The organism is Noviherbaspirillum sp. L7-7A (genome assembly GCF_019052805.1).
In the GTDB taxonomy this organism is placed as follows: Bacteria; Pseudomonadota; Gammaproteobacteria; order Burkholderiales; family Burkholderiaceae_D; genus Noviherbaspirillum_A.
The window spans coordinates 1,887,756-1,945,426 of sequence record NZ_JAHQRJ010000001.1 but is presented as its reverse complement, the minus strand read 5'-3'; the positions used below and the strand labels follow the sequence as shown (position 1 = coordinate 1,945,426).

Genomic DNA, 57,671 nt, shown 5'->3' with positions numbered 1-57,671 from the left:
CAAGACAGGCTCCTTGGAACTGTGGTTCCTGAGGTTCTATGTGATCCTCGATAGGGCCTGAATTTTGACTCCTGCAGTATAGAAGGAATGAGCCAATTGACCGTGACTGGCAGATGGTGAACTTGACTCATCCACTATAGAAGATAGGGGTCGCCCCTTGAAGATCCCCGACATCCCACCGTGGATGCTCCCTGCGGATCTCCAGGGTAGACTCATCGAGATTCTCTCTGGCATACCTCGAATGGATGCCTCCCAGAGATTCTCTCCAAGATTTACCGAGGATGTTGACCACACGGGGGCGTGGTTGACGGTATCACCTCACAGACACCTTACCGACCATTTATGGGGGTAAGGGGGCAATCTAAAGATCTCTTTAGTTGTCTCTGAGTCTTCTCTAAGAGATAAGACATATATGATTAATATCATAATAAATTAAATCTTAGAGATAACCTTCTGGATCTCTTATGGAATCCCCTTAGATCACCCTCTAGGTTCCTCCATAAGTCTCCAGAAGATATCCCTAGGGATGACATAAATCTTGTGTCTCCCATCATTGTCGGTCCCTGAGCCATCTTTAGATAGCCCTCACTTCCCCGCATACGTAGAAGCCGATCACTTGGCCCATATCGCAAGCAGCAAGGGAGAGTCTGAGGGATCTAGGTCTCCCATATCTTCAGTATCCGAGCCTATCCAGAGATGTCCTCAGGGAGGCGACAAAGTTTGTCTATGAGCTTTTGATGCTCTGTCGTTTTACTTTCATTAACCACAATCCCAGGAATCCCCATGAGCCGACTCATAGTAGCTGCGGAAGAATTCCCCCAGCTCGTCCCCCGGACTGCCATTCGTCGTCGTCGAGGCCAAACCTTTCAAGTCAAGGTATCGGAAAGCATCCTCCGTCAGTACGAATCCACCAAGCACCGCCTCTGCATGGTCACAGCGACGAACCCTAGTCAATCTATAGTCGTCCGCAGGGCCTTGGATCTGTATCTGAGAGGCGTCTCCAGGCTCAGTGACGAGCAAGTCAAGGAAGAGGTAAAGCACCTCATGAAGCACCGAGAGTGAACCCTAGAGGTTCTCTTTTTTTATCCAATATTCACCACATACCAACATGAACAATGAAACTCCCTTTGCATCCCTGCTGATTCCTCCGCTGGGCCAAGTGCAAGTCCCTCCCACAATCCGTACTGAGGATGCTCCCCAAGTCATATTCTTGTCGGAGGATGCCAAGAACGTGAAATTCAAGCTAGACCCGACTGCTCTCCGCATGGTGGTCTATCCCTGCGGACGTATCGACAGTGAGTATTGAGAATGGAGTCCCTAAAGCTCTCCTGGCTGGACTCTAGCCTGTGGTCGGATCTGTTCCGGGATGCTGGCATACGGTCTCCCGCTCACTCCCTCCCTTGCACTCCTAGAGACATGCGTAAGTACCTCCACAAGGTAGGCATCACAGCAGCTCAAGCCTGTGAGTATCTGGGATTCAGGAGCCTCAGCGAGTACCAGAAAGCCAATTTGAGAGTCCCTCTCTTTGCTTTCCTGGGGGTGATTCTGGAGGCAAAGCGTGAGGGCCTGATTCAGGCATCCCCAGAAAGTCATTACGCCCCTACGTGGAATTGCACAGGAACTGCGATCAGCATGCAGTCCATGCCAGCGTAGCTCCTCGCTATTTCTAACGGTTTTGAGCACAAGAATTACCTACTTAGACACTCAAGAATTGTAACCATGAATGACAAAGAGATAGCCACGTTGAAGGACATGGCAAGGGAATATCACACCCTGCCTTACTCCTTCAGAGATGTCTTCGCAGGGCGCATAGATAGCCGCATAGACCGCCATGAGTACTTGATGCGGTCTCTTCCTCCTCTCCCAGGGGAGCCATGTACTGAAATTATGGATGAATGAATAATGTGTGAACCAGCATCAATGACAGCCCTCCTCGTAGGGTCCGCAGCAACCTCCACCACCGCAGCAACCGCTGGCCTCATCGGAGCTGGTGGAGCTATGACCGCTTCAGGTGCCCTAGCTGGCCTGAGTGCTATCGGCACAGGTGCAGGCTTGTATGGTCAGCAGCAAGCAGCGCATGCCCAAGAGAAGTCCAATGCAGCCCAGCGACAGAACGCTATCACTGCCCGTAATCAGAATCTGACCCAGATCGAGCAGCAGAAACAGCAACTCACTGAGCAGGCCGGACAGAAGGTCTTCGAGAACAACCTCCAGGCTCGTAAAGCCCTCTCTACCTCCCGTGTGTCTGCTGGCGAGAATGGTGTCTCTGGATTGTCTGTGGATGCCCTCTTGGGCGAGATAGAAGCCTCTCAGAGCCGCTATAACACCTCTGTGGGTGCAAACCTGACTGATAACGTCACTGCACTCAATATGCAGCGAGAGAACGTACAGACATCCGCAGTGAACCAAGTGAGTTCTCTGAAGACTCCACAGATGCCGGATTACCTGGGTGCCTCACTTCGTATTGGCTCCACCTTGGCTAACTCCTACAAGGCGCAGAAATGAGGCCCAAGCTCTCTAACACAGAGAAGGTCCTCACCGCAGCATTCCGCAGGTGGATGGGTAACCCAGTGAATCCCTACGCACTGAGGGAGCTTGTCGAGCAAATGGTAGAGCGGGAGCTACAGGTCCGACTAAAGAACCTCTCCAAGCAATCCCCAGATGCTTCCACTACCTGACTCCACCACCTTGGAGTCTGTGCTGACCATCGGACAGGTGACCATGAGTGTCCAGTCTTTCCTCCGTTACGGGATGGTCATCCAAGAAGGCTCCAAGTTCTTCCAAGTATCTACCAGACCAACTCTGCTCTCTGATTCTGTCCCTACTAAGCCAAATCAATTCTCGCTGAGAGAGCTGGAGAGGCGGGGCTACAAGGTAATACCAGGCAGAACAGCAGCCCGAGACCTCGTTATGTTTGCCCCCGGCAGTTACTGCACGATTTCCAATGCAATCCGCCATGGATTGATAACCAAATAGAAAGAACAACAATGTCCAATTTCCATAGCTATTCCACTTATGTGGCTCCTGAAGAATCCCAGGAGACTCCCTACACCTCTCCCGCAATCCGGGATACTGGCGAGGTAACCTCAGTCATCTTCCGCAATGGCGAGGCCACCAGCGAGACCAGCCACATCAGCCGGTCGATCAGCGCATCGGAGCTTACGCCTTACCAGCCTGATGACTGGCGCTCCACGGCACTGAAACAGAATGGCTTTCCTGCTACTGAGATCACCCCAGAGACCATCGTGAGTCTGGGGGGCACTCAGGGTCGAGTCCAAGACTTTGTGGCCGCAGGCATCCTCCAGAGTGGTCCTAATGGCTACGAGCTGGCCCCTGCTATCGAGGAGGCTCCTCAGGTTCAGGAGGATCTCTCAGATACCCCCGGCATGCCCCAAGAGTTCGCTGATGCTGTGGATGCTGCGATGTCGGTATTCGATGACAACACGCTAGAAGCTGGTCTCTCCTTGGGAATCTCCCACTTGGCTGGCGATGTGGACTTCAACGCAGTAGTCCGCAAGTTGTCCATGGGTTCTGGCATCGAGCCTAGCGATGCTTCCCAGAGAGCGCAATTTATCCTTGGCACCTATCAGCAGCAGGCAGATAGCTACCTAGCGAAGCAGGGAATTGGCAAGGAGGATCTCCCGGCCTTCTATGAATTTGCCAAGACTCAGAAGAGCGCCCTCCTGGGAGCATTGAACAAGCATATTCGCCAAGGGAATCTCGCTGACTATAAGCCGCTGGTAAGCAAGTTCCTAAGCAGCACAGCGCCCAGCGTAGAGGCTCTCCGGGCTAACGGATTCCAGACAAGGACCGTAGATAAGCAGGACCAAGTACGCATCAACGGGGTCTGGTTAGGTCTCAAGGCAGCCGCTCGTGCCAACCTCATCTAATAATCAATCAAGGAAATACCATGGCAATCACTGCCCCAAATACCGAAGTAGTAGCAGCAAGCATCGATACCATTGTGACCATCAATGGAGTCCGTAACACCATCAAGCAGTTCGTCATGGCAGGAGCCATACGGATGATAGGCAATAAGTTCATCTTCGTAGGCCCAGCGGATCTCATTGGCTCCATGCCAGCAGAATCCTCTGCACAGCAGATCATCGCCAAGGGATTCCCCATGCGTCAAAACACCAGCGTTGTTGCGTCGAATGGCTATAACGAAGTGCAGATCGCTGGGGAATGGATGCTGATGTCTGAAGCCTTCCGGCGAGGCTTGGTTTAGAGACCAAAAGAAAGCCCGCAGACTCTCGGAGGAGGGAGCGGGCTAATACTTCCAGGGAAATGCACTTCTACTGCATGTGTTCGACGGAGCTGGTCGATAGAAGTTCAGGTGCTAAGCAGGATTTCCCAGAGATCCCCCATAGGTTACCTGGGAGAGGGCCTCAGCTTTTTGCTTGAGGCTGGCTCCTGAGGAATAAAGCCCGTAGGTAATCCTTGGCTTGTCATGGCCTACGATGTCTGCCGTGGTGTTCTCGTTGACTCCTGCTTGCTCTAGCTGGCTGACTACGGTTTTCCTGATGGAATGGAAGACATGCTGAGGGCCAAACCCTAGGGAGGTCTTCAGCTTCCCAAAGCGTTTTCCCAGGGCGTCACTCCGCTTCCCGAATGATCCCTCATCGCTGCCTTCTAGCAGGAATCCTCCCTCACTTTGTTCGGTCAGCCGCTTCACGAGATCAGACAGGGCAGGGTGGAGAGGCACCTCACGGATACCCGCAGCAGTCTTGGAATCCTCCACCTTGAAGCTGCTCTCTGTGAAGTGTTCTGCCTTGAGTTGCGCCAGCTCCTCAATTCGACAGCCTGTATAGGCTCCAAAGGCAATTAGATCAGCAAGGGCATAGTCGGGCTTCCGCTTGGAGAGGGCCGCTTCGTACAGCTTGGAGACATCCTGAGCAGCAAATGGAATCCAAGCTCTCTGCTTTGTGGTCTTGGCTGTCGTGGTTCTTGTCAGGGCCTTGATCGTGAACAGCGGGAGATGGTCTGTGTGGAATTGTTCATCCATGTATCTGATGAAGCTGCGCATCGAACTGAGCCGGATAGTAATCGTCTTGTCAGACAGGTTCTTGTCGGTTTTCAGATAGGACAGGTATTCCTTTACCGTGGTCTTATCGATCTTTGCATTCGTCTTGAAGTATGCACAGAGGTCCGTCACAGCGAGTTTCTGGAGTGATTGGGTCTTGGCATCCAAGTGAGTGATTGTCGCTGCCCAAGGTTCTATATGAGGCTGCAATGGCTGGATATCGTAGAAGAGGATGCCTGTAGCTTCCTGAGCTGCTGGGACTCCTTTCTGTTCTGCGAGCTTCTCTACCCACTCATAGGCTAGAGTTTCGACTACTTCACGGGCTGCACCATCGGGTGTTTCTTCGATGTTCTTACGCCACTGCATGACCTCCCAGAGAATGCCTGTAGGCTTCCCTTCATTTCCCTTGGCCTTCTCTATCTGATCCTTCCAGCGAGTGACAATGATAGGGAGCCTTCTCTCTGCCAGCTTCTGATCTCTCGTTTCAAGAGACTGAAGGAATCGAGGCTTCATATCGAAGGCAGGGCGGAGGGCCTTAGGGATCTCCATGACTGCATAGAAGCCTTGCTTTCGCTTGGTCAGATACTTAGGGAGGGATGACATGGAAGAAATGTTCCTTGGTGGCTGAAGGTGCAAACCATACCCCAAAACCACACCCCATAGCAATTGAAAGTTTAGCTAAGTGATTGTCTCATAGGGGAAAATGACTTTATTTCCAATAAGGTATGAGAATCCCCCTCTCTCCGCCAGAATGTAACAAGCCCCGTCAGGGGCTTTTTCCATTTCTGCAGGCTCCATCGCGGCGTACCCTGCCTATGTCAGCATGCATACCGTCAAAAAACCCAATCCGGCCTACCATGCTCGAAACTCAACAAGGACAGGCATGGAAGACAGGGTCCATGGGCAGGCTAGTCTGTTCCTGATCGATGTGCAGATCGAGGAACTCGAGCAGAGACTGAACGCGCTGCAGGAAGTCATCGTCACAATGGCCGCTGCCGGAGGCGACACCAATGAACAGGCGGAGCTGATGCTGAAAATGCTTCGGATGCGGCGCGCGCTGGCGACTTTCAGGGCGGAATTGAAGGACGATGTCATGGCGCAGCAAGGCAATGACGATGCGTCGTAGTTTATGCACTGCTGCAGCGGGCTGCACTGGCTCCTTGCATGACCGGAATGGCTTCAACGCTGGGTAATCGTATCAGCCCATGCGGCCAATGAAGCCGGCAAGGGCCGCGCAGCACTGTTCAACCGCATCGATCGCTACGCTGCTCGCTTCACGTGACATCAGATCATATTGGATCGCATCACATCAAATCCGGTGCCGGCTTCGAAACCCGCCTCTCCATCCTCGTACACTCCCGGTAATCGATAATCTGATCAGCCTCACGCCGATCAATCCCGCCAGTCATTGAAACTGCCCGGCACTTATGCAGTCGGATAATTCTCTTTATTCATTTCCGTTCACGACATTCACCACCAAGAGAGGCTGCCGATGGCAAATATCCGTGTTTCCCCGACCGAAGTGCAGGTCAACGACATCATCTATACCTTCGAAAGCGCCGGCGTGGCGGATGACTTCGAAGCCTGCGTCGCGACGGTCGATGTCAGCCACTGCGAGCAGAAATACCTGTCGGTTGACAGGCGCCGGGCGCATCCGCTGGCGCCGCCTGACGAGTTTCCGGTCGACTGACCGGTGTGGCGGCACGCGGGCAGGCGGGCAGATTACAATAACAACATTCCCTCAAGAAACCCTTGTCATGATACGTGCCGCCACGGTCGCCGATGCTCCGGCAATCTGCCAGATCTACAACCACTTCATCCTGCATTCCACCGCCACCTTCGAGGAAGATGCCGTCGGCGCCGACGAGATGGCGCGGCGCATCGAAGCCATCCTTCCCAAACTGCCCTTTCTTGTTGCCGAAATCGATGGTGCGGTGGCCGGTTATGCCTATGCCACGGCATGGAAGCCGCGCAGCGCTTACCGGTACACCGTGGAATCGTCGGTCTACATTGCGCCTGGCTTTGCCGGCATGGGCCTGGGTACGCGCTTGTATCAGGCGCTGCTTCAAGCCTTGCGCGGACGCGGCGTGCATGCGGTGCTGGCCGGCATCGTGCTGCCCAACGAGGCCAGCGTGGCGCTGCACGAGGCGTTCGGATTTTGTGCCGTCGGACGGATGCGGGAAGTCGGGCGGAAATTCGACCAGTGGCTGGACGTCGGCTATTGGGAATGCCTGCTGGCGCAACCGGCCTAGGATCCTGCGTAGCGGAAGACGGCGACGCCAACCCCACCCCCCGTTTCCTTGCAAGTTGCAGCCGGCCTGGGGCCGGAGCGGGCAGGGCACTTTTTCCCGGACTTAACGTTTTATTCATAAAACAGCGATAATGGCGGCCTTTTTCTGAGTTCTCCGATTGAAAAGTCCGATGATTGAACACGCCAGTGACGCGCATTCCGCGCCGATGCCAAGCCGCCCTGTTGCTGATCGCCCCGTCGTACGAGGACGCTTTGCATAGCGTGCGGCCGCGCTCCAATGGCGCACAGCACCTGGGGTTCCTGGACGGCTTCAAGGGACTCGCGGCACAACTGATCGTCCTTCACCATCTCGCCTTCTATGGGCCGATGTCGGATCATGTGCGCCCGGCTGCACCCCTGCTGATCGACTGGCTGGACCTGTATGGCCGCATGGCAGTGCAGGTGTTCCTGGTGATCGGCGGTTTCCTGGCGGCGCGCTCGCTCTGTCCGGACGGCATCGCCAGGCCCGGTGCAACGCCGGCCCTGACCAGCCTCCTGGCGCGCCGCTACCTCAAGCTTGCGCCGCCGTTCATCGTCGCGATGCTGCTGGCAAGCTGCGCTTCCGCGCTGGCCGGCGGCTGGATGAGCCACTATTCGATTTCCGCCCCCACCACGCTGGCGCAGCTGGCAGCCCATGTGCTGCTGGTGCATGACATCCTGGGTTACGAGGCAATCTCCGCGGGTGTCTGGTATATCGCCATCGATTTCCAGCTCTATGCGCTGATGGCGGCGGCGGTATGGCTGTGCGCGAGGGGCGGGCAGGGCCTTGCCGCTTTGCGCAGGCCGTGGACAGTGCCGCTGGTGATTGCGCTGATGGCGGCCGCCTCACTGGTGGTGTTCAATCGGGATACCGCCCTGGATGTCTGGGCGCCTTACTTTTTCGGCAGTTATGGCCTGGGCGCGCTGGCATGGTGGGCGCGGGTCGGCGCCGCCGGACGCAGGCGGCTGCTGCTGGCGGCGATGCTGTTGTCAGTGCTGCTGGCGCTGGTCATCGACTTTCGCGAGCGCATTGTCCTGGCAGCCGTGCTGGCGCTGTTGCTGGCGTTCTGGCGTTCCGGCGGGCGCGCGAGCTTGGTCTCGCCGCTGCTGGGCTGGCTGGGCCGGGCGTCGTATTCGGTGTTCCTGGTGCACTTTCCGGTCTGCCTGCTGGTCAACGCGCTGTTCATCCGCATGATGCCGGGGACGGCTGGCTGGCAGGGCCTGGGCATGCTGGTCGCCTGGGGCGCCAGCCTGGCAGCGGGCGCCGCTTTCTTCCGCTTCGTCGAGCGTCCGCTTGGACAGTGGCTGTCGCCGGCAAGGCGGGTACAGGCAGACCGGGTGGGCGTCGCCGCCTGAAGGCCGCAACCTGCAGCATCGTCCGTGCAGCCGCGCTGCTTTTCTGGTAGCTTGCCGACTGGCATCAGGACGCCGGCAGCCAGTTGCAGGCACCCGCCGGCAAGCGCCATGGCGCAACCTGCGCTGTCTTCATTCAACGCACCCAGGGTCGCATCGACGACATACCGTGGAACCATTTCAGGACAGGCACTCAGCACAGTCGGTACCGACCCATCCGCCAGCGGCCGCGCCGGCAAAGGCAGGCGCGGGCGCCGATAAGGCGCGGCCGCCGGGCGCGGCCGCCGGCTTTGCCAACCGGCGCCAGGCGCTGGCACGCCAGCCCTGGGTCAGTTATGCGCTGGTCCTGCTCAACGTCACGGTCTGGCTGCTGACCCTGGCTTCGGGCGCGGCGCTGCTGCAGGCACCGGCGGAAAAGATGCTGACATGGGGAGGCAATGCCGCCTCCGAAGTGCAGCGCGGCGAATGGTGGCGCCTGCTCACTGCGGTGTTCCTGCATAGCGGCCTGATGCACCTGACGATGAACATGGCCGGCCTGCTATGCACCGGACCCACGGTGGAACGGGTGTACGGCAGCCGCCGCTTTCTGCTGCTGTATCTCGGCGCCGGCCTGACCGGCAGCGCGCTCAGCCTGCATTTTTCGGCGCAGCATGGCACCGCGGTCGGCGCTTCCGGCGCGGTATTCGGCGTGGCCGGCGCACTGCTTGTGGCGGCGCTGCGGCATCGCCGTTTCCTGCCGACGATGCTGAGCTTCTATACGCTGGCCGGCATCGGCCTGCTGCTGCTCGACGGCATGCTGCGCGGATTCGGCAGCGGCCGGGTCGACAATGCGGCCCATGTCGGCGGCCTGCTGGCCGGCTGCCTGCTGGCGCTGGTCCTGCCCGAGCGCATCAGCGGCCGCGGCAGCGCAAGCCAGGCCCGGCATCGCACCCTGGCGGCTGGCGCGGCAGTGCTGGCTGCCACCGTGCTGCTGGCGGTGAGCGCGCCGCCGGCCGCAGTGGATGTGCGGGGCGCCTTCCAGGCGGGCAGCGCGATGGAAAAGGCGCTGCGTGACTTTGACATGATCATGACGCGCATGGCGCTGGAAGAGCGGGCAGCCAATGCCGGCCGCATGACCCAGTCCCTGCGCGTGCTGCGCCAGCAGACCGTGCATGCGCAAGCGCTGCACAAGACCGCCGAAGAACTGGCGGCGATCCGGCTGCCGGCCAGCGATCCCCGGGCGCCCCTGCTGGCGGACCTGCAGCGCATGGTCGCGCTGATGGAAGACCTGGCGCGGATGGAAACCGGCTTTGCCAGGAACAATGCGCCGCCGCCGCCGGCGGACCCGGCGCGTCGGGCCGAGATCCTGCGGGAAGTCAAGCAGCTGCGCGCCCGCATCGTAAGCTGGCAGCAGACGCACGCCGGGCCGCAGCGCTGACTGCGCGCCGGCTTTTCAAGCGGTTGTCAGGCGCCTTCCTGTAACCGCGGCGGCAGGATCTCCAGCGCCAGGTCGGCCGGCCGGCACAGCCGGGTGCCGCGCTCCGTCACCACGAACGGGCGGTTGATCAGCACCGGATGGGCCAGCATCGCATCCAGCAACGCCTCGTCGGCGAGCCCCGGATCGTCCAGCCCCAGCTCGCGGTAGACCGGCTCCTTCTCACGCATTGCGCCGCGCACCGTCAGGCCCGCATCGGCAATCAGTTTCGCTAGCAGGGCCCGGTCGGGCGGCGTTTTCAGATACTCGATGATGTCCGGCTCGATGCCGGCTTCACGGATCATGCCAAGCGCGCCGCGCGAGTTGCTGCAGGCCGGGTTGTGATAAATCGTGGTACGCATGAAGTCCTCCTTGTGGGCCGCAATTATAGGCATTGGGGAGCATGGCCGGATGCTTGCGCGCCGCGCGCAGCCTCCACTACAATCGGACCCCATGGGGCGGTAGCTCAGCTGGGAGAGCGTCGCGTTCGCAATGCGAAGGTCGGGAGTTCGATCCTCCTCCGCTCCACCACTTCCCGCAGTTGTTCCTATCCTTCACTTCATTTGCCGAAAGGCTCAGGCCGGCATGCTCCTGCGCACCCAGTTCCTTGGCCTCGTGGCCTGGCTGCTCCCCTGCTTCCTGACTGCCGCGCTGGGCGCGGCCGCTTCCATCAATGCCGGCAGCTTCTATGCCGAACTGGCGCGGCCCGCCTGGGCGCCGCCCGGATACGTGTTTGGCCCGGTCTGGAGCATGCTTTACCTGACCATGGGCGTGGCTGCCTGGCTGGCATGGCGGGAACGGGGCTGGCGCGGCATGGGCCATGCCGGCTGGCTGTTCCTGCTGCAGCTGGTCGTCAACGCACTGTGGAGCTGGCTGTTCTTTGCCTGGCACCGGGGCGGGCTCGCCTTCATCGATGTGCTCGTGCTGCTGGCGCTGATTGTTGCCACCACCGTGGCGTTCTGGCGCATCCGGCCGCTGGCGGGCGCGCTGCTGCTGCCTTACCTGGCCTGGGTGGCCTTTGCCAGCGTGCTCAACTACGCGACCTGGCGACTCAATCCGCAATTGCTGGGCTGATTTCCACGCCCGTTTCCGATGCATGGCCTGCGCCGTCCGGGAGCGGCGGCAGCCATCCGTGACCGGCTCATGCCCCAATTGAATGAATCGTCTGCACCATGCTAGGTCAGCATGAAAAAGTCTTTCAAAAGTCGATCTTCAGTCATTGTGATTTCGCCTTTCAGTCAATAAACTTGCCGCGCGCAACATTTTTGAAGCACGGCCGACTGCCTGGCCAGTCGGCCGCTTCTCACTCTTTTGGAGAATACGGATGGGATATTTCCCGCAATGGCGTGTGCGGCAAGGCACGGAAGATGGCCTCGGCCAGGTGATCAGCACGGATGAGCGCCTGCCCTGGCCGCAGACCATCGCCATGGGTCTGCAGCATGTGGTGGCAATGTTCGGCGCCACGGTGCTGGCGCCGCTCCTGATGGGGTTCGATCCCAATCTGGCGATCTTCATGTCGGGCATCGGCACGCTGCTGTTCTTTGTCTTTGTCGGCGGCCGGGTGCCCAGCTATCTCGGTTCGAGCTTTGCCTTCATCGGGCTGGTGATCGCGGTGTCGGGCTATGGCGGGCAGGGGCCCAACACCAACCTCGGCGTTGCGCTGGGCGGCATCATTGCCTGCGGCGCGCTGTATGCGCTGATTGGCCTTTTGGTCAGCGCGATCGGCACCGGCTGGATCGAAAAGCTGATGCCGCCGGTAGTGACCGGCGCGGTGGTGGCCGTGATCGGCCTGAACCTGGCGCCGATCGCGGTCAAGGGCGTGACCGCCAACAGTTTCGATGCCTGGATGGCGCTGGTGACGGTGCTGTGCGTGGGCGGCGTGGCGGTATTTACCCGCGGCATGGCGCAGCGCCTCCTGATCCTGATCGGCCTGCTGCTGGCCTATGTGATCTATGCGCTGCTGACCAATGGCGCCGGCCTGGGCAAGCCCATCAATTTCGCTGCGGTGGCCAATGCCGCCTGGTTCGGCATGCCGAGCTTCGTCGCTCCGGTGTTCCGGGCCGATGCGATGGCGCTGCTGGCGCCGGTGGCCATCATCCTGGTGGCCGAGAACCTCGGCCATATCAAGGCCGTCAGCGCCATGACCGGCAAGAACCTCGACCAGTACATGGGCCGCGCCTTCCTGGGCGACGGCGTCGCCACCATGCTTTCCGGCAGCATGGGCGGCACCGGCCTGACCACCTATGCCGAGAACATCGGCGTGATGGCAGTCACCCGCATCTATTCCACGCTGGTGTTCGTGGTGGCGGCGCTGATGGCCATCGTGCTGGGCTTCTCGCCGAAATTCGGCGCGGTGATCCAGACCATTCCCGGCGCGGTGCTGGGCGGCGTATCCATCGTGGTGTTCGGCCTGATCGCCGTGGCGGGCGCCCGCATCTGGGTCGAGAACCGGGTCGACTTCTCGGACAACCGCAACTTGATCGTCGCCGCCGTCACCCTGGTGCTGGGCGCCGGCGACTTCACCCTGAAGCTCGGCCAGTTCTCGCTGGGCGGCATCGGCACCGCCACCTTCGGCGCCATCATCCTGCATGCGCTGCTGTCACGCGGCGGCGCGCGTCGCTGAAGCGCGCCTTGCCCTGCGCATTATGCCGTCAGGCATCGCGCAGGGCCGCCCCATGCTTGCGCGCCGGCATGTTGCGCTGCAGCTTGAGTTTCCGGTTACTGCCCCAAAGTGCGGTCTCCCAAGCTTCAAGGAGAACAACATGGCTCTTTACTGGCCAGGCGGGCGGGGTCAAGGAGACAGCGCCGATGACCCGGACCTCGGCAGTTACGATTCCAACCACTTGCTCGATTCCATCCTGGACGAGCTGAATCTGCCCAACGATGCCGCGCTGAGCGAGGCGCTGGAAGTGGATGAGTCCGTGATCAGCGACCTGCGCGAAATGCGACGCGAGGTGGACGCGGCGATGCTGATCCGCATGCATGAACTGACCGACATCAGCATTGTCGGACTGCGTAACATCCTTGGCGACCGGCGGCGCCGCTCGCGCTTTTCCGAAGGCGGCGAAGAGCAGGCCTGAGGCTTGCCGATCGTCACTGATGGCTTCTGACGATGTCAGGAAAAGGACATGGCGATGAACCAGATTCCGGAAAAGGAAAACCCGCCCGACAGGCCTGCGCCGGCGGCTGACAAGCCGGTACAGCCGGGCCAGGCGCCGCGTGAAATCAGCCGCGAGGAAATGGACCGCAAGCAACCGGCTCACGCCGATCCGGACGACCCGGCTTCGCCGTAACAGGCTTCACCGTAACAAGTTTCGCTGCATTACCTGCCGCATCACCGCGCCGGCGTCCCTGACGGCAAACGCCGGCGCTTCCACATCCCAGGCCCGCTGCTTCCCCGGCATGCAGGTTGACTTTATGCACGACCTGCAACGCTGCTTTGCAGTATCCTGCTGGCTTTCCCGGTCTTGACCCGCCATGCCGCTCCCGTCAGCCGTCCGCGATGCGGGCGATTCATCCATCCATCACGCCGCGCCGCCTGATCCCGTACCGCCACCATCCCCGCCGCCCGCGCCACGGCCCGGCGGCAGGGCGGGCATGCTGTCGGTGCTGGTGCTGATCGCCGTCACCCTGGCAAGGGCCTTTGGCGGGCCGTCCTGGCTGTTCATGGTGGCTGGCGCGGCGGCGATGGCGCTGATCATTTCCGGTTACCGCCAGATCAACCAGCGGCTGCGCACCACCTCCTTCATGCTGTTCGGTATTGCCGCACTCACCATGCCGTTTGCCCGCGCGCCGATTGCGGCGCTGGAACGCGGCATCTTCATTGCGGCCCTGCTGATCTCGGTGACCTGCAGCGTGATGCTGATTGCCCGCTGCGCCATGCGCAGCCACCGCATCGGCTTCATCGGCGCCGGCCTGCGCGAGCGCCAGGGCACGCGGCGCTACCTGTCCTTTACCCTTGCCAGCCAGTTCTTTTCCGGCATCCTTGGCCTGGCCGGCGCCAACCTGATGTTCGTGATGGCGGCGCCGTCCACCGAAGGCCTGTCGGAAAGCCGCACCGCCACCGTGGTGACGGTGGGGCGCGGCTTTGCCGCCGCCAGTTGCTGGAGCCCGGTGTTCGGCAACATGGCCATCCTTCTGGCGCTCTATCCCTCGCTGTCCTGGCTGCAGGTATTCCCGGTCGGTCTGGCGATCGGGCAGGTGACGATCGTGGTGGGCGCGCTGATGAACCTGGCGGCGGTCCGGGCCCAGGCGCTGCGGCAGGACGGCCCGGTCACGCCGATGTCAACGCTGCTGCGCACCTCGCTGCCCCTGCTGATCTCGCTGCTGGGCCTCTTGGCGCTGATCATGACCACCAGCTTCGTGCTGCACATCGTGATCTCGGCCGCCATCGTGCTGCTGGCGCCGCTGGTGTCGCTGCTGTTCAATGCCGCCACCGGCCGGCCGGGCCACCGGGTTGCCGACGGCGTGCGCGGCCTGCGCGGCGCGATGGAGAATTTCGGCGCGCTGGCCAGCGAGGCGCTGCTGTTCATGGCCGCCGGCTGCGCCGGCAGCATCCTGGCCGATGCCTTTCCATCGTCATGGATCAATGCCGTCGGCGCCGCGCTCAGCGGCCATGCCTTCCTTGCACTGGCCTTCCTGGTCAGCGCCATCATCGTTACCGCGCTGGCCGGCGTGCATCCGGTGCTGTCGGCGGTGTTCCTGGCTTCCAGCCTGCCGCCGCAGGTGGTGGGCCTGCCGCCCCTGACCCACATGGCGGCGATCCTGGCCGGCTGGGGCCTGTCGGCCAACATGACGCCGTTCTCGGTGGTGTCGCTGACGGCGAGCCGCTATGCCGGCATCGGCCCGGGCGAGATCAGCTTCGGCCGCAACTGGCGCTTCGCGTTGACCAATGCGCTGGTGGTATGCGGCGTGCTGGCGCTGGTGTCGATGGCCATGCAGCGCTGAAGGCGGGAACGAATCGCCCGCGCCCGGCTCTCAATTTTTGTATGGCCGCACTCCGCGGCCAGCCGGTCGGGGAGGGGCGGCATGGGTTACACAAGCACGGTGGGACGGCATGTCTATCGCTTCGACGACCTCAGGAGCCTGCTTGCCCGGGCCAGCCCGGCGCGCTCCGGCGACAGCCTGGCCGGTGTCGCAGCCGACAGCGACGAAGAGCGCATGGCCGCCCGCATGGCCCTGGCCGACCTGCCGCTGCCGGCCTTCCTCAATGAAGCGCTGGTGCCGTATGAAGAGGACGAGGTCACCCGCCTGATCATCGACAGCCACGATGCCGCCGCCTTCGCGCCGCTGGCGCACCTGACCGTTGGCGGCTTGCGCGAATGGCTGCTCGACGACGCCACCGACAGCGCCGCGCTGGCACAGGCCGCACCCGGCATCACGCCCGAAATGGCCGCCGCCGTCAGCAAGCTCATGCGCAACCAGGACCTGGTGCTGGCCGCCCGCAAATGCCGTGTGGTGACCCGGTTTCGCAATACCATCGGGCTGCCGGGACACATGGCGGTGCGGCTGCAGCCCAACCATCCGACCGACGATGTCGCCGGCATTGCCGCCAGCATGCTCGACGGCCTGCTGTACGGCGCCGGCGATGCGGTGGTGGGCATCAATCCGGCCAGCGATTCGCTGCAGGCGCTCCTGCCGCTGTGGCGCATGCTGGACGAGGTGCGGCTGCGTTTTGACATTCCGATGCAGGGCTGCGTGCTGACCCATGTGACCAACCAGATCCGCGCCATCGAGGCCGGCGCGCCGCTGGACCTGGTGTTCCAGTCGGTGGCTGGCACCGAGCGCGCCAATGCCGGCTTTGGCGTGACGCTGGCGCTGCTCCACGAGGCGCGCGATGCAGCCCTGTCGCTCGGGCGCGGCACCGTGGGCGACAACGTGATGTACCTCGAAACCGGGCAGGGCAGCGCGCTGTCGGCCGATGCCCATCATGGCATGGACCAGCAGACCTGCGAGGCGCGCGCGTATGCAGTGGCGCGCTGCCTGAAGCCGCTGCTGGCCAACACCGTGGTCGGCTTCATCGGCCCGGAATACCTGTACAACGGCAAGCAGATCCTGCGCGCCGGCCTGGAAGACCATTTCTGCGGCAAGCTTCTGGGCGTGCCCATGGGCTGCGACATCTGCTACACCAACCATGCCGAAGCCGACCAGGACGACATGGACACGCTGCTGACCCTCCTGGGCGCGGCAGGGGTGAACTTCATCATGGGCGTGCCCGGCGCCGACGACATCATGCTCAACTACCAGAGCACCTCCTTCCATGACGCGCTCTACCTGCGCCGCCTGTTTGGCCTGAAGCGGGCGCCGGAATTCGAGGCCTGGCTTTCGGCCATGCGCATCACCGACGGCCAGGGCGAACTGCTGGACAGCCGCGCCGGCCACAGCCTGATGCAGTCGCTGCCCCTGCTGCCAGGGCTATCGGCGGGAGCGGGGCCATGACGCAGAGGCTGCCCGATACGCCCGCCGCCGATCCGTGGCAGGTGCTGCGCCGGCGCACCGCGGCGCGCATCGGCCTGGGCCGGGTGGGCGCCAGCATGCCCACCGATGAACTGCTGCGCTTTGGCCTGGCGCATGCCCAGGCCAGGGATGCGGTGCATGGCGCGCTGGATGCGGCGGCGCTGGCGCAGGCGCTGGCGGCGCAGGGCTTTTCCACGCTGGAGGTACACAGCATGGCGCCGGACCGCGAGACCTATCTGCTGCGGCCCGACCTCGGCCGGCGGCTGGATGAGGCCAGCCTGCATCTTCTGCAGGGCGCGCCGCGCGCCGAAGTGGCGCTGTTGATTGCCGACGGCCTGTCGGCGCAGGCGGCGCAGCAGCATGCGCCGGCGCTTGCCCGCCTGCTGCGCGACGCCTTCGGCGGCTGGGCCTGGCCGGTGGTGATTGCGCGCCAGGGCAGGGTGGCGCTGGGAGACGATGTCGGCGCGGCGCTGGGCGCGCGGCTGGCGGTCGTGATGCTGGGCGAGCGGCCGGGCCTGAGTTCGCCGGACAGCCTGGGCATCTACCTCACCTGGTCGCCCCGGCCCGGCCGCATGGACAGCGAGCGCAACTGCATTTCCAATGTGCGCCCGGCCGGCCTCGACTATGCGGCGGCGGCGCACAAGCTGCATTTCCTGATGACCCAGGCAATGCTGCGCCAGACCAGCGGCGTGATGCTCAAGGATGAAAGCGACGCGGCGCAGCCCCTGGCCGCACCTGACGCATGAGGCAGGGGCCGGCTTCAGCCCGGGCGCGGCGGCGCCTCGGGCAGCCCGGACGGCCCGTTCGCCTGCGTGCCCTGGTTGCCGCCGCGCGCGCCCAGGATCATCTCGTTCAGCCAGCTGACCAGTATGGAGGTATAGGCGCGCTGGCTGGTGGCGTCGGAAAGGCCATGGTCGGCGTCGCTGATCATGCGGTAGGTCATCGAGCGCGGCCGCATCAGCGCTTCCTTGTAGCTGTTGATGACCGCATGCGGCACGGTGTCGTCGCGCTCGGACTCGATCAGCAGCACATCGCCGCGGAAGGCCTTGCAGGCGCGCAGCGCGCGGTTGTCCGCGGCCGGCACGAAGCGGCGGCGGTAGGCGCCGAGGTCCTGGTCCTGGTGCAGCTGCAGCTTGGGCAATTCCCAGCCGGTATCCATATACAGCGCCGGCACCCGCAGCGCCAGCCAGCGCACCGGGCGCTTGGTGGTGAGGATGGCGGAGAGGTAGCCGCCATAGCTGCTGCCCACCACCGCGATCGAGGACGGGTCCACGCCGCGCTGCTTGGCCAGCAGGTCGTAGGCGGCCAGCACATCGGCCAGATTGTTCTCGCGCGACACGGTCTCCTGCATCGGCAAGGTGTCGGCATGGCCGGACAGGTCGAAGGTCAGGCAGACGCAGCCCAGCGCCGCGATCTCCCGCGCCCGCGCCAGGTATTGCTCCTGGCTGCCGCCCCAGCCATGCACGAACAGCACGCCAGGGATCAGGGTGGAAGGACTGACCAGGGTGCCTGCCAGCTGGCGGCCTTCGGCATGGATGGCGACTGCGTGGTCACGGGTGGGCATAGGGCATGGTCCTCGTATATTTGGTGATCGCGCCGACATGCCGGTCGATCCCGTTGAAATAGACTTCGGCATCCGGCGGCGGCGCAACGCCGCCATAGACTTCCGTGGTGGCCGCGCGCACCACCCGCAGGCCGGGATCGGCCTGGAAGGCTTTCAGCGCCGCCAGTTCCGCGCCGGTGGCGCCGCCGATGCGCCATGACTGCTCCAGCACGCCCGAACGCCACATGCCGCTGTCGTCGGTGCCTTGCGCCACGTCGTAATTGCAGCGCGACGCCAGGAGGCCGGGGAAACAGGCCAGCGCCGCCCGGTGGTAGGTGCAGGCCTGGGCCACCGCGGCGCTGACTTCCGGCGCATGCGGCAGCGCCAGCAGGGCCTCGAAATCGCCGTTGGCCACCAGCAGGTCGGAGCCGCCATACACTTCCTGGCCCGCGTTGTTCCGGGTTACATGCTGGATGCCGCAATAGGACGCTACCTGGCGGCCTATGCGCACCTGGCCCACGCTATGGGTGACCACATCATTCAGATTTCGTTCCAGGACCACGCCGCCCAGCCGCAGTTGCGCTTCATCCAGCGCGCCGATCTGCTGCTCCAGGGCAGCGAGGTCGGCGGCCACGCTCTGGTCGCTGCCGCCGATGCCGCTGGCGAGCTTGATGCGCACCGCGCCCTGCTCCAGAAGCGCGCGGCCGGCGCGCAGCGCATCTTCCCGGCTGAAGGCCGAATAGCCGGGCAGCACCACGCCATGCACCTGTTGGCCAAAAGCATGCGACCATGCCGCCGGCGCGGCGCAGTCCGCCAGGGGCAGCGGATGGGTAATGACCTTGGAGGCCACATAGGGCTGCGGCACCACGCCGCCGAACAGGTCGTGCTCGCTGCGCAGGCCGAGGCTGGCGGCGTGGGCGGCGTCGGGTATGGTTTCGCGCGGCACGAAGTAGAGCGGAAGGTCATACCGCGCCGCGGCGTCGTATTCGCCGGCATAGGAATAGCCCAGCAGCGCCGCGACCCGCTCCGCAATATGGTTCTGCGATGTCGCTTCATGGCCGTGCGGATTGCCGGGCGGCCGCTGGGAATACACCACCACGATGCGCGGGCCGTGCGGCGGCCGAGCAATGCCCGCCTGCGCTGTTTCAGGATGACCTGATTTCATCTGTTGCTCCTCGCAGGCCGGGATGTCGGCTTGGCTGTCGGCCTGGCGCGGCGATGCCGCCGCTTACACGCCGGAAAAAAATTCTAGCAAAGCGAAATCCCTGGCATATCGATTTGGACAAGCCGGCGCGATTCGCTTGCCGCAAGATGCGGCACGGACCGGAATGCGCCGGCGGCCATTGTTGAGTAATCCGGCCTTGGGCTATGATGGCGCCAGCGCTGCACTCCCGCCTAGCCGGCTCCGATGGACCTGCCCATGCCCGCAAGCCTGTCGCTTTATCTGGACCTGATCCGTTTCCTTGCCGCTGTCGCGGTGCTGCTGTTCCATCTCTGGCCGCAATGGTTTCCCGGCTTTCCGCTGCCCTGGCCCGGCCATGCCGCCGTGATCGTGTTCTTCGTACTGTCGGGCTACATGATCTGCCATGCGGCGCACCAGCCGGGCGTGACCGCCAGGACCTTCATCCAGCATCGGGCCGCCCGCATCCTTTCCGTGGCCTTGCCGGCGCTGCTGCTGTCGCTGGTCATTGCGCCGCTGGCCGGCACCACGCCCATCCACAGCAGCGGAGACATGCAGATCGACCCGATGGCCTTCCTGCTGCGCATGCTCGCCTCGCTGCTGTTCATCGGACAGTCATGGAACCTGACGCTGGCGCCGCCCTACAATCCGCCGTACTGGTCGCTGTGCTACGAGGTCTGGTACTACGCAATGTACGGCGCCTGGATGTTCGCGCCCAGGCGCTGGCGGCTGCCGGCCGTGCTGCTGGCAGCGCTGTGCGCCGGGCCCAAGATATTGCTGCTGGCGCCGGTCTGGCTGCTGGGCGTGCTGGTGTGGCATCTGCGCGGCCGGCTGGCGCCAGCGTTGGCCGCGCCGGTCTTCCTTGGCTGCATGGCGGCCGGCCTCTTGCTGTTCTGGTTCGATGTCGGCGTGCTGCTGCGCAACCGCATGCTTGCCCACTGGCCGCAGGCGGGCAACCAGTTGCACGAGTCGGCGCTGTTCCTGGGCGACTACCTGCTGGGCATTGCGGTGGCGGGCAACTTCCTGGGCGCGGCTGCGATGGGGCGGCGGCTGCGGGCACTGTTCCGGCTCGATCAGGCAATCCGCCTGGCCGCCTCCTACACCTTTTCAATCTACCTGTACCATATGCCTCTTGCCGTGCTTCTCTGGAACGGGTTTGGACTGCACAATCCCTGGCTGTTCATCCCGACGCTGCTGTTGATGTTGCTGTTGCTGGGCACGCTGACCGAGCGCCAGCTGCCCTTGTACAGGCGGGTGCTGCAGCGCGCGGTGGCCTGACGGGCTTGCGCGCATGCCGACGGCCTGGCCCGTACCTTCCATCTGAACGACATTTTCGCTGTATAGGACCTGTGTATGAATGGCGCTGACGCACTCTGCGACACCCTGCTCGCGGCGGGGGTCGATACCTGTTTTGCCAACCCTGGCACTTCTGAAATGCATTTCGTCGCGGCGCTGGACCGCAAGCCGCAGATGCGCTGCGTGCTGGGCCTGTCCGAGGGCGTCGTCACGGGCGCGGCCGATGGCTATGCCCGCATGGCCGACAAGCCGGCCGCGACCCTCCTGCACCTGGGGCCAGGCCTGGCCAACGGCCTGGCCAATCTGCACAATGCCCGCCGCGCCAATTCGCCGGTGGTCAATATCGTTGGCGACCATGCCACCTATCACCTGCAATATGACGCGCCGCTGACCACGGACATCGAGATGCTGGCGCGCCCGATGTCGCACTGGGTCAAGACCGTACCCGACGCCGACCATGTCTCCGCCTTCGCCGCCGAGGCCGTGGCGCAGGCGCGCAGCGCGGCCGGACGCATCGCCACGCTGATCCTGCCGGCCGACGCGGCCTGGAATACCACCGAGGCGCCGTTGCAGCCGCAGCGCGACGTGGCCCCGCGTCGCCACGTCGCGCCGGAAAGAATGCGGGATGCGGTGCAGGCGATCCGCAGCGGCAAGCGTGTGGTTCTGATGCTGTCCGGCCTGGCGCTGCGCGAGCAGGCGCTGCGCACGGCTGGCCGCATCGCCAGCGCCTGTGGCGTGCGGCTCCTGGCCCAGCAATCTAATGCCCGGCTGGAGCGCGGCGCCGGCCGGCTGGAAATCGAGCGGGTGCCTTACCCGGTGGACCAGGCGCTGGCGGCGCTGCAGGATGTTGATTGCCTGATCCTGCTGGGCGCGGTGGAGCCGGTCGCCTTCTTTGCCTATCCCGGCAAGCCAAGCCGGATCGCGCCGGCGCATTGCACGGTGCTGGAACTGGCCGCCCCAGGCGATGACCTGCCCCATGCACTGGCCTGGCTGGCCGACGAGCTCGATGTGCCGGCCGACCTGGCGCTGGACCTTCCCGCGGTGGCACGCCCGGCGCTGCCCAGCGGCGCGCTGAACCCTGTCGCCATCGCCACCGCGCTGGCGGCGCTGATGCCGGAGCAGGCCATCCTCTGCGACGAATCGGTCAGTTCTGGTCGCAGCCTGTTCCAGTACACCCGTAACCTGCCGCCGCATGATTACCTGCAGCTGACGGGCGGCGCCATCGGTCTTGGCTTGCCAATGGCGGCGGGTGCGGCGATTGCCTGTCCCGGACGCAAGGTCATCAGCCTGGAAGCCGACGGCAGCGGCATGTACACGGTACAGGCGCTCTGGACCCAGGCACGCGAGTCCCTGGACGTGGTGACCATCATCTATGCCAACCGGGCCTATGCGATCCTGCATGGCGAGTTGAGACAGGTCGGCGCGGGCGAGCCTGGCACCAATGCCAGCCGCATGCTGAACCTGGATCAGCCGGCGCTGGATTGGGTCAGGCTGGCGCAGGGCATGGGGGTGGAGGCGGTGCGGGTGGAGACTGCTGAGGCATTCGGGGATGCGTTGCGGGCGGCGTTGGGGAGGAGGGGGCCTTTTCTGATTGAGGCGGTGATTTGAAGGGGGGCGTTCGCGATTGCGGTGCTGCCGCCGTTGCCGTTGCAGTTGCTTTTGAAGTGGCCGTTGCCGTTGCCGTTGCCGTGAAGTCCCGTTGAGCGCGCCGTGACGGCGATGCCTGAAGCGGATAAGGTGCGGCGTCTGTCTGAGCGAAGCGCAGCGTAGCGAGTTTAGCCGCGCCCCGCTTCAGGCGTCGACGGCACGGGAACCCCGCGCAGCGGGGCGCGATCACCGGGTCGCCTTTTCTTGCCTACTTCTTTTGGCGAAGCGTAACTATTCAGCATTCATAGAACGCAAGACGTATGCAGCCTTAACCTGTCGAAGGCATGCGACCGCTAAATAGCATGGTCAATGCCTGTATCAGATCCTTCGATTGCTTCTGCAATGTCCCTATGTAGGAACGAATGCTGCAATACGCCTGCGCGCCCGCAAAGCTGCGGTAGCATCCGCATACCTTCTGCTTGAGCTTGGGCATGCGAAGGTCGCGCTCGGCAAGGTTGTTCGTGAACGGCACCCGTGCATCATGCATGAAACGCAGCACATCATCAGCGTGTTGCTCCAGCCGCTTGATCAGGTTGTATGTGGTGCTTTGCTTGATGCCGCCTCGCTTGTCCTTGCGGGTCAGGTCAGTCAGCCTTTGCGGATTATGCTGGCGACCCTGCTCAAGGAGCTCACGGTATCGGCGACGGTAGCTTGCAGCAACATGCTGGCTCAACACCCCATCCTCGCTGGCATCCACAGCATGATTCATCTTCACAAGCAAGCTCATCATGTCTTGCGCCCATTGCTGCCCGGTCGAGTCGATTACGAACTCCAGCTCACGCAAATGATGCGCGTTGCATAACGCATGTTGTACGTTGAAACGGTAGTAGGAAGGCCAGCCGTCATGCACGGCCACACCCTTGAAGCGCGGCAGCAGGTTCAACGCCTCCAGCGCCTGGTAGCCGCGGCGGCATGCACCTGATAGACCACTGCGTCCTCGGTCGATGCACTGTGCATCCAGTACAGCTTGGTGCCCACGCGCATGCCCGTTTCATCGAAGTGCACTACTGGCGCCTGCAGCAGTGACTCGCCCAGCGCCTGCACCACCGGTGCCACAGCGGCGTGCGCCTGCGCAATGGCGGCATGCACGCTGGCCGGGGACATCGTCACGCCAAACAAGTCCTGCATCAGGCGCGTGCATCGCTTCATCGGCACATGCTGATACTGCGTCAGATAAACCACCGCAGCCTTGATGGTCGCACCGTACTGTGCCGCCTGCGTCACCCCCTCGGGATAGCATCCGGTATGCGCCTGGCCGCAACGGCAGCGCACACGCTGCAGGCGATGCTCAATCACCGTCATGCGAATGGCAGGCAAGTCAATGACCTGACGCCCTTGCACATCGATCGTGGCGGTGCGCAGGTCGAGTTTGCTGCCACATGCCGTGCAGCGTTGCGGTGGCTGATGCACTTGCACTTGGTCAGCCACGTCGACTCGTTTCAATGTCGATCCGGGATGTCCCTTCTGCCCGCCCGCACTGGCCTTGCCAGCCACGCGGCGTGATTTAGGCTTGCGTTTGAAGCCGTCTGACGAAGGCGGCTTGCTGGAGTTACTGCTGTTTTTAAGCAGCATCGCTTCGAGCTTGTCGAGGCGATCCCAGAGTTGCAGGATCAGCTCGTCCTTTTGCTCGAAGCTCAGAGTGGAGAGATCGGGACGTGATTTCATGACATCGCACTATGCACCTGAATGAAGGAATTTAACAGTCTGATGCTGAATAGTTACGGCGAAGCAAAAGAAGTAGGTCGCCTGCCGGGGCGAACACCCGGCCTGGTCATGACGACAGTGCAGTCGGGTTGTTTCACCCGGCGTGAAGCGTCACTGCGAAGCAGCAATTGCTTTTGAAGTTTGAAGTTTGAAATTTGAAGTTCACCAGCAAACGTCAAAAGCAAAGGCGATATTGCTGCCCGTGCCTTGCCGGGTGACCCAATGCGACTGCACTGCCGTGGGGACAAGCCGGGAGTCCGTCCCGGCGGCCGGGTCACTTTTTTTGCTTCGCCAAAAAAAGTAACCAAAAAAAGGCGACCCGGTGATCGCGCCCCGCTGCGCGGGGTCCCGTGCCGGCGGTACCCGGAGCGGGGCGCGGCTAAACTCGCTACGCTACGCTGCGCTCAAACAGACGCCGCACCTTTTCCCGCTCCGGGTACCGCTGACACGGCGCGCTCAACGGGATTTCACGGCAACGGCAACGGCAACGGCAACGGCAACGGCAACGGCAACGGCAACGGCAACGGCAACGGCAACGGCAACGGCAACGGCAACGGCAACGGCAACGGCAACGGCAACGGCAACGGCAACGGCAACGGCAACTGTCGCTACGCGTAACTGCAACTGTCGCTACGCGTAACTGCAGCTGCAACTGTCGCTACGCGTAATTGCAATTGCAATTGCAGAGTGCAATACCCGAAGGGCATTGCACGGCCGTTCGCAAACCGGGATCGCATTGTGGGCCGACTTCCTTCATCGACCAATGGTGGAATGCCCCTTCGGGGTATTCCACCCTACCAATGCCACACCTTTCACCAATTTGGGCATCCCTGCCGAGCCCGCTCAACAACAGTTGAATAACAGCTTCAACGTTAAAGGCAACCGCAAAAGCCACCAGCAGTTCAAAACCATGCTTTACCCCGAGCGACTCGCGCCCCACCCTAAAGTCCCGCCACTCTCCGCCGATAAACCATTGTCGGCCGCACCGTCTGCGGCGATTTGATAACTAAGGATTCCCCATGCAAGCAACCGCCCAGATATCCGTTCTCCCTTCAGGCAATCGTGCCGATGCTTCTGCCGGCAATGAATACCTGGCCTTCAAGCTGGGCCAGGAAGAATACGGCATCGACATCCTGAAGGTGCAGGAGATCCGCGGCTATGAAAGCGTCACCCGCATCGCCAATGCGCCGGAATTCATCAAGGGCGTGATCAACCTGCGCGGCATCATCGTGCCGATCGTGGACATGCGCATCAAGTTCAACCTTGGCGAGCCGCGCTATGACCAGTTCACCGTGGTGATCATCCTGTCCATCGCCGGCCGGGTGGTGGGCATGGTCGTCGACAGCGTGTCGGACGTGACGACACTGCAACCCGAGCAGATCCGCCCGGCGCCGGAAATGGGCACGGCGCTCAATACCGACTACCTGGTCGGCCTGGGCACGCTGGAAGAACGCATGCTGATCCTGCTCGACATCGAACGCCTGATGTCCTCCGCCGAAATGGGCCTGATCGATCGCGTGGCGGCCTGATTCATTGACGCTTCAACAAGGCTTGTCGCATTGCCGCGACAAGCCCTGCCTGCAAGATGAACTGGACTGCAAATACCTCTCTGATTTCGATGCCGGTGGCTAAAGACTGCGTTTAAGCTGTCGATAAATTTACGGGATGCAACTTTTTGACATCCGCCATCAGATAGGGTCCTCTCATGCAAGCCAGCGTTTCCTCCCCCAGCAGCATCCATGCAGCCGCATCCATCAACGGCGCCGACGCCTCCGCCGGCAATGAATACCTGGCCTTCAAGCTGGGCCAGGAAGAATACGGCATCGACATCCTGAAGGTGCAGGAGATCCGCGGCTATGAAAGCGTCACCCGCATCGCCAATGCGCCGGAATTCATCAAGGGCGTGATCAACCTGCGCGGCATCATCGTGCCGATCGTGGACATGCGCATCAAGTTCAACCTTGGCGAGCCGCGCTATGACCAGTTCACCGTGGTGATCATCCTGTCCATCGCCGGCCGGGTGGTGGGCATGGTCGTCGACAGCGTGTCGGACGTGACGACACTGCAACCCGAGCAGATCCGCCCGGCGCCGGAAATGGGCACGGCGCTCAATACCGACTACCTGGTCGGCCTGGGCACGCTGGAAGAACGCATGCTGATCCTGCTCGACATCGAACGCCTGATGTCTTCCGCCGAAATGGGCCTGATCCAGCAAGCCTGACCTTCACTACAGAATCACTATGAACAAGACAAGCATGAAGGTAAGAACCCGTCTGGCGATCGGCTTTGGCGCACTGACGCTATTCCTGATCATCGTTGCCGGCCTGGGCATACGGAGCATGGCGCAGATTGAAAAGCGCCTGGAAGACATCGTCAATGTCAATAACGCCGAATCGAACCACGTCACATCGATGCGCGCCACCGTGACCGATCGCATGATCGCGCTGCGCAATCTGGCATTGCTGACCGAAGACGCAGCGATGCTGCCGGAAGTCCAGCGTATTGAAGTCCAGACCAAGAAATACAACAGCCATGTGGAAAAGCTCAATGCGCTGTTCGCGTCCGAGGCCGGCACCACGTCTGAAGAGAAGGCGCTGATGGCCAGCATCATGGATGCGGCCCAGGCTGCCGCGCCGCTCATGGAGCGTGCCGCCAAGGCGGGCCTGGCCAATGACAATGAAGGCGCCACCCGCATCCTGATCAAGGAACTGCGCCCGGTGCAGCGCACCTGGATTGAAAAGCTCACCCAACTGGCAGACCTGGAAGAAAAACTGTCTTCGCAGGCGATGGCTGACGCTAGCGCCAACTATGCATCTGCCCGTAACCTGATGCTGGCCATCAGCGCGCTGGCCATTGCCGTCGCCATTGGAGGCGGCTGGCTGATCACGCGCTCGCTGACCCGCCAGCTCGGCGGCGAACCGGATGAAGCGGTGGCAATTGCCAGCCGCATCGCCGCCGGCGACCTCGCCACCGATATCCAACTGCGCGCCGGCGACAACGACAGCATGCTGTTTGCGCTGAAGAAAATGCGCGACGACCTGGCTGTGATCGTCACCCAGGTACGTTCTGGCACCGACACCATTGCCACTGCATCCGGCCAGATCGCCTCGGGCAACATGGACCTGTCCTCGCGCACCGAGCAGCAGGCGTCCTCGCTGGAGGAAACCGCCTCGTCGATGGAAGAACTCACCTCCACGGTCAAGCAGAATGCCGACAATGCCCGCCAGGCCAACCAGCTGGCGCTGACCGCATCGAGCGTGGCTACCCAGGGCGGCGAAGTAGTGGCCCAGGTGGTCGACACCATGAGCGCCATCGATGGATCGTCGAAGAAGATCGTCGACATCATTTCGGTCATCGACGGCATCGCCTTCCAGACCAATATCCTCGCGCTGAATGCGGCCGTGGAAGCGGCTCGTGCCGGCGAGCAGGGCCGCGGCTTTGCGGTGGTGGCGACCGAAGTGCGCAGCCTGGCGCAGAAGAGCGCGGCGGCCGCGCGCGAGATCAAGGGCCTGATCGGCGACTCGGTGGACAAGGTCGAGGCCGGCAGCAAGCTCGTGGCGCAGGCCGGCAGCACGATCCAGGAAGTGGTGGCCAGCGTGCAGCGGGTGACCGACATCATGGCCGAGATCACGGCGGCCAGTAATGAGCAGAGCGCCGGCATCGAGCAGGTGAACCAGGCCATCGCCCAGATGGATCAGGTGACCCAGCAGAATGCGGCGCTGGTGGAGGAAGCCGCGGCGGCCGCCGGTTCGATGCAGGACCAGGCCGCCACGCTGTCGCAGGTGGTCAGCGTGTTCCGCGTGTCGGGCCAAGTGGCCGCAGTGGTGCCGGCTGCTTCCAGGCAGCGCACTGCGCCATCCGCTTCGCCGCTGCCTGCGCACCGGCCTGCTGCGAGCGCCAGCCGCGCCGTCGCGCCGGCAGCACCCAAGCGGGTTGCGGCGCCGGCAGGCAGCGATTCGGACTGGGAAGAGTTCTGATAACCGGGCCGGCATGCCGGCCCATGCAAGGCATTGATGATGACAGAATTGGCGCAGGCAACAAGGCAGGAAGCGGCGGAAGACATCTATCTGGGGCGTCAGCCCATCGTCGACCGCGCGCAGCAATTGCATGGCTTCGAACTGCTGTTTCGCAACAGCCTGCAGAACCGTGCCGTCGTGGTCAATGACGCGGCGGCGACGTCCTCGGTCATCGTGCATACCCTGTCGGAGTTCGGCATCGACAGCGTGCTCGGCGGCGGCACCGGCTTCATTAACTGCGACACCGGCTTCCTGATGAGCGATGTGATTTCCCTGCTGCCGCCTGACAAGGTGGTGCTGGAGATCCTGGAATCGACGGTCTGTGATACCGACGTGCAGCGGCGCTGCCTGGAACTGAAGGCGCTGGGCTTCCGCCTGGCGCTTGACGACTTCCAGGGCGCGACCGACAGCAACCGGGCGCTGCTGCCGATGATGGACATGATCAAGGTCGATATCTCTGGCCTTACCGGCGACGAACTGGAACGCGTGTCGCGCGACGTGCGCATGCTCAATGCAACCAGGCTGGCGGAAAAGGTGGAAACCCTGGCCCAGTTCCAGCATTGCCGCGACCTGGGCTATCACCTGTTCCAGGGCTATCACTTCGCCTATCCAGAAATGGTCAGCGGCCGCCGGCTGTCGTCTTCCCATGCGGCGCTGCTGCGCCTGGTGGCGATGCTGCAGCAGGATGCCGACATCCGCCAGATCGAGAACGTGTTCAAGGAACATCCGGCGCTGGCGGTGAACCTGCTGCGCCTGGCCAATTCGGCCGCGATGGGGCAGCGCCAGCCGCTGCGCTCGGTGGCCAATGCCATCGTGGTGCTGGGCCGGCGCCAGTTGCAGCGCTGGCTTCTTCTGCTGATGCTGGCCAGCGCCGACGCCGGCCAGTCCGGCGCCTCGGCGCTGCTGCATCTGGCCGCCACCCGCGGCAAGCTGATGGAGCTGCTGATGCAGGCCGAACAGCCGGCACTTGCCGACAGCGCCTTCGTCACAGGCATCGTGTCGGTGATGGACGTGCTGCTGGGCCAGCCGCTGCGCCAGGTAGTCGACAGCCTCGGACTGGCCGACGACATCCGTGCGGCGCTGCTCGAGCGCAGCGGGCCGATAGGCCAGCTGCTGCGCCTGGCGCAGGCGCTGGAAAGCGACGACGACAGCATCGTGCGCGACTACATCTCCGCCAATGCATCGCGCGCCGCACTCACGATCAATCACAGCCAGGGCCAGGCGCTGCTCTGGGCGAACAAGGTATTGCAGGCGGCATGATGCATGAACAAACGACAGGCATGACGCCGAGAGCCGGCGCGAAGATCCGGGTGGTGGTGGTGGACGACTCCGCACTGATCCGTAGCGTGCTGCGTGAAATCATCGACAGCCAGCCCGACATGGAAGTGGCGGGCGTGGCGCCGGACCCGCTCGTGGCGCGCGAGATGATACGCAGGCTGGACCCGGACGTGCTGACGCTGGACGTCGAAATGCCCAAGATGGATGGCCTCGACTTCCTCGAAAAGCTCATGCGGCTGCGGCCGATGCCGGTGGTGATGGTGTCGACGCTGACCGAGCGCGGCTCCGAGATCACGATGCGGGCGCTGGAACTGGGCGCGGTCGACTTCGTCACCAAGCCCAAGATCTCCATCCAGCACGGCATGCAGGAATATGCCGACACCATCGCCGACAAGATCCGCGCCGCCGCCCGCGCCCGCATCCGCCGCCATGTGCCGGCGCCGGCCGGTCCCGCCGCGCCGTCGGCCAGCGTGGCCAGGCCGCTGCCGGCAGTGGGCAACCCGCTGACCAGCAGCGAAAAGCTGATCATCATCGGCGCCTCCACCGGCGGCACCGAAGCGATCAAGGAATTCCTGCTGCAGATGCCGCCGGACTGCCCCGGCATCCTGATCGTGCAGCACATGCCGGAAGGCTTCACCCGCTCCTTCGCCGAGCGGCTGGACAAGCTGTGCCGCATCGCGGTGGCTGAAGCGGTGCATGGCGAACGGGTGCTGCCCGGCCATGCCTATCTCGCGCCCGGCCACTCGCACCTGCTGCTGGCGCGCAGCGGCGCCAACTATGTGACCCAGCTCGACCAGGGGCCGCCGGTCAACCGCCACCGGCCTTCGGTGGATGTGCTGTTCCGCTCGGCCGCGCTGCATGCCGGCAAGAATGCGGTTGGCGTGATCCTGACCGGCATGGGCCGCGATGGGGCCGCCGGCATGCTGGAAATGCGGCACGCCGGCGCCTGGAACGTGGCGCAGGATGAAGCAAGCTGCGTGGTCTTCGGCATGCCGCGCGAGGCGATCGCGGTGGGCGCGACCCATGAGACCGGCCCGCTGAAGGATTTGCCTGGCATGGTGCTGGCGCAGCTGACACGCCAGGGCGGCCGCGCGCTGCGGGTGTGAAATGCGTTGAGTCAATGCTGAAAAAAAATGCCCGGCAATGGTGCGCCGGGGCTCAAGTTCTTGAAGTGACCTGCCGATATGCAGATATCGGTGTAAGGATTAAATGGAGCAATGATGGCTGATCCGAAAATGAAGTTTCTGGTGGTAGACGATTTCTCGACCATGCGCCGCATCGTGCGCAACCTGTTGAAGGAGCTGGGCTACAGCAACGTGGACGAGGCGGAGGATGGCGCGATGGCGCTGTCGAAGCTGAAGAACGAGCAGTTCGACTTCGTGATCTCCGACTGGAACATGCCGGTGATGAACGGGCTGGACATGTTGAAGAGCATCCGTGCCGACGCCGCGCTGGCCAAGCTGCCGGTGCTGATGGTGACGGCCGAGGCGAAGAAGGAAAACATCATCGCGGCCGCCCAGGCCGGCGCCAACGGCTATGTGGTCAAGCCGTTCACCGCCGCCACGCTTGACGAGAAGCTGGCGAAGATCTTCGAAAAACTCGAAAAAATCGGAGCCTGAGATGGAAGCCGCGCGGCCGGGCGTGATGGCGGAGGGCGGAGAAGGGCCGTTGCAGGAAGAGTTGCTGGCGCGGGTCGGCCAGATGACCCGCAGCCTGCACGACAGCCTGCGCGGCCTCGATTTCGACAAGCTGATCGAACGCGCCGCCTATGACATCCCCGACGCGCGCGACCGGCTCGACTATGTCGCCCGCCTGACCGAACAGGCGGCGCAGAAGGTGTTGAATGCCACCGAGCTGGCCAGTCCGCTGCAGGACAGTCTGGCCAGCGGCGCCGATGCGCTGGCCAGCGACTGGCGCGCCGCGCTTGCGGATGACAGCATGCCGGCTGCAAGCCGCGCGCTGGCCGAGCGCACCCTGGGCTATCTGGCGCAGGCAAGGGCTGACAGCGATACCACGCGGGCCCACCTGATGGACATCATGATGGCGCAGGACTTCCAGGACCTGACCGGGCAGGTGATACGCAAGGTCACCGAACTGGCGCATGGCCTGGAGCAGCAGCTGGTGCAGCTGCTGGTGGACTATGCGCCGGGCGACACCAGGCGTGAAACCAATACCGGCCTGCTCAACGGGCCGCAGATCAACCCGAACGCCAGCCCCGACGTGGTGGCGGACCAGGCCCAGGTCGACGATCTGCTGGAAAGCCTGGGCTTCTAGCCAGCCCCGCATCGTTTTTCACGCCCTATTTCAATCAGCCTCGCAGCCGACCGATGTCCCAATCCCATTTCCTGGTGCGCACCGCCTTGCTCGACCCGGCGCGCAAGGTCGTCGCGCATCACTTTGCCTGGCAGCGCAATGCGCCCGGTGCGTCGGACGACGCGCTGGCGCTGCAGCTTGCGGCCGGCCTGCATGATGAGGACAAGGGATGGCTGCTGGCAGATGGCCACCTGATACTGCCTGCCACGCCGGCGGCGCTGGCGGCCATCGTCGCCACGCCGCTGCCGGCCTCGGCCATTACGCTGTCGCTTGACGGCGCGGCGTTGCAGGGCACGCAAGGGCAGGGCTGCGCGGCCGAACTGCGCCGCAAGGGCTATGGCCTGGCCCTGCGCGATGCCGACGCCGACGGCATCGACGCCGCGCTGTGCGGCCACGCAACCCAGCTCGGCCTCGACGGCGCCGCGCCCGGGTTGTCAGCGCGCCTGAAGCGCGTCGCCGCCCTGCGCCGCCCATCGACCCGCATTGCCCTGTCCGGCATTGGCGTCTGGGCGCATTACGACACCTGCGCCAAGGCCGGCCTGCACGTCTATGCCGACCAGCTCCTGCGCGCGCCTGCGCCGCCACAGGATGCGCGCGGCCTGAACGCATCGCAGACCGTGATCCTGCAGTTGATGGATCTGGTGAACCGCAATGCCGACCTGCGCGAACTGGAAGCCGTGCTGAAGCGCGACCCGGCCATTTCCTACAAGCTGTTCCGGTATATCAATTCAGTTGGCTTCGGCCTGGGCGCGGAGATCAATTCGATCCGCCATGCGGTGACGCTGCTGGGCTACGCCACGCTGAACCGCTGGCTGGCGCTGCTGCTGGCCACCGCCAGCGCCAGCGAATATGCCGCGCCGCTGATGAAAACCGCCATCATCCGCGGCCGCTTCGCCGAGTTGCTTGGCCTGTACCTGCTGCCCCGGAACGAAGCCGAAAACCTGTTCGTGGCCGGCATGTTCTCCATGCTCGACCGCCTGCTTGGCATGCCGATGGACGAGGCGCTGGCGCAGATCCCGCTGTCCGAAGCGTTGTGCCAGGCGCTGTTGTCGCGTGAGGGCATCTACGGCCCCTTCCTGGCGTTGGCCGAAAGCTGCGAGCAGCCGGATGGCGACAGTGCCGCGCTGGCCGATGCGCTGTTCCTGTCGGCCGAGCAGGTCAACCGTGCCCATCTGGCGGCGCTGGCCTGGGCACAGAATCTGAAGCTGTAGGCAGACCTCCGTAGCAGCACCGTTGGGCCGGCCTCTTGGCTTGCGCTACCGGTCGCTGCTATATTCGCGCCTTGCGCGTCAGGCCGAAGGCTTGGCCGGTTACCTTGCCGTCCAACCTTGTCAATAAAAGAGCCTGTCATGGATTTTTCCTGCGCAGCGACTGCCACGCATGGCGCCGCACCGGATGCCGCCAATTCAAATCCCAATCTCCTTCTTGATCCCAATACAGGCGGTTCACCCCGGCCGAGCACCAGGCAGCCGGAGTCCTGCGCATCGCTGCTGTTGGATGAACTGATCGGCGAAGTGCTTCAGCATCTTCCGCTGGATGATCTGGCATCGGCCGATCAGGTATGCCGCCGCTGGCATGCGGCGCAAACGCCGACTGGCTGGGTGACATCCGCGCAAGCCATTACCAGGTGGAGCATCATGGCCGGTCTTGCGCCTATGAGCACAAGCGCCTTCCACCAAGCCCTCCAGCAAGCCTGCAGCCTGAGCATCGGCTGCAGGGGGGAAGCGCTGGAACGGCTTGCGGCAAGCTGCCCTGTCTGCCGGCAGCGAAATGGAAACAATGCCTGGCGTCCCTGGTGCAGCAGGCGGCGCGTTGTCCGGCGCCGGATCATCACCGTGTATTGGGCGCGATCATCAGCGCGAGAGTGACGCGGGACGGAAAGTTCGACGCCTGGTCCAGCCCTGCAATGTCAGTACAGGAACTATTGACTGAAGCGTGGACTTTGGCCAGCGCCTCTCCCGCGTTTTCCGTGACGGCTCAGGCCATGGTACTGGCAGCGCTCTGCCAGTACCTAAGAGGCACCAATCACGCTGTGAACATGTCGAAGGATGTGACCACTATTGCGCCGTCATGGCAGCCAGCACAGTTGAAAGGGGAAGAGGAGTATGGGTTTGCCAAGCGCTTATGGACAATCGTCAGCCTCAACCTGCCGTCGCGTGAGTTGCTGGAACGCCTGGAACATTTCAACATGCATTGCCTGCCATTCATGAGCAATGCTTATCCGGGGCAGAAAACCGAAGACGAGATTGTCGCCGCCGCAGGCTCGGTCATGCGCCTGAAGCCAAGCAGGAGGACAAGACTGGACATGCTGCTACACCGTGACGAGCGTGGTGTTCCCTGGCTGCACCGACTCAGCACTGTCGATCATTCGCAACAGATCAAGGCATACGTGGGCGCGATGAAGCGTCTCGGCTTGTCCACTGCCGAGCTGGCATATCTTTTTGCCGCCAGAAACCTGAGCGGGCGGCCCATGCTTTCGGTGCTGTTATGCCAGGGTGTCCAGACCGGTATCATGAAGCAGGCATTGGACTTCATGGACACCCTGATCAATGAAGCCGGCTTGCCGGAGGCTGAAACTGTCAGGCTGTTGCGCTGCCATTTTCAGCGCAAGCCGGGCGCGGAATTCACAGACCGCGATGCAAGGTCGGATGCTTTCCCCGACTTTTCGATTGGGCTGCTGCGTGCCATGCCCTTCAATGGGCTGTCCGCCATCGATTCTCTCTTTTGCGACTGGCTGGGCACCAGGATGAAGGCGTACATGCACAAGATCCTGGCTTCCTCCCTGTCTGACACGGCCAAACGCGACGTGCTGCGGCTGGATTTCCCGGACCGTTCCGACTTCCTGCGCATGAGCCGGGCGCTTCGCACTTACTGTTCCACCGTGCGCGAGAGCAGCTTGCCGGAGGCGATGAAGCAGGAACTGACAAGCCCCTTGCGTACCCAGTTCGATCCGAACTGTCCGCTCATCTAGCCCGGACATGTCGCGCGATACCGGTGGTAATGGCGGCGCATTGCTGTTGTCGCAGATCGATGAACTTGCTGGATCGACCTGCGCCGTTGCCCAGCCAGTCTGACGCATGATCTGCTTGGGCGACGCATCCCGTTCCTCCGCTGCGGGCGGGAAGAGGTTGTCAACCGCAACACACTGAAGCATGGTCTGTCCCTCAGTACGCTGCAAAGCGGCGATGGAACCATGCGCCATGGCCTCTTACGAAACTATGGGCCCGGATAACTGCAGCACCTTGGCAAGCCAGCCGTCGGCGCCCTAAGCGCGTTTCGACGATCGACGTTTTCGCCTGTTCCGTCCTGTTACCGAAACGCTATTCACATACAGGAAAATCTTCATGAACCGAATTCACGACTTCTCTCACACCGGTGGTCTGCACTCCGGCCAAGCGCCACGCTCATCCCCCGAAAAGGATGCCGATGCCCAAATTCACGCGACGCTCAAACCCTACCAGGAAAACGCCTCCACGCCTGCTTTCAACGATGTGAAGCAAGCGCTGTTATGGGCCTGGGATGCAGGCAGCCGCCAGGACGCGAATTCAGTAAAGGCCTTGGCTCGCGCCGGAAATCAGCTCATCACCGCTCTTCAATCTGCGCACGCAGACTACCTTTCCCGCCATGGCACCCGAACTGAAGCAGGCACAATATTCAGGGAAGTCGCCAAGAAGCAGTTGGCGAGGCTCTTGCCCGAGGCTGCCGAGAAGGCCTACAACGACCTGGTCGGAGCCAACGATCCTGGCTCCCGCGAGGAACGCGAAGCTCGCATTGTCAGCGGCCTGCAGAGGCTGGCTGAAAAAGGAGTACAGGGCTCAACGCAATCTGCCATGTCATCTTCTGCCACGCTGGATACCCGGGCTGTGGCCAAGGTGGATGCCGCCTCGAACGCCAGCCGGGCGAAAAGCGCTGACGCTTCGGACATTGCGGACATGACAAATGACGCCGACGCGACCAACCTGAAATCGCAGGTTGCGGAAGCGCTGGAGCCAATCGCCAAAGACACGCAGAGCGTCATCGCGGGCTTGTACTACATGTGGCGCGGGAACGTGAATGAAGGAGCGCAAAATACGTTTAAGGCCATCGAGCAGGGCAAGCAAAAATATGTGAACGCTATGAAGGGCGTTATTGCCGACCGAGGCGATCAGTCTGCCAGGCAGTTCAACACGGAGACGAGGAGGCAGCTTGCCGAAAAGTTGCCTGCTGAGCTCCGTAGCAAGTATCTAAGGGCCTTCGCCGAGAGCGAAGCAGCCTTGAAGAAGAACCGCATGGACTATGCGGAATTCAGGCGCTGTATGCTGAGCGTGGTGCTTAAGCTGTCCCCGGAAGGTGTGACTTGTGCCGTGCGCGCTGCACGTGGCAATACGGAGAAATCGGGCAATTCCGGTGTTGGGCGACTGTGGTCCAAGGCAGTGCAGATGTTTGATGCGCTGACCATCACCGAAAGTGAGCGGATGATCAAGGCCGTGAATGTTCTGATCGACAAATTACTCATACAGCATGTGGAATGGCAGGCCCATCCCAAAGTCGCCGAGCTGCGCCAGTCAATGGAAGCCTATATCACGAGTTGCAACGCGTTTTATGGCGAACGTCAGCGCTTGCTGCTTGAGAAGTATCCAGAACTCATTATCAACGCAGCCATGTCGGTAAACTGCATCAGCAGTCTCCCGGAACAAGAGGCGATTGCCATAGCGACCCAGCGCGAGCTGTTCAACGTAAAAATGAGGTCGCCGCCGCTTCACGTCAATAAAGCCGCCCTCGGGTGCGAAACAAGCGCAATTAGGTCGATGAAGGAGGCCTCGAAGCCTGGTAACCAGCTATCTATTGTAATGTCCACGCCGATCATTACCGATGACAACCGTGTCGTGACGGCCATGGTCATTTCGGTACCGGCGCCTGCCCTGGATATGGATACGCAACCTGAGTGGAGCCACTATGCCGAGAATGGCAAGCTCAAAGAATCAGAGTACAAAACTGCCATGGGTACGCTCCGCAGCCATGTGTTCATGGCTGCGGGAATGGATGAATTCGATACTTTGGCGCTAAGCGCCTATGGGCTGAATAATTTTCTGAACGGTTTTCGAGACGACAGAACACAAAAAGAAATCTGCATCAGGATCGGCCAAGGCGAGCTCAGTAAGCTGATTGCCAAACTGCAGGAGAAAGACTGCGACGTCCGTTATATGGAGCGTGAAGCCGGGAAAAATCCTCTTTGGAATTCTCTTTCCCAGAAACATAACAAGCTTACCTATGCCGGCACCATTTCCGGAGACTGGATTCCGTCACATGAAAAAATCATGATCGTCAATGCCGGGGACGGCCACGCCCTGATCGGTAATGCTTGCAACAAGGATGACTCCATCGATGGATACCTTGGCCGGGCCTCTGGCGCCCATATTGCGCATGCATTATTCGTTAACCTGATTCGGTTCGGATTCGAAGATCCTTCAAAACATTTAATGCGATGCGAATCGGTTTGAAACAATATTTATTGAGCCTGCCGTGCTGGCAGGCTTCTGGTCTGTCCACACTGATGTGTTGTGCCCGGCTCAAGCATGCTGTGAGCTTACGCATTCAAAAGCCTGGCTGGACCGGGTGACAGCCTTGCATGGTCCATTCTGGGTGTGGCAAGCCAGGTTGGCTTCGGTTTGAACCGTCGTATCCATCCGTCCATCGCGGCGAGATGCCCGGTGCGAATTTGTTTCACCGTGTCAGTTGCATGCAGAACTGCGTCCCGAAAGCTCGGATGAACAACACAGCGCCACGGCATAAATCGCTTCATTCCGCCATGTCGCGCAGAACAGACAAGCTGCAGAAGTAAAACAGCTGCTATTCTTCCGCGCTGTTTGCACGATTGCTGCCGTTTAGCCGGCCTGATAATGCGCGCTGGCCCATCGCATTCCCTTTTTGCGGTGTTGGCAAGCCGGAGCGCCCATGGCCGAAGACAGCGAACTCGAAAAAACCGAACCAGCCTCACAGAAACGCCTCGATGAAGCGCGGGAGCAGGGCAACGTCCCGCGCTCGCGCGAACTGGCGACCTGCAGCGTTCTGCTGGTTGCCGGTTGCGCACTGTGGATGCTGGGCGGCCGGCTGACCGCGCAACTGGGCAGCCTTTTGGCCAGCAGCCTGACCTTCGAACGCACTCAGGCATTCGACATGGACCTGCTGGTATCACGTGCTGCTTCGCTCCTGATCGATGTGCTGCTCGCATTCGCGCCGGTGGCCGCAGCGCTGATGCTGGTGGCAATCGGCGCGCCGCTGTTGATTGGCGGGTGGAATTTCAGCACCAAGGCCTTCATGCCCAATTTCGGCAAGCTGAACCCCCTGAGCGGCCTGAGCAACCTGGTGTCATCCAATGCGCTGGTGGAACTGGGCAAGGCAGTCGGCAAGACCATCCTGGTGGGCATCGTGGCCTGGATCGTGGTACGCGGCAAGCAGGATGCGGTGATGGCGCTGGCGCTGGAGCCGCTCAACGTCGGCAGCGCCCATCTGGGTCAGCTGCTGCTGCAGTCCTTCATGTTGATCGTCGCCGCGCTGGTGGCCATTGCCGCCATCGACGTGCCGTACCAGCTCTGGCACCACGCCAGCCAGCTGAAGATGACGCGCGAGGAGCTGCGCCAGGAAGCCAAGGAATCCGAAGGCAATCCGGAAATCAAGGCAAAGATTCGCGCCACCCAGCGCGAGATGGCGCGGCGTCGCATGATGGCGGAAATCCCGACCGCCGACGTGGTAGTGACCAATCCGACCCACTTCGCGGTGGCACTCAAATACACCGACGGCAAGATGCGCGCGCCCAAGGTGGTGGCCAAGGGCGCCGACGAAGTCGCGGCCAGGATCCGCGAACTGGCGGCCGAGCATCATGTGCTGCTGCTGGAAGCGCCGCCGCTGGCGCGTGCGCTGTTCCGCCATGCCGAACTGGGCGACGAGATTCCGGAAGCGTTGTATACCGCGGTGGCCGAGGTGCTGGCCTATGTGTTCCAACTGAAGGCGCACGCCAGCCATGGCGGCTTGAAGCCTACGGCGCCCACGGCGCTGGAAGTGCCGCCTGGAATGGATCCGCTACAGAGCGACGACAGCGACGCAAGTTAGCCTATCGGCACTGCGTAGCACCAGCGCATAGCGAAGCGTGCACCTTTGATTTTGACAATCATTTTTCTATCGAGGCTCGTCGGCAATTAGTTGAATTTTTGCCTGATGAAGTCCGTACGCTTTATCGGCAGCGGGAAGGTCTTCTTTCCGAATTTTATGAAAAAAACATGATTGGTGGAGAAGCTTTCAGAAAAAGCATGGAAGATTTTCTGAGGCCCTACTTTGATAGAAAAGAAACGTGAGCGAAGTTGCAAGCTGAAAGCATCCTTGCAAAGTTGCAAGAAGCGCTTGCATGCCTGTAGCCCAGTGGCGGAGCGCGATGGCAGGCGGATGGGCCAGCGCCCCGGGCGACAAAAAAGCCCGAGAACCCCTTTTGTTCATTGGATGCAAGCACATCCATATCGACAATAATCCTTCCTGTCATCGACCCCGCATGCCATTCTGGCGTCGGGGTGTAACGCAGGAGCGACATTGGCTATCCCCAACCTTCACGCAAACACTGATCAGTCGGCCTGGCAAAGCGCGCCCAACCTGCCCGGAGCAGCGCAATGAACGGCCTGACCTTGCCGGTCTGGCTGCGCAACGCCAATTCCAAGGCCCTGGCGGCGCCGGCCATCATCATCATGATGCTGGCAATGATGGTGCTGCCGCTGCCGGCCCTGGTGCTGGACATGTTCTTCAGCTTCAATATCGCGCTGTCGGTCATCATCCTGCTGACCAGCCTCTACACCATCAAGCCGCTGGACTTCATGGCATTCCCGGCGGTGCTGCTGGTGTCGACCATGCTGCGGCTGTCGCTCAACGTGGCTTCCACCCGCGTGGTGCTAACGGAGGGCCATACCGGTCCCGATGCGGCCGGCAAGGTGGTCGAAGCCTTCGGCCACTTTCTCATCGGCGGCAATTACACCGTCGGTATCGTGGTATTCATCATCCTGACCATCATCAACTTCACCGTCGTCACCAAGGGCGCCGGCCGTATCGCAGAAGTGGGCGCGCGTTTTGCCCTTGACGCAATGCCGGGCAAGCAGATGGCGATCGACGCCGATCTCAACGCCGGCCTGATTGCCGAAGCCGAAGCGCGGCGCCGGCGCACAGAGGTGGCCCAGGAAGCCGAGTTCTATGGCGCGATGGACGGCGCCTCCAAGTACGTGCGCGGCGATGCCGTCGCCGGCATCATGGTCACCCTGATCAACGTAGTCGGCGGCCTGGTGGTGGGCATGGTGCAGCATGACATGGCCTTCGATGCCGCGATCAAGAACTACACCCTGCTGGCTATTGGCGACGGCCTGGTGGCGCAGTTGCCGTCGCTGATCATTTCCACCGCGGCTGGCGTGATCGTGTCGCGGGTGGCATCCGAGCATGACATCGGCAGCCAGTTGATGAACCAGCTGTTCGCCAAGCCGCAGGTGCTGATGATCACCGCCGGCATCCTGGGTGGCATGGGGATCATCCCCGGCATGCCGCATGTGCCGTTCCTGTTCCTGGCCGGCGCGCTGGGCGGCGGCGCCTACCTGCTCAAGAAGCGGGCCGAGGAAGCGGCAGTCGCCCCGGTGACGGAAGCCGCGCCGGCCTTGCCTGCACCGGAAACCGAGGAAGCGACCTGGCAGGACATCGTGCCGGTCGATACGCTGGGCCTGGAAGTGGGCTACCGCCTGATTCCACTGGTCGACAAGAGCCAGGGTGGCGAGCTGTTGAAGCGCATCAAGGGTATCAGGAAGAAGTTTGCGCAGGAAGTGGGTTTCCTGTCGCCGCCGGTGCATATCCGCGACAACCTGGAACTGAAGCCTTCGGGTTACCGCATTGCGCTGAAGGGCGTGGAGATCGGCGCCGGCGAGGCGCATGCCGGCCAGTTCCTGGCGATCAATCCCGGCATGGTCACCGGCACGCTGCCCGGCACCGTCACCAGCGACCCGGCCTTCGGCCTGCCTGCCACCTGGATCGACGCCAGCCTGCGCGACGAGGCCCAGGCCATGGGTTATACCGTGGTGGATGCCGGCACCGTGGTAGCCACCCATTTGAACCATCTGATCACGATGCATGCGGCCGAACTGCTGGGACGTGGCGAGTTGCAGCAGCTGATCGATCATCTGAACAAGGAGTCGCCCAAGCTGATGGACGACCTGGTGCCCAAGATGCTGCCGCTGTCTACGCTGCAGAAGGTGCTGCAGAACCTGCTGATCGAAGGCATCCACATCCGCGACATGCGCTCCATCGTCGAGACCCTTGCCGAGAATGCCAGCCATTTCCAGGATGCCGGCGACCTGACCGCGCTGGTGCGCATCGCGCTCGGCCGCGCCATCGTGCAGCAGCTGTTCCCCAACGGCGGCGAGCTGACGGTAATGGCGCTGGACAACCGGCTGGAGCGGCTGCTGATGCAGGCACTGCAGACCAGCGGCCCGGACGGCGCCGGCATCGAGCCGGGGCTGGCTGATACGCTCGTGATGCAGACTGCCGAGGCGGTGCAGCGCCAGGAGCAGATGGGCGTCACGCCAGTGCTCCTGGTGCCGGGCCAGTTGCGCGCGGTGCTGTCGCGTTTCCTGCGTCGCAGCCTGCCGCAGCTGAAGCTGCTGTCGCATGCCGAGATACCGGATTCCAAGACCATCAAGGTGACGGCGTTGGTGGGAGGGCAGGGATGATGCCAGTCGCAGGCGATAACGCATCATAGGAAAATCCGCAGTTGATCCGGCACGTCATGCGTGCTGCATCGGGATGCCTGCAACCGATCGCTGTCGGCGATTTGCAGGCAGTTGTAATCGAAGGTTATGTCAGGTCAGTCCCGACAATGTCTGCAGCAGGCAATCCGGTACGGCCAGCGAGCCTGCATGCATGCCAAGAGGGCTGGCTATGCATCGCTCGGCAATGCGGCCACAGAAGCGTTGCCGTCGATGAGACCGTATTGGCCATCATGGGACTGCATTGCCTGCTGCTGGAACCTCACGCGCATTCCAGGCAACCCATGTTTGTGTCAACAAGTCAACGCCTCATTCATCGTTTGCTGGCACTTTGCCCTCTGCAGAATTCACCTGACCCAAGTTCCTTCCATGCAAGCCGGTGCCAAACCGATTGATCATGGCGACGTCATCAGGCCTGGCAGAGCCCTGACCACCTGAAAAATTCATTGCAGCACATGATCCCTGCCAAACTTTCTTTTTATCGCTATATGTCTCCGCTCATTCACGACGAAGCGGCGGAATTGCTTTCCAGTCGCCTTCAAAATGCACAGTCCCGTTGCGGCGTCCTTAATCCCCAGTACCATTGCCCCGACAAGACCGCTAAGGCAGCGAAGGTTTTAGCCTATCTCTGGGGTGATGCCAACTATGCCTGGGACAACTACGTGGCGCGTCCCATGCAGGAAGAGGGAGGCACCTATGCAATAAGACGCAGCGCGGGCCATCAGCAGTTGCGTGCTGAGTATCTGAAGGAATTCAATGAGCATATGGAAGAGCACCTGCTGAAGTGCCTGCCAGAGGAGGAACGGCAGGTCTATCTGGATACATTGGCGCAATGCAGGCATGACGGCCTGGCCCAAACAGAAAGGGCCAGCCGTATGCAGGAGATCATGAAGGGCATCATTACCCGTGCGGAGGCGGCAGCCACTCTGTCATAGATACTGTCATGCCAGTCAAGCCCATGTAATGTTGGATCAAAGGCCTGCCGTAACGCTTGCTGTTCATCACAGGCTATGGTGAACGGGCAGCTATGGTAGGGTGGAATACCCCGAAGGGGCATTCCACGGCCTCTGCCGGCGCAAGCACCAGGCTGGCGTGGCAACCGCGGCGGTATCGCGTAATGCCCCTCCGGGGTATTACGCCCTATATCTTCCATGATGCCTTACCTATTCATTCCAGCGTCACCCGCAAAAAGCCGGCGATCCGTAAGCTGGAGTACCCCGAAGGGATATTCCAGCTTTGGTCGATCAAGCCAAGGCTTTACAGTTACCTGCGTTGTAAAGTCAAGACCGAAGCTAAAGCGCCAGTGCCGCCCGTGCCTTGCCAGGTCACGCAATGCGATTGCACTGCCGTGGAGACAAGCCGGGAATCCGTACCGGCGGCCGTGTCACTTTTTTGCCTTGCCAAAAGGTAACCAGAAAAGGCGAACCGGTGATCATGCCCGGTGCGCGGGATGCCCTTGTCAGCGGTGCACGGATCGGGGCGCGGCTAAACTCGCTCCAGTTCGTTTCGCCCAGCCAAACGCCGCACTTTATTCGCTCCAGGACCCGCTGGCACGGCGCGCTCAACAGGTGTTTTCTGCAACGGCAACAGCCACTTCAACAATCAACGGCACCGTCACCGCCAAGGCGGAATGAATCGCCGCTTCCCGCCCGACGCTTTTTCAGCCGCCGAGGAAAAAGGCCCATAAACCCCTCCTGTTCCCCGGATGCAACTTCTCTACCATCCCCAATAATCTGTCCTGTAAGAAACCCCTGCGCCGCACCGGCGCCGGATCACACCACAGGAGCGGCATTGGATAACAGCGACTTTCATGCAGATACTGAACCGATGGCATACAGCGGCATGCACGGAATCAGGCTGCCGTCGCTCGCCGGCGTGCCGCCCGCCAAGAACATCAAAGTGACTGCCCTGGTGGGAGGCCAAAAATGAACGTCAAGAAATTCTCTGCCCGGACATCTCGCGAGGCTTTGCGCATGGTCCGTGACGCGCTCGGCGCCGACGCGGTGATCCTGTCCAATCGCACGGTCAATGGCAGCGTCGAGGTGCTGGCCCTGGCCAGCGCCGATATGGCTTCCCTGGCCGAGCCGGCGGTGGAAAAGGAAGTGCTGCCCCAGCCGCTGGTGGCCGCCCTGGCCGGCAGGCGCATGCCGGCCGCAGCGCCCGCACCGATCCCTGCGCCGGCACGATCGCCGGAAGTGGAACAGGCACGGGTTCAGCCGCAGCTGCGCAACGGGTCGACCGCCAGCGCCTTCGAGCGCCTGAAACCCACCCCCGTGGAAGTGCCGGCGCCCGTGGCTGTGGCATCCGCGCCGGTCGAGCGCCAGAACGCGCCGCAGCCACGCGCTGCCAGCGCCCCAGTCGACAACAGCCAGGCCGAGATGCGCCAGATGATGGAAGAGATCCGCTCCATGCGCAGCATGATGGAAGCGCAGCTGGCCGAGATTTCCTGGGGGGCGCAGCACCGCCGCGAACCGATGAAGGCCACCGTCATGCGCGAGATGCTGGCCGCCGGCTTTTCCGCCAGCCTGGCGCGCTATCTCACCGAAAAACTGCCCGAGCATGACGGCGTGGACGGCATGGCCTGGATCAAGGGCGTCCTGATGCGCAACCTGTCGGCCGCGCCCGATGAAAACGCGATCCTCGACAACGGCGGCGTGTTCGCCCTGGTGGGCCCCACCGGCGTGGGCAAGACCACCACCACCGCCAAGCTGGCGGCGCGGTGCGTGATGCGCCACGGCGCCGGCAAGCTGGCCCTGATCACCACCGACGGCTATCGTATCGGCGGCTTCGAGCAGCTGCGCATCTACGGCAAGATCCTCGGCGTGATGGTGCATTCGGTGAAGGATGAGGCCGACCTGCGCATCGCGTTGTCCGAGCTGAAGAACAAGCACACCGTGCTGATCGATACCGCCGGCGCCAGCCAGCGCGACCAGATGGTGGCGGAGCAGGTGGCGATGCTGTCCGGCGCCGACACCCCGGTCAAGCGCATCCTGTGCATGTCGGCCACCTCCACCGGCGAGACGCTCAATGAAGTGGTGCGCGCCTACAAGGGCAACGGCCTGGCCGGCGCCATCATCACCAAGCTCGACGAAGCCGCCACCATCGGCAGCGTGCTGGACGTGATCATCCGCCAGAAGCTGCAGCTGCAATACATCGCCAATGGCCAGCGGGTGCCGGAAGACCTGCACCTGGCCCGCCCCAATTTCCTGATCGACCGCGCCTTCAAGATGAAGCGCGAAACCGCGCCGTTCCAGTACCAGGACGACGAATTGCCACTGGTGATCGGCAACACCGCCCGCATGATGAATGACCAGTCGCTGCGCGAGGTGGCAATTGGCTAGCATCCGCATCGACCAGGCCGAAGGCCTGCGCCGCATGATCGCCAAACCGGCGCCGCGGGTGCTGACCTTTCTGTCGGCCACGCCCGACCATGAAAAAAGCGCCACGCTGCTGAACCTGGGCGCCTCGCTGGCCCGCACCGGCAGCGGCGTGCTGCTGCTCGACGCCTGCGCCACCGCGCGCGGCGTGGGTGCCGGGCTGGACCGCATGCATGGCGGCACGCTGCTGCAGGCGGCGCGCGCCGAAGCGCGGCTGGCCGACGTGGTGCTGCCGATGCCGCAGGGCTTTGGCATTGCCGTCATGGCCCGCGGCAGCACCAATGCCTTCGAGCGCGAGCATCTGTCGGCGCTGTTTGCAAAGCTGTCATTGGACAATGACATCGTGCTGGTCGATGCCGAGCTCGACGCCGCCAACGCCTTGCCGCTAGAGGCGATGGGCGAGGGCGACATCGTGGTGCAGGTGGAAGACAGCCCGGAATCGATTACCGCCGCCTATGCGCTGATCAAGCGGGTGTCGGAGCGTTATGGCCGCCGCCCGGTCAGCGTGCTGGTGACCGGCGCCGGCATCGTGCGCGCCGGCATGATCTACAAGAACATCGCAGCGGCCGCCCGGCGTTACCTGGCGCTGGAGTTGCAATCCATCGGGTCGGTTCCGCATGACGAGCATCTGGTGCGGGCCACACGCCTGGGCCGTACCGTGATCGACGCATTTCCACTGGCGGGCGCCTCCGTGGCGTTCCGCGACCTGGCCGGCCGCTTTTCCCGCTGCACGATGCAGGCGGGCGGCCGGCGCAGCGCGCTGCCCTGCGGCGCCACCATCGGGGCTTGAAGCACATGTACACCGTACAAGGAAAATCCGACCGCAACCACTTGCTGACGCAGCATGCGCCGCTGGTGAAGAAGCTGGCGCACCTGATGCGCGCCAAGCTGCCGCCCAGCGTCGAGGTCGACGACCTGATCCAGGCCGGCATGATCGGCCTGCTGGATGCGATCAGCCGCTATGAGGAAACCCACGGCGCGCAGTTCGAGACCTATGCGGTGCAGCGCATACGCGGCGCGATGCTGGATGAACTGCGCAGCAGCGACTGGATGCCGCGCAACATGCGCCAGAACATGCGCAAGATCGAGGTCGCGATGACCGAGATGCAGCAGAAGCTGGGCCGCCCGCCCACCGAGAGCGAAGTGGCGGGGCGGCTCAAGATGTCGCTGGCGGAATACCAGGACATGCTGGCCGACGCCGGCGGCCACCAGCTGGTGTACTACGAAGACTTCCAGGATGGCGAAGCCGGCGAACACTTTCTGGACCGCTACTGCACCGACAGCTCGGCCGATCCGCTGCAGGCGCTGATGAACACGGGCTTTCGCAGCGCCGTCATCGAGGCCATCGAGGCCCTGCCCGAGCGCGAGAAGATCCTGATGGGCCTGTACTACGAGCAGGAAATGAATCTGAAGGAAATCGGCGCCATCATGGGCGTCTCCGAATCGCGGGTCTGCCAGCTGCACAGCCAGGCCGTCGCGCGCATGCGCGCCAGACTCCGGGAGCAGGCATGGACTGGGGTAGCCTAGCCGGCCTGCTGCTGGCCGTAGGCGGCATCGCCGCCGGCCAGATGCTCGAAGGCGGCCAGGCCCGCTCGCTGCTGCAGCCGGCGGCCTTCCTGATCGTGGTGGTGGGCACGCTGGGCGCGGTGCTGATGCAGTCGGGCCTGCGCAATTTCATCGCCGCCCTGCGCATGGCGCGCCATGCCTTCCTGCCGGCGGATGACGACCATGCCAGGCTGTCGCGCTCCTTCGTCTTCTGGAGCAACAGCGCGCGCCGGGAAGGCCTGCTGAGCCTGGAGCGCTATTGCGAGCGCGAGCCCGATCCCTTCATCCGGAAAGGCTTGCGCATGATTGTCGATGGCACCGACGGCGACCGGCTGCGGCTGGTGCTGGAGCAGGACATCAATATCTACGAGCGGCGTGAGCGGGGCGTGGTGAAGGTGTGGGAATCGGCCGGCGGCTATGCGCCCACGGTCGGCATCCTGGGCGCGGTGCTGGGCCTGATCCAGGTAATGGAGAACCTGGGCGACCCGAGCAAGCTTGGCGCCGGCATCGCGGTCGCCTTTGTGGCCACCGTGTACGGCGTAGGCCTGGCCAACCTGCTGTTCCTGCCGCTTGCCGGCAAGCTCAAGGCGCGAGTGCAGAATGAAGTGGGGCGGCGCGAGATGCTGGTGGAAGTGATGGCGGGCCTGGCCGCCGGCGAGAACCCGCGCCTGATCGAGGACCGCATGGCGGCCTGGGCCGCCTGAACCGGCCATGGCGCGCAAACGCTACGAGGAGGAGCCGGAGAGCCAGGAGCGCTGGCTGGTGTCCTATGCCGACTTCATCACGCTGCTGTTCGCCTTCTTCGTGGTGATGTATGCGGTGTCCTCGGTCAATGACGGCAAGGTCAAGGTGGCATCCAATGCCCTGACCACCGCCTTCGGTCGCCTGCCGGCCACCACGCCGCCGGTACGTGACAGGCTGGCGCCGGAATTGCCGCTGCTGCCGCGCCAGTCCCTCTACCGCAGCCGCCTGAACGACAATGCGATCCGGCGCGAGAAGGAGCAGCTGACCACCATCGCGCGCGACCTGCTGACCGCGCTGGCGCCTCTGGCCAGCCAGGGCAAGGTGAAAGTCACCCAGGGCGCGCGCGGCATCACGGTGGAAATCAATGCCAGCGTGCTGTTCGCGCCGGGCGATGCGAAGTTGTCAGCGCAGTCGAACGAGGCGCTGGCCGCGGTGGCGCAGGTGCTGAAGGACGACCTGCATGCGATCCAGGTGGAAGGCCACACCGACAATGTGCCGATCCGCAATGCGCTGTATCCCTCGAACTGGGAACTGTCCTCGGTGCGCGCCTCCAGCGTGGTGCGGCTGTTCATCGACAACGGCGTGGCACCGGTGCGCTTGACCGCCATCGGCCACGGCGCGAACCGTCCGGTGGAGTCCAACGACACGCCGGAAGGCCGGCTGCGCAACCGGCGGGTGCAGTTGATGATCATGTCGAATCTGCCGGATGTGCAGCGGGAGGTGGAGATTGGGGCGGGGGTACGGTGAGCAATACACCCAGCTCTTTATGCGGCCTGCATGCCAAAACAGTTTCAGCAGGATGCATGTCAAGTTGCTAAATTGTGCATGCCGACCAATTCTGCCATCAGGTTTGACCATCCCTCCTTATCGACCCTGGCGTCACCCGATGGTGTGAAAGTATCTGAGTCATAGGGGGGCACAAGCATAATAGACGGCCTGCTGTGAGAAGCTTGGCTAGCCAGCCATTCTTTAGCGGCAGCATATGCCGCGCGCCAGTGAGACTGCTTATCGAAGTGAACTTCAAGCACTATCGTTTCCTTGTTCTGCCCATAGGCATTCAGGATGCTTTTATAGTTCTCTTTTGCGAGTTCGGCATTGTTCTTCTCTGCGCGCATTTTTCTTATCCACCCGCTCGGAGGGCAGGCATTGAGCCCGGTGCGCGGAAATGCATCTGCTACACGGTGAGTCTTTGGCGTCACAATTCGTATATCCGCCATTACTTTAAACGGCGCAATTTTAGCGATGGACAAACCTTTAGGAACCGTGGTCATGCCATTAAACGTCTTGCGCATATCCGGGCTGTAAACACTGTCGACATCGTGTTTGTCTGATGCGCCCTTGGGCTTATTGCCGTAAAAGGCTTGGGGTTGAATGCGTTTGGTATGGACCCGGTGATGCAATTTGTCCAGAAGCTCTGTAATTTGCAAGTTGGTGTGGACTGGTTGTGGATTGTTTTCGGCGTTCTCCAACTTTTCCGGCATGTTCGGTTTAAAATTTGCAGGAAATGCCTCCTTAGCATGTCGCTCTAGCCAAGGGCGAATATACCTTTGTATAGCGTGATGTATTTCTTCGCACATGGCGTTTTTTTCCGCAGGAAGGAGCCACAAACTTTCGCGAATGTATTGTGTTGGCTCCCTCGGACCCAAATGAAGCACCATAGCGCCGTTAACCTCAATTTCATGCAGCCTAAGAGGAGCTGATCCTCGCCTCGCAAGGCTATTGAGCTGGCGCAGCTTTTTTTCTATATCCTCCGCTTTTTCTTTTGGTGTTTTTTCAACATCTTTGCCTTCGTCGAAACTTTCCAAGTTAATTACCTTCTTTTTGATTGGTCGCTTGATCCTGATATTTTGGGCTTGGTCTTCCCTAAGTTCTTTTTCTTCCCTAAGTTCTTTTTCCTCCCTAAGTTCTTTTTCCTCCCTAAGTTCTTTTTCCTCCCTAAGTTTCTTATCTTTCAGCTTTTGTTCTGTATCGGATCGTGGCCTGATTGAGAATTCCAAATCATCCTCTAAATCACTTTCATTTTCGTTGGTAACGTAAGTACTTTTTTCTTCCTTAATCCATGACATGATCTTTATTACTTCTCTTTCTTGGAGATCAGGCATTTTTTTCTTGTCTAATTCTTTTTTTTCCACGATCCTTAATGGTGGAATCAGCATGATTCTCTTTGTTTCGCCGGAAGCGGTACAAAAGGCATATGCTGCAGCATAGGCAGCACGCCATTCTTCCTCCCTATCGTCGTATACTTCAAGGACGATGGTATTAGCGTCTCCAGCTTTTTCAAGCTCATTTTTGTAGTACGGAATCCGATCGTGAAAGTCAGGGATTAAAGGGGTATCTTCTGTGGCAGAAAGTAGGTATTGATCCGAATGAAGATTCTTGTTGCCGGTATCCCGGTTGATTTCCCTGTCTTTGATGATCTTTGCTCTGGCAATTATCTGGGATGGTTTTGCATAGGCAATAGACACTCCATATGGCAAAAGGATGTCATTCTCGACGGTATTTTCCTTGGCTGACATCAACTGAGCGGCTTGAGAAGAGTGAGCTGACTCCTGATGCGGTACGCTCTCACTACTCTCGTATGAAGAGGTTAATTCCCGCTGTTCAACCCGATTGTGCAACTGCATGAGTAGGGATTGTCGTTTGCCGGGCGAAAGTGTTGCTTGGGCAAGCCGTGGACGTATATAAGTTTCAATAGCATCATGCGCATCTTGCCTTCGCTGCTTATTGTCATAGAACACATTGCCGAGCATTTCTTTGATGTACTCAAAGGTGCTTATCTCATATAGACATTTTGCACCTGGCAAACTTTTGGATGTTCTTTCCCTGACGGGCCTCTTGGCATTCGCAATAAACTCGGTGATTTCGTCATCGGTCGGCTCGGCAACTTCACGCTTCAATTCGGAATCGTCTGGATCACTGGCTGCAGTTGATCTTGGCTGGAAATACAGTTTGCCTATATGGGACATAAAGCCTCCTTTCAATGCGCTGCGTTTGACGGTGTATGCGCCACATTGCTAGTCGTGGGGCATTGGGCGCCGGCTCTGTCACTGCATCGAACTTAGACGTTCCTCGCCATGGCATGCTGAATCGATTACCTCATTCAGCCAGTATTGATGCTTCCTTCAGGCTTTACTAGCCGCGGAGCAGACAGGAACGTTGCAAAGGATATGATTTCATGAACCGGAAACAGACTTCCATATTATGAAAAGTGCTCGCCGCATGGCACCAGATTTTGATTTCACCAACAGGAATATCATTCCGCATCGCAAAATAAGAGAAATAAAGTTATGATTATAAAGAAAATTATTTATGTCATATGTCTTATATAAGACCTTGTTGCCCTGCAAAATAAAGCCTACTATTTATCCCATGCCGGAACGTTTTCAAGCGCTTCCGGACCGATCCGAATCACTCACATCAACACAGGAGAAATCACCATGGCAACCCGTCAAGAGCAGATCCAGGCACTGGAAAAAGATTGGGCAGAGAATGCGCGCTGGGAAGGCGTGAAGCGTCCTTACACCGCTGAAGACGTGGTTCGCCTGCGTGGCTCGATGCAGATCGAGCACACCATCGCCAAGCGCGGCGCGGAGAAACTCTGGAACCTGCTCAAGACCGAGCCCTTCGTCAATACCCTGGGCGCGCTGACCGGCAACCAGGCAATGCAGCAAGTGAAGGCTGGCCTGAAGGCGATCTACCTGTCCGGCTGGCAAGTCGCCGGCGACGCCAACCTGGCCGGCGAGATGTATCCTGACCAGTCGCTGTACCCGGTCAACTCGGTGCCGATGGTGGTCAAGCGCATCAACAACACCTTCCAGCGCGCCGACCAGATCCAGTGGTCCGAGGGCAAGGATGACATCGACTTCTTTGCGCCCATCGTGGCCGATGCGGAAGCCGGCTTCGGCGGCGTGCTCAATGCCTTCGAACTGATGAAGTCCATGATCGAAGCCGGCGCCGCAGGCGTGCACTTCGAAGACCAGCTGGCTTCGGTGAAGAAGTGCGGCCACATGGGCGGCAAGGTGCTGGTGCCGACCCGCGAAGCCTGCGAAAAGCTGGCGGCAGCCCGCCTGGCGGCCGACGTGTCCGGCACGCCGACCCTGGTGATCGCCCGTACCGACGCGGAAGCGGCCGACCTGCTGACCTCGGACGTGGACGATATCGACAAGCCGTTCTGCACCGGCGAGCGCACCGTGGAAGGCTTCTACCGCGTGCGTCCCGGCATCGAGCAGGCGATTTCCCGTGCCCTGGCTTATTCCGAGTATGCCGACCTGGTGTGGTGCGAGACCGGCAAGCCGGACCTGGCCTTCGCCAAGCAGTTCGCCGAAGCCGTGCATGCCAAGTTCCCGAACAAGATGCTGGCCTATAACTGCTCGCCGTCGTTCAACTGGAAGAAGAACCTGGACGACGCCACCATTGCCAAGTTCCAGCGCGAACTCGGCGCAATGGGCTACAAGTTCCAGTTCATCACGCTGGCCGGCTTCCATTCGCTGAACTACTCGATGTTCAACCTGGCCTACGGCTACGCCCGCAACAACATGAGCGCCTTCGTGGAACTGCAGGAAGCCGAATTCGCCGCCGCCGAGCGTGGCTTCACCGCAGTGAAGCACCAGCGCGAAGTCGGTACCGGCTACTTCGACGCGGTCACCCAGACCATTCAGCAAGGCCAGTCGTCCACGACCGCGCTGCATGGCTCGACCGAAGATGAGCAATTCTTCGATGCCAGCAAGAAGGTTGCCTGATACACGCTGAAAAGTTCGTAATCGTTTGACCACAAAAGGCCGCGAAAAGCGGCCTTTTGTATTTCCTGTGGACAATTTTGCAGGAGTGCGTGTTACCATCTGGAACTTATGCGGCCAGGAAACTGTTCAGGCCGCATGAAACTTGCGCGACTGTTTCTGCGACCCGGGCTTCTGGCCAGCGAACCTGCGCGTTGCCGGCTTTACCCGTATGGCGTTTGCCTGCGAGAGCCTGATCATCCATCGCAAGTCTCCAGGCATGCAAAAACTGCAGTTCTTGAAAGGCAATCTCCTCTCCGTGCTGATCTGGCCGGCCCTGTGCATGCTGCTGGGCAGCCTGTTGTGGGGCGCGACCCTGGTCCGGCTCAATACCGACCGCCAGTTGGCGCAGGAAAATGCATTGAAGAGCGTGGCGTCCCTGTCTGGCGCTTATGCGCAGTACCTGACCCGCACCATCGAACAGATGGACCAGATCGCGATGCAGGTGCAGTACGACTGGAACCATACCGGCGGCGCGCTTGACCTGAAGGACTTCCGCCGGCAGGGCTTGCTGATCGCGCCGCAGTTAATCACCGTCACCATCCTGGACAAGGAGGGCATGCCGGTCACGTCCACGGTGAACCTGAATGCCCGCCCGTCGGGCGCCTCGCGCGAATATTTCATCTATCACCGCAACAACGACTCCCTGGGCGCGCGCGTGGGCATGCCGCTGATCTGGCCGGCGACGGGTACCGCCATCCTGCCATTCACGCGCCGGCTCAATGCGCCGGACGGCAGCTTCGCCGGCGTGGTTGCGGTGTCGATCGGCTCCGGCTATTTTTCCGAGTTCTATGATGACGTCAGCCTGGGCAACGACGGCTTGCTGGCCATGGTCGACGTCGAGGGCGTGGTGCGTACCGCGCGCCTTGGCGATGTGATCCACACGTCCGCCTCGCCGGTCCTGCACCACAGCACCACCTTCAGCAGCACCGAAGGCGCAATGCGCATGGAAGGCCGGCCCGCCTTCGCCGACGGCCAGGCGCGCTATGTCGGCTGGCGCAAGCTGCAGGGTTATCCCTTCATGGCCATGGTGGGCATTTCCGAAAATGAAGCCCTGGCGGGCTACCATGCCACGCGGGCGGCGTATCGCGACTATGCAATGGGCGGCAGCGTCGCGCTGCTGTTCTTCGGGCTGGTGGCCAGCATCATGGCGGCGCGCCTGGCCTGGCGCAAGCAGCAGATGGAGGCGGTGCGCGCCACCTACCGGGTCGCCACGGAAGGCGCCAATGAAGGCTTCTACATGCTGCGCCCGATGCGTTCGGGCGAACGGGTGACCGACTTTGAAGTGGTGGACTGCAACGAGCGCGGCGCTTCCTTCTATGGCATGGAGCGCAGGCAGCTGCTGGGCCAGCGCTTTTCCAGCCTCAATCCGCCGGCGACGCTGGCCTCGGTGCTGTCGACCTATGTCGCCGCCCTGGCGTCGGGCTTCTACGAGGACGAGGCGGAAATCATGCCGGGCGGCTCGCTGCGGCTGGCCTGGGCGCACCGACGCCTGGTGCGCTCCGGCCAGGATCTGGCAGTCACGCTGCGTGACATCAGCGACAGCAAGCGGCATGAGCAGCAGTTGATCCGCATGGCCAGGGAAGATGCGCTGACCGGCCTGCCCAATCGCCAGTGGCTTAATGAGGAACTGGCCGGCGCACTGGAGAGAACGCGCCGCCAGGGCGGCATGCTGGCGCTGCTGTTCATTGATCTGGACCGCTTCAAGCATGTCAACGACACCGCCGGGCATCAGGTCGGCGACGACCTGCTCAGGGCAGTGGCGCGCCGCATGCAGTCGGTGTTGCGGCCGGGCGACCAGGCGGTACGGCTGGGTGGCGACGAATTCACGGTGATGATGGAGCGCCTCACTTCAGAGCAGGACGCCAGCCATGCCGCCGAGCGCATCTGCGCGGTGCTGTCCGAGCCCTTCGCGCTGGCCGGCGCCCACTACTGCATCGGCGCCTCGGTCGGCATCAGCATCTTCCCGCGCGACGGCGACGCCCTGGATGCGGAAAAGATGCTCAACAATGCCGATATCGCGATGTATGCGGCCAAGGCGCAGGGCAGGGGCGGCCATCATGTGTTCGAGCCGCAGCTCTATGACCGGCTGCGCCAGCGCATCGACATCGAGCAGGCACTGGGCAGCGCCATTGCCAATGATGAATTCCAGCTGTACTTCCAGCCGCGGGTGCGCACCCGGGATGGCGTACTGGTGGGCCTGGAGGCGCTGCTGCGCTGGAACCATCCGGAGCGCGGCCTGTTGTCGCCGGGGGACTTCATTCCGCTGATCGAGAGCGCCGGCCTGCTGCAGGCGCTGGGCGACATGGTGATCAACAAGGCGGCCGCGCAGATTGCACAATGGCAGCGGCGCAATCTGCCGCTGGCGCCGGTGGCGGTCAATGTGTCGGCGCGCCAGTTCAACCAGGGCGACGTGGACCAGCAACTGGCGGCCGCGGTCAAGGCGCATGACATCAGTGCCGGCTGGCTGGAAATCGAGATCACCGACGTGGCTGCGCTGGCCGACAGCGCCAGCGTGAAAGCGCAGCTGCAGGCGCTGGGGACGATGGGCGTGCGCCTGCATATCGATGATTTCGGCGTCGGGCCTTCCTCGCTGGCGCAGTTGCAGCAGCTGCCGGTGCAGGTCCTGAAGATTCACCCGCGTTTCACGTCGCGCCTGGGCGTCGCTCCGGCCGGAGCGGCCTTCTTCAATGCAATGATCACCATGGCGCATGCGCTGAAACTGGTGGTGGTGGCCGAAGGCGTGGAGTCGCCATCGCAGCGGGCGCTGTTGCGGCAGCTAGGCTGCGACGAGATGCAGGGCTACCTGATCGCGCCGGCGCTGCCGGCCAGCCAGGTGGCGGCGCTGCTGCGGGAACCCGCCATGGTCAACGAAGCGCTGGCATAGCCCCACTCCCGCAGCCGGCCGGATTCGGCCGATCTGCCTTGCTACAATCGGCGCATGACCATTTCCCACTCCCTGCAACTGCGGCTGCTGCTTGACGGCGTGATCGCGCTGGGCCCCGGCAAGGCGGACCTGCTGCGCGGCATCGAGGAAAGCGGCTCGATCTCGGCGGCGGCCCGTGCGATGAACATGTCCTACCGGCGCGCCTGGCTGCTGGTGGAAGACGTCAACCGCTGTTTCCGCCTGCCGCTGGTGGAGACCAGCACCGGCGGCGCCCGCGGCGGCGGTGCCCGCCTGACCGAGAATGGCCGGGCGGTGCTGGCCCGCTACACCGCGATGGAGGCCGCCGCGCATGATGCCGTCCAGGCCGACATGGCCTATCTGTCGTCGCTGCTGGCACCCGCCCTGCAGCGCTGACGCCTGTTCATGCTGATTCGCAAGACAAGCGCTGCGGTTTTCGTTATATTCCTTCGGATATTACGAAGGCCCTTCATGCTCCTCTCCTTTTCCCGCCGCGCCTTGCTGTTGCTTGCCGTTCTGCTTGCGCCAGCGGCTTCGGCGCAGCAGCCGCCGCCGTTGCGCATTGCCGCCGCGGCCGATCTGGCCACCTGCATCGACAGGCTCAATGCGGCGTCCGGCACCGGCGCCAGCGCCACCATAGGCGCCTCCGGCAGCTTTTATGCGCAGATCAAAAATGGCGCGCCGTACGACGTGTTCCTCTCCGCCGATACCGCTTACCCGCGCGCGCTGGCCGATGCCGGCCTGGCCGATCCGGCCTCGCTGTTCGTCTACGCCCACGGCCGGCTGGCGCTGTGGGCTGCCACGCCGGGCGTTCAGGTGGACAAGGGCCTTCGCCTGCTGGCCGATCCGGCGATCCGCCGCATCGCGATCGCCAATCCCGAGGTGGCGCCCTATGGCAAGGCCGCCAGGGCCGCGCTGCAGCGGGCCGGACTGTGGGAGCAGGTCAGGGCCAAGCTGGTGTTCGGCGAGAACATCGCGCAGGCCATGCAGTTCGTTGAAAGCGGCAATGCGCAGGTCGGGCTGGTCAGCAGCGCCCATCTGGCGGGCAGGCAGGCGAGCTGGCTGCTGCCTGCCGACGCGTATCCGCCGATCGAGCAGGGTGCGATCCTGACCCGGCGCGGCAGCGCCAATCCACAGGCCATGGCTTACCTGCGCTTCCTGCGCTCGGACCAGGGCCGCGCGCAGCTGGCCGACTGCGGCTTCACCCTGCCGGCGGGCCGGGAGTGATGCTGACGCTGCCCTGGAACCTTCCGGCCGAACTGTGGATGTCGCTGGGCCTGACGCTCAGGCTGGCGCTGGTGTCGACCGCATTGCTGATGCTGATGGCGCTGCCGCTGGGCGCCTGGCTGGCGTCGGCCCGCAGCCGTCTTGCGCTGGCCATCGAAATCCTGATTGCGATGCCGCTGGTGCTGCCGCCCACCGTGATCGGCTTCTATCTGCTGGTGCTGCTGTCGCCGCGCCATGCCTTTGGCCACTGGTGGCAGGAAGTGTTCGGCCAGCCGCTGCCGTTTTCCTTTGCCGGGCTGGTGATCGGCTCCTGCGTCTACAGTCTGCCGTTTGCAGTGCAGCCGGTGGCGGCGGCGTTTCGCATGCAGCGGCCGGAAGTGCTGCAGGCTGCCTACAGCCTGGGCATGTCGCGGCGCCAGGCCTTCCTGCATATCGCATTGCCGCTGGCGCGCTCGGGCGTGGCGGCCGGCAGCCTGCTGGCATTCGCCCACACCATCGGCGAATTCGGCGTGGTGCTGATGTTGGGCGGGAATATCCCGGGCGTGACCCGGGTGGCATCGATTGCCCTGTATGACCAGGCCCAGGTGCTCAACTATGCCCATGCCCATGGTTTCGCGCTATTGCTGCTGGCAATGTCCTTCCTGCTGCTGCTCTGCACGACCCTGGCCCAGAAGCGCCAGGAGCGGCGCCGGCTGGCGCCTGTGGCCATCAAATAGGGATACGGGGGGCCGCTTGTTAAAATGGCCGCCACTTCGTCCATTTCTTCATTTGATCCAGGCTTTCCTATGCTTAGTTACCGCCACGCATTCCACGCGGGCAATCATGCCGACGTGCTGAAGCACTTCGTCACCATCCAGTTGCTGAAGTATCTGGGGCAGAAGGATGCGCCCTACATGTATATCGACACCCACGCCGGCGCCGGCATGTACGCGCTCGACAGCGGCGAAGCCACCAAGAATGCCGAGTTCGATACCGGCATTACCCGGCTCTGGGGCCGCAAGGACCTGCCGGCGCCGCTGGCCGAGTATGTCGACCTGATCCGCGCGATGAACCCCAGCGGCAAGCTGCGCTTCTATCCCGGCTCGCCCTACTGCGCCGAGAAGGTGATGCGGGAACAGGACCGGCTGCGGCTGTTCGAACTGCATCCGCGCGACGTGAAGATGCTGGCGGAGAATTTCCGCAAGCTCGAAGCGCATGAGGCGGCGCAGGGCAGGCCGGCGGCGGCGCGCGGCAAGCGGGTGATGATTTCCCATGCGGACGGCTTCGCCGGCCTGAAGTCGCTGCTGCCGCCGCCGTCGCGTCGCGGCCTGGTGCTGATCGATCCGCCGTACGAGGTCAAGGATGATTACCGGCGGGTCAAGCAGACGCTGGAGGATGCGCTGGGCCGCTTCGCCACCGGCATCTACGCGGTCTGGTACCCGGCGCTGCAGCGCATGGAGTCGCGCCAGATGCCCGAAAAGCTCAAGCGGATTCCGGCGAATGGCTGGCTCAACGTCACCCTGTCGATCAGCGCGCCGGTGCCGGATGGCTTTGGCCTGGCCAGCAGCGGCATGTTCATTCTGAATCCGCCGTGGACGCTGGAGCCGATGCTGCGCGAAGTCATGCCCTGGCTGGTCAAGGCGCTGGGCAGCGACGCGGGCGCCAGCTTCGTGCTGGAATCGGGCCAGACGCTGCCGGTCAATACCGGGACCCGGCGCACGGGCTAAGGAGCGGCGATGAACAAGGCTTTCGTAAAGGAATCCGAGGATGACGACGAAGACCTGGCCGGCGCCCTGCCGCAGATTCCCGCTGGCGCGAAGAACTACA

The 57,671-nt window shown here is 62.2% G+C and carries 52 protein-coding genes and 1 tRNA gene (1 of these 53 only partly in view); 45 read left to right on the top strand and 8 right to left on the bottom strand.

Features of this window, described 5'->3' with window-relative positions:
* Window positions 1-1,998 precede the first annotated feature (1,998 nt).
* The 3 genes from KTQ42_RS08840 (at window position 1,999) to KTQ42_RS08830 (ending at window position 4,228) form a co-directional block, all read left to right on the top strand.
* Window positions 1,999-2,505: a hypothetical protein gene (locus tag KTQ42_RS08840; RefSeq protein ID WP_217345179.1), complete on the top strand. Its 507-nt coding sequence runs from the start codon at window positions 1,999-2,001 to the stop codon at window positions 2,503-2,505.
* A gap of 482 nt (window positions 2,506-2,987) precedes the next feature.
* Window positions 2,988-3,890: a hypothetical protein gene (locus KTQ42_RS08835; protein WP_217345178.1), complete on the top strand. Its 903-nt coding sequence runs from the start codon at window positions 2,988-2,990 to the stop codon at window positions 3,888-3,890.
* Window positions 3,891-3,910: 20 nt separating this feature from the next.
* A complete protein-coding gene (locus tag KTQ42_RS08830) occupies window positions 3,911-4,228 on the top strand; it encodes a hypothetical protein (protein WP_217345177.1) in 318 nt (105 codons plus the stop codon).
* Between the two features lie 111 nt (window positions 4,229-4,339).
* Here KTQ42_RS08830 and KTQ42_RS08825 read toward each other — a convergent pair whose 3' ends face one another.
* On the bottom strand, window positions 4,340-5,626 hold the full coding sequence (locus tag KTQ42_RS08825) for a tyrosine-type recombinase/integrase (RefSeq protein ID WP_217345176.1): 1,287 nt from the start codon (window positions 5,624-5,626) through the stop codon (window positions 4,340-4,342).
* Between the two features lie 280 nt (window positions 5,627-5,906).
* Here KTQ42_RS08825 and KTQ42_RS08820 point away from each other — a divergent pair, with 280 nt between their 5' ends.
* The 5 genes from KTQ42_RS08820 to KTQ42_RS08800 all read left to right on the top strand — a co-directional run bounded on the left by KTQ42_RS08820 (window position 5,907) and on the right by KTQ42_RS08800 (window position 10,062).
* A complete protein-coding gene (locus KTQ42_RS08820; protein WP_217345175.1) occupies window positions 5,907-6,149 on the top strand; it encodes a hypothetical protein in 243 nt (80 codons plus the stop codon).
* A 366-nt stretch (window positions 6,150-6,515) separates the two neighbouring features.
* Window positions 6,516-6,713 (top strand): hypothetical protein, encoded by a 198-nt coding sequence (locus tag KTQ42_RS08815; RefSeq protein ID WP_217345174.1) that lies wholly within the window; start codon window positions 6,516-6,518, stop codon window positions 6,711-6,713.
* Window positions 6,714-6,780: 67 nt separating this feature from the next.
* Entirely contained in the window at window positions 6,781-7,275 is a 495-nt protein-coding gene (locus KTQ42_RS08810) for an arsinothricin resistance N-acetyltransferase ArsN1 family B (protein WP_217345173.1), read from the top strand.
* A gap of 221 nt (window positions 7,276-7,496) precedes the next feature.
* Window positions 7,497-8,648 (top strand): acyltransferase, encoded by a 1,152-nt coding sequence (locus KTQ42_RS08805; RefSeq protein ID WP_249222693.1) that lies wholly within the window; start codon window positions 7,497-7,499, stop codon window positions 8,646-8,648.
* A gap of 166 nt (window positions 8,649-8,814) precedes the next feature.
* On the top strand, window positions 8,815-10,062 hold the full coding sequence (locus KTQ42_RS08800) for a rhomboid family intramembrane serine protease (protein ID WP_217345172.1): 1,248 nt from the start codon (window positions 8,815-8,817) through the stop codon (window positions 10,060-10,062).
* Between the two features lie 26 nt (window positions 10,063-10,088).
* On the opposite strand, the gene arsC is transcribed toward KTQ42_RS08800, so the two are convergent.
* A complete protein-coding gene (arsC, locus tag KTQ42_RS08795) occupies window positions 10,089-10,460 on the bottom strand; it encodes an arsenate reductase (glutaredoxin) (protein WP_217345171.1) in 372 nt (123 codons plus the stop codon).
* A 93-nt stretch (window positions 10,461-10,553) separates the two neighbouring features.
* Between arsC and KTQ42_RS08790 the strand changes: the two genes are divergently transcribed.
* The 8 genes from KTQ42_RS08790 (at window position 10,554) to eutC (ending at window position 17,300) form a co-directional block, all read left to right on the top strand.
* A tRNA-Ala gene (locus KTQ42_RS08790) sits at window positions 10,554-10,629 on the top strand.
* Window positions 10,630-10,683: 54 nt separating this feature from the next.
* Entirely contained in the window at window positions 10,684-11,172 is a 489-nt protein-coding gene (locus tag KTQ42_RS08785; RefSeq protein ID WP_217345170.1) for a TspO/MBR family protein, read from the top strand.
* Window positions 11,173-11,416: 244 nt separating this feature from the next.
* Window positions 11,417-12,721, top strand: coding sequence for a solute carrier family 23 protein (locus KTQ42_RS08780; protein WP_217346875.1), 1,305 nt, complete (start codon window positions 11,417-11,419; stop codon window positions 12,719-12,721).
* A gap of 139 nt (window positions 12,722-12,860) precedes the next feature.
* The gene (locus KTQ42_RS08775) at window positions 12,861-13,178 is read left to right on the top strand and encodes a hypothetical protein (protein WP_217345169.1); all 318 of its coding nucleotides are present in this window, start codon (window positions 12,861-12,863) and stop codon (window positions 13,176-13,178) included.
* Between the two features lie 48 nt (window positions 13,179-13,226).
* Window positions 13,227-13,391: a hypothetical protein gene (locus tag KTQ42_RS08770; RefSeq protein WP_217345168.1), complete on the top strand. Its 165-nt coding sequence runs from the start codon at window positions 13,227-13,229 to the stop codon at window positions 13,389-13,391.
* 184 nt (window positions 13,392-13,575) lie between these two features.
* Window positions 13,576-15,045 (top strand): hypothetical protein, encoded by a 1,470-nt coding sequence (locus tag KTQ42_RS08765; RefSeq protein ID WP_217345167.1) that lies wholly within the window; start codon window positions 13,576-13,578, stop codon window positions 15,043-15,045.
* Window positions 15,046-15,126: 81 nt separating this feature from the next.
* On the top strand, window positions 15,127-16,536 hold the full coding sequence (locus KTQ42_RS08760; RefSeq protein WP_217345166.1) for an ethanolamine ammonia-lyase subunit EutB: 1,410 nt from the start codon (window positions 15,127-15,129) through the stop codon (window positions 16,534-16,536).
* Window positions 16,533-17,300, top strand: coding sequence for an ethanolamine ammonia-lyase subunit EutC (gene eutC / locus KTQ42_RS08755; RefSeq protein WP_217345165.1), 768 nt, complete (start codon window positions 16,533-16,535; stop codon window positions 17,298-17,300). The genes KTQ42_RS08760 and eutC overlap by 4 nt, the downstream gene beginning before the upstream one ends.
* A 14-nt stretch (window positions 17,301-17,314) precedes the next feature.
* Here eutC and KTQ42_RS08750 read toward each other — a convergent pair whose 3' ends face one another.
* A complete protein-coding gene (locus tag KTQ42_RS08750) occupies window positions 17,315-18,118 on the bottom strand; it encodes an alpha/beta fold hydrolase (protein ID WP_217345164.1) in 804 nt (267 codons plus the stop codon).
* Window positions 18,105-19,262 (bottom strand): DUF3182 family protein, encoded by a 1,158-nt coding sequence (locus tag KTQ42_RS08745; protein WP_217345163.1) that lies wholly within the window; start codon window positions 19,260-19,262, stop codon window positions 18,105-18,107. Before KTQ42_RS08745 ends, KTQ42_RS08750 begins: the two co-directional genes overlap by 14 nt.
* Window positions 19,263-19,505: 243 nt before the next feature.
* Between KTQ42_RS08745 and KTQ42_RS08740 the strand changes: the two genes are divergently transcribed.
* Window positions 19,506-20,555, top strand: coding sequence for an acyltransferase (locus tag KTQ42_RS08740; RefSeq protein ID WP_217345162.1), 1,050 nt, complete (start codon window positions 19,506-19,508; stop codon window positions 20,553-20,555).
* A gap of 75 nt (window positions 20,556-20,630) precedes the next feature.
* A complete protein-coding gene (locus KTQ42_RS08735) occupies window positions 20,631-22,181 on the top strand; it encodes an acetolactate synthase large subunit (protein WP_217345161.1) in 1,551 nt (516 codons plus the stop codon).
* A 307-nt stretch (window positions 22,182-22,488) separates the two neighbouring features.
* On the opposite strand, the gene KTQ42_RS08730 is transcribed toward KTQ42_RS08735, so the two are convergent.
* Window positions 22,489-23,103, bottom strand: coding sequence for a transposase (locus tag KTQ42_RS08730; RefSeq protein ID WP_217345160.1), 615 nt, complete (start codon window positions 23,101-23,103; stop codon window positions 22,489-22,491).
* Entirely contained in the window at window positions 23,100-23,885 is a 786-nt protein-coding gene (locus KTQ42_RS08725) for a transposase (protein ID WP_217344104.1), read from the bottom strand. The genes KTQ42_RS08730 and KTQ42_RS08725 overlap by 4 nt, the downstream gene beginning before the upstream one ends.
* Window positions 23,886-24,146: 261 nt before the next feature.
* Here KTQ42_RS08725 and KTQ42_RS08720 point away from each other — a divergent pair, with 261 nt between their 5' ends.
* From KTQ42_RS08720 to motD, 20 genes are all read left to right on the top strand, one after another.
* The gene (locus tag KTQ42_RS08720; RefSeq protein ID WP_217345159.1) at window positions 24,147-24,542 is read left to right on the top strand and encodes a hypothetical protein; all 396 of its coding nucleotides are present in this window, start codon (window positions 24,147-24,149) and stop codon (window positions 24,540-24,542) included.
* A gap of 401 nt (window positions 24,543-24,943) precedes the next feature.
* Window positions 24,944-25,453, top strand: a complete 510-nt coding sequence (locus KTQ42_RS08715; RefSeq protein WP_217345158.1) for a chemotaxis protein CheW — start codon at window positions 24,944-24,946, stop codon at window positions 25,451-25,453.
* A gap of 176 nt (window positions 25,454-25,629) precedes the next feature.
* Window positions 25,630-26,145 (top strand): chemotaxis protein CheW, encoded by a 516-nt coding sequence (locus KTQ42_RS08710; protein WP_217345157.1) that lies wholly within the window; start codon window positions 25,630-25,632, stop codon window positions 26,143-26,145.
* Between the two features lie 19 nt (window positions 26,146-26,164).
* Window positions 26,165-27,901, top strand: coding sequence for a methyl-accepting chemotaxis protein (locus tag KTQ42_RS08705; RefSeq protein ID WP_249222691.1), 1,737 nt, complete (start codon window positions 26,165-26,167; stop codon window positions 27,899-27,901).
* Between the two features lie 36 nt (window positions 27,902-27,937).
* A complete protein-coding gene (locus KTQ42_RS08700) occupies window positions 27,938-29,200 on the top strand; it encodes an EAL domain-containing protein (RefSeq protein ID WP_217345156.1) in 1,263 nt (420 codons plus the stop codon).
* Window positions 29,200-30,324, top strand: coding sequence for a chemotaxis response regulator protein-glutamate methylesterase (locus KTQ42_RS08695; RefSeq protein WP_283093291.1), 1,125 nt, complete (start codon window positions 29,200-29,202; stop codon window positions 30,322-30,324). The genes KTQ42_RS08700 and KTQ42_RS08695 overlap by 1 nt, the downstream gene beginning before the upstream one ends.
* 114 nt (window positions 30,325-30,438) lie before the next feature.
* Entirely contained in the window at window positions 30,439-30,837 is a 399-nt protein-coding gene (gene cheY / locus KTQ42_RS08690) for a chemotaxis response regulator CheY (RefSeq protein WP_217345155.1), read from the top strand.
* Window position 30,838: 1 nt separating this feature from the next.
* On the top strand, window positions 30,839-31,492 hold the full coding sequence (gene cheZ, locus KTQ42_RS08685) for a protein phosphatase CheZ (protein ID WP_217345154.1): 654 nt from the start codon (window positions 30,839-30,841) through the stop codon (window positions 31,490-31,492).
* Between the two features lie 53 nt (window positions 31,493-31,545).
* The gene (locus tag KTQ42_RS08680) at window positions 31,546-32,742 is read left to right on the top strand and encodes an HDOD domain-containing protein (protein WP_217345153.1); all 1,197 of its coding nucleotides are present in this window, start codon (window positions 31,546-31,548) and stop codon (window positions 32,740-32,742) included.
* A 350-nt stretch (window positions 32,743-33,092) separates the two neighbouring features.
* On the top strand, window positions 33,093-34,502 hold the full coding sequence (locus tag KTQ42_RS08670) for a hypothetical protein (RefSeq protein ID WP_249222690.1): 1,410 nt from the start codon (window positions 33,093-33,095) through the stop codon (window positions 34,500-34,502).
* A gap of 373 nt (window positions 34,503-34,875) precedes the next feature.
* Window positions 34,876-37,011 (top strand): hypothetical protein, encoded by a 2,136-nt coding sequence (locus tag KTQ42_RS08665; protein WP_217345150.1) that lies wholly within the window; start codon window positions 34,876-34,878, stop codon window positions 37,009-37,011.
* A 454-nt stretch (window positions 37,012-37,465) separates the two neighbouring features.
* Window positions 37,466-38,620 (top strand): flagellar biosynthesis protein FlhB, encoded by a 1,155-nt coding sequence (gene flhB / locus KTQ42_RS08660; RefSeq protein WP_217345149.1) that lies wholly within the window; start codon window positions 37,466-37,468, stop codon window positions 38,618-38,620.
* 548 nt (window positions 38,621-39,168) lie between these two features.
* Window positions 39,169-41,256 carry a flagellar biosynthesis protein FlhA gene (gene flhA / locus KTQ42_RS08655; protein WP_217345148.1) on the top strand — a complete coding sequence of 696 codons (2,088 nt, stop codon included), beginning with the start codon at window positions 39,169-39,171 and terminating at the stop codon, window positions 41,254-41,256.
* Between the two features lie 482 nt (window positions 41,257-41,738).
* Entirely contained in the window at window positions 41,739-42,227 is a 489-nt protein-coding gene (locus KTQ42_RS08650) for a hypothetical protein (RefSeq protein ID WP_217345147.1), read from the top strand.
* Window positions 42,228-43,083: 856 nt separating this feature from the next.
* Complete coding sequence (locus tag KTQ42_RS08645; protein ID WP_217345146.1) at window positions 43,084-43,221, top strand: hypothetical protein; 138 nt, start codon at window positions 43,084-43,086, stop codon at window positions 43,219-43,221.
* A complete protein-coding gene (flhF, locus tag KTQ42_RS08640; RefSeq protein ID WP_217345145.1) occupies window positions 43,218-44,633 on the top strand; it encodes a flagellar biosynthesis protein FlhF in 1,416 nt (471 codons plus the stop codon). The genes KTQ42_RS08645 and flhF overlap by 4 nt, the downstream gene beginning before the upstream one ends.
* Window positions 44,626-45,459, top strand: coding sequence for an antiactivator of flagellar biosynthesis FleN protein (locus KTQ42_RS08635; protein WP_217345144.1), 834 nt, complete (start codon window positions 44,626-44,628; stop codon window positions 45,457-45,459). The genes flhF and KTQ42_RS08635 overlap by 8 nt, the downstream gene beginning before the upstream one ends.
* 5 nt (window positions 45,460-45,464) lie before the next feature.
* Complete coding sequence (locus KTQ42_RS08630; protein WP_217345143.1) at window positions 45,465-46,196, top strand: RNA polymerase sigma factor FliA; 732 nt, start codon at window positions 45,465-45,467, stop codon at window positions 46,194-46,196.
* Entirely contained in the window at window positions 46,178-46,918 is a 741-nt protein-coding gene (locus tag KTQ42_RS08625; RefSeq protein ID WP_217345142.1) for a flagellar motor protein, read from the top strand. Before KTQ42_RS08630 ends, KTQ42_RS08625 begins: the two co-directional genes overlap by 19 nt.
* A gap of 7 nt (window positions 46,919-46,925) precedes the next feature.
* Window positions 46,926-47,705: a flagellar motor protein MotD gene (gene motD / locus KTQ42_RS08620; RefSeq protein ID WP_217345141.1), complete on the top strand. Its 780-nt coding sequence runs from the start codon at window positions 46,926-46,928 to the stop codon at window positions 47,703-47,705.
* A 59-nt stretch (window positions 47,706-47,764) separates the two neighbouring features.
* On the opposite strand, the gene KTQ42_RS08615 is transcribed toward motD, so the two are convergent.
* Entirely contained in the window at window positions 47,765-49,924 is a 2,160-nt protein-coding gene (locus KTQ42_RS08615; RefSeq protein WP_217345140.1) for a hypothetical protein, read from the bottom strand.
* 471 nt (window positions 49,925-50,395) lie between these two features.
* On the opposite strand from KTQ42_RS08615, the gene aceA reads away from it, so the two are divergent.
* Complete coding sequence (gene aceA, locus KTQ42_RS08610; protein WP_217345139.1) at window positions 50,396-51,697, top strand: isocitrate lyase; 1,302 nt, start codon at window positions 50,396-50,398, stop codon at window positions 51,695-51,697.
* Between the two features lie 106 nt (window positions 51,698-51,803).
* On the opposite strand, the gene KTQ42_RS24240 is transcribed toward aceA, so the two are convergent.
* On the bottom strand, window positions 51,804-51,938 hold the full coding sequence (locus KTQ42_RS24240; RefSeq protein WP_283093265.1) for a hypothetical protein: 135 nt from the start codon (window positions 51,936-51,938) through the stop codon (window positions 51,804-51,806).
* A 33-nt stretch (window positions 51,939-51,971) separates the two neighbouring features.
* Here KTQ42_RS24240 and KTQ42_RS08605 point away from each other — a divergent pair, with 33 nt between their 5' ends.
* From KTQ42_RS08605 to greB, 6 genes are all read left to right on the top strand, one after another.
* On the top strand, window positions 51,972-54,620 hold the full coding sequence (locus KTQ42_RS08605) for an EAL domain-containing protein (RefSeq protein WP_217345138.1): 2,649 nt from the start codon (window positions 51,972-51,974) through the stop codon (window positions 54,618-54,620).
* A gap of 54 nt (window positions 54,621-54,674) precedes the next feature.
* Window positions 54,675-55,034 (top strand): LysR family transcriptional regulator, encoded by a 360-nt coding sequence (locus KTQ42_RS08600; RefSeq protein ID WP_217345137.1) that lies wholly within the window; start codon window positions 54,675-54,677, stop codon window positions 55,032-55,034.
* Window positions 55,035-55,109: 75 nt separating this feature from the next.
* Window positions 55,110-55,865 (top strand): molybdate ABC transporter substrate-binding protein, encoded by a 756-nt coding sequence (modA, locus tag KTQ42_RS08595; protein WP_217345136.1) that lies wholly within the window; start codon window positions 55,110-55,112, stop codon window positions 55,863-55,865.
* Window positions 55,865-56,581, top strand: coding sequence for a molybdate ABC transporter permease subunit (gene modB / locus KTQ42_RS08590; protein ID WP_217345135.1), 717 nt, complete (start codon window positions 55,865-55,867; stop codon window positions 56,579-56,581). Before modA ends, modB begins: the two co-directional genes overlap by 1 nt.
* Before the next feature lie 69 nt (window positions 56,582-56,650).
* Complete coding sequence (gene rlmJ / locus KTQ42_RS08585) at window positions 56,651-57,571, top strand: 23S rRNA (adenine(2030)-N(6))-methyltransferase RlmJ (RefSeq protein WP_217345134.1); 921 nt, start codon at window positions 56,651-56,653, stop codon at window positions 57,569-57,571.
* A 9-nt stretch (window positions 57,572-57,580) separates the two neighbouring features.
* Window positions 57,581-57,671 carry the start of a transcription elongation factor GreB gene (gene greB, locus KTQ42_RS08580; protein WP_217345133.1) on the top strand. Its footprint extends 470 nt past the window's final position, so the window shows 91 of its 561 coding nt (coding positions 1-91); its start codon is at window positions 57,581-57,583; the stop codon falls past the right edge of the window.

Bases quoted from the DNA above. Each gene is read 5' to 3' on its own strand.
- KTQ42_RS08760 (WP_217345166.1), top strand. From the start codon at position 15,127: ATGGGTTACACAAGCACGGTGGGACGGCATGTCTATCGCTTCGACGAC.
- flhB (WP_217345149.1), top strand. From the start codon at position 37,466: ATGGCCGAAGACAGCGAACTCGAAAAAACCGAACCAGCCTCACAGAAA.
- KTQ42_RS08820 (WP_217345175.1), top strand. From the start codon at position 5,907: ATGGAAGACAGGGTCCATGGGCAGGCTAGTCTGTTCCTGATCGATGTG.
- KTQ42_RS08785 (WP_217345170.1), top strand. From the start codon at position 10,684: ATGCTCCTGCGCACCCAGTTCCTTGGCCTCGTGGCCTGGCTGCTCCCC.
- KTQ42_RS08600 (WP_217345137.1), top strand. From the start codon at position 54,675: ATGACCATTTCCCACTCCCTGCAACTGCGGCTGCTGCTTGACGGCGTG.
- KTQ42_RS08830 (WP_217345177.1), top strand. From the start codon at position 3,911: ATGGCAATCACTGCCCCAAATACCGAAGTAGTAGCAGCAAGCATCGAT.
- KTQ42_RS08745 (WP_217345163.1), bottom strand. From the start codon at position 19,262: ATGAAATCAGGTCATCCTGAAACAGCGCAGGCGGGCATTGCTCGGCCG.
- cheZ (WP_217345154.1), top strand. From the start codon at position 30,839: ATGGAAGCCGCGCGGCCGGGCGTGATGGCGGAGGGCGGAGAAGGGCCG.
- flhA (WP_217345148.1), top strand. From the start codon at position 39,169: ATGAACGGCCTGACCTTGCCGGTCTGGCTGCGCAACGCCAATTCCAAG.
- KTQ42_RS08840 (WP_217345179.1), top strand. From the start codon at position 1,999: ATGACCGCTTCAGGTGCCCTAGCTGGCCTGAGTGCTATCGGCACAGGT.
- modA (WP_217345136.1), top strand. From the start codon at position 55,110: ATGCTCCTCTCCTTTTCCCGCCGCGCCTTGCTGTTGCTTGCCGTTCTG.
- KTQ42_RS08715 (WP_217345158.1), top strand. From the start codon at position 24,944: ATGCAAGCAACCGCCCAGATATCCGTTCTCCCTTCAGGCAATCGTGCC.
- KTQ42_RS08630 (WP_217345143.1), top strand. From the start codon at position 45,465: ATGTACACCGTACAAGGAAAATCCGACCGCAACCACTTGCTGACGCAG.
- eutC (WP_217345165.1), top strand. From the start codon at position 16,533: ATGACGCAGAGGCTGCCCGATACGCCCGCCGCCGATCCGTGGCAGGTG.
- KTQ42_RS08710 (WP_217345157.1), top strand. From the start codon at position 25,630: ATGCAAGCCAGCGTTTCCTCCCCCAGCAGCATCCATGCAGCCGCATCC.
- motD (WP_217345141.1), top strand. From the start codon at position 46,926: ATGGCGCGCAAACGCTACGAGGAGGAGCCGGAGAGCCAGGAGCGCTGG.
- cheY (WP_217345155.1), top strand. From the start codon at position 30,439: ATGGCTGATCCGAAAATGAAGTTTCTGGTGGTAGACGATTTCTCGACC.
- KTQ42_RS08665 (WP_217345150.1), top strand. From the start codon at position 34,876: ATGAACCGAATTCACGACTTCTCTCACACCGGTGGTCTGCACTCCGGC.
- KTQ42_RS08670 (WP_249222690.1), top strand. From the start codon at position 33,093: ATGCCGCCGCTGGCATGCGGCGCAAACGCCGACTGGCTGGGTGACATC.
- KTQ42_RS08625 (WP_217345142.1), top strand. From the start codon at position 46,178: ATGGACTGGGGTAGCCTAGCCGGCCTGCTGCTGGCCGTAGGCGGCATC.
- KTQ42_RS08740 (WP_217345162.1), top strand. From the start codon at position 19,506: ATGGACCTGCCCATGCCCGCAAGCCTGTCGCTTTATCTGGACCTGATC.
- KTQ42_RS08815 (WP_217345174.1), top strand. From the start codon at position 6,516: ATGGCAAATATCCGTGTTTCCCCGACCGAAGTGCAGGTCAACGACATC.
- KTQ42_RS08695 (WP_283093291.1), top strand. From the start codon at position 29,200: ATGCATGAACAAACGACAGGCATGACGCCGAGAGCCGGCGCGAAGATC.
- KTQ42_RS08705 (WP_249222691.1), top strand. From the start codon at position 26,165: ATGAACAAGACAAGCATGAAGGTAAGAACCCGTCTGGCGATCGGCTTT.
- KTQ42_RS08770 (WP_217345168.1), top strand. From the start codon at position 13,227: ATGGCGATGAACCAGATTCCGGAAAAGGAAAACCCGCCCGACAGGCCT.
- KTQ42_RS08750 (WP_217345164.1), bottom strand. From the start codon at position 18,118: ATGCCCACCCGTGACCACGCAGTCGCCATCCATGCCGAAGGCCGCCAG.
- flhF (WP_217345145.1), top strand. From the start codon at position 43,218: ATGAACGTCAAGAAATTCTCTGCCCGGACATCTCGCGAGGCTTTGCGC.
- KTQ42_RS08680 (WP_217345153.1), top strand. From the start codon at position 31,546: ATGTCCCAATCCCATTTCCTGGTGCGCACCGCCTTGCTCGACCCGGCG.
- rlmJ (WP_217345134.1), top strand. From the start codon at position 56,651: ATGCTTAGTTACCGCCACGCATTCCACGCGGGCAATCATGCCGACGTG.
- KTQ42_RS08725 (WP_217344104.1), bottom strand. From the start codon at position 23,885: ATGAAATCACGTCCCGATCTCTCCACTCTGAGCTTCGAGCAAAAGGAC.
- aceA (WP_217345139.1), top strand. From the start codon at position 50,396: ATGGCAACCCGTCAAGAGCAGATCCAGGCACTGGAAAAAGATTGGGCA.
- modB (WP_217345135.1), top strand. From the start codon at position 55,865: ATGCTGACGCTGCCCTGGAACCTTCCGGCCGAACTGTGGATGTCGCTG.
- KTQ42_RS08735 (WP_217345161.1), top strand. From the start codon at position 20,631: ATGAATGGCGCTGACGCACTCTGCGACACCCTGCTCGCGGCGGGGGTC.
- KTQ42_RS08720 (WP_217345159.1), top strand. From the start codon at position 24,147: ATGCGACTGCACTGCCGTGGGGACAAGCCGGGAGTCCGTCCCGGCGGC.
- KTQ42_RS08810 (WP_217345173.1), top strand. From the start codon at position 6,781: ATGATACGTGCCGCCACGGTCGCCGATGCTCCGGCAATCTGCCAGATC.
- KTQ42_RS08765 (WP_217345167.1), top strand. From the start codon at position 13,576: ATGCCGCTCCCGTCAGCCGTCCGCGATGCGGGCGATTCATCCATCCAT.
- KTQ42_RS08825 (WP_217345176.1), bottom strand. From the start codon at position 5,626: ATGTCATCCCTCCCTAAGTATCTGACCAAGCGAAAGCAAGGCTTCTAT.
- KTQ42_RS08835 (WP_217345178.1), top strand. From the start codon at position 2,988: ATGTCCAATTTCCATAGCTATTCCACTTATGTGGCTCCTGAAGAATCC.
- KTQ42_RS08775 (WP_217345169.1), top strand. From the start codon at position 12,861: ATGGCTCTTTACTGGCCAGGCGGGCGGGGTCAAGGAGACAGCGCCGAT.
- KTQ42_RS08615 (WP_217345140.1), bottom strand. From the start codon at position 49,924: ATGTCCCATATAGGCAAACTGTATTTCCAGCCAAGATCAACTGCAGCC.
- KTQ42_RS24240 (WP_283093265.1), bottom strand. From the start codon at position 51,938: ATGGATGATCAGGCTCTCGCAGGCAAACGCCATACGGGTAAAGCCGGC.
- KTQ42_RS08700 (WP_217345156.1), top strand. From the start codon at position 27,938: ATGATGACAGAATTGGCGCAGGCAACAAGGCAGGAAGCGGCGGAAGAC.
- arsC (WP_217345171.1), bottom strand. From the start codon at position 10,460: ATGCGTACCACGATTTATCACAACCCGGCCTGCAGCAACTCGCGCGGC.